Genomic DNA, 56,860 nt, shown 5'->3' on the forward strand with positions numbered 1-56,860 from the left:
GCGTGCGGTCCTTCGCGTCCCGCCCGCCGACCAGCCCCGCCGTCCGGGTCGCCGCCAGCCAGGCCGACGCCAGCCGCGCCCACCGCTGCGCGGGCGGCTGCTCGCGCCACTCGTCGTACGCGGGGGTCGCCGCGTACCGCTCCTCGGCCTCCCCGTCGGAGGCCAGCAGCCCGGCCGCGTAGGCCAGTTCCACCCAGAACGCGGCCACCGGCTCGGGCACGTCCAGCGCGACGGCGGTCCGCTTCAGGTCCCGCACGCTCAGCCCGCCGGCCCGCAGCACCGCCGGACCTCCCTCGTGCCAGTCCTTCAGCAGCTCCTCGACGGTCGCCAGCGCCGTGTACGCCTGCCCGGCCGCCGTCGCGTCCACCACCTGCGGACGGTGCGCGGCGGCGGCCTCCACGGGCGGCGGCACCGGTTCCGGCGACCGGTGCGCCCGCCCGCCGCGCAGCCGGAGCGCCACCTCGCGCGGCAGCACGACCGTGCCCGGCGCGGTCGGCAGCAGCAGTCCCCGGTCGAGCAGCCAGCGCAGCCGGGGCGCGGGATCGGCGGTGACCTGCCCGTACGGCGGGCCCCACACCAGCCGCTCCAGCACCTCGAGCGACTCGGCCGGCGCCCGGTCGAGCAGGGCGGACATCCGCGCCGGGTCGTTGAACAGCTCGGTCAGGGCGGCCACGGCGGACACCGCGTCGTGCGTGGACGGCAGCCCCGCCGCCGACACGATCTCCTGGATCCGTCCCGGCGACATCCCGGCGGCCGCCTCCCGCACGGTCGGGCCGAGGCCGGTCGGGGACGGGTGCTGCGGCGACGGCGACAGCAGCTCGCGGGCCGTGCGCACCAGCCGCAGCCGGGTGTCGTCGCCCCACACGAGCGCCTGCTCGCGCAGGGTGGCCAGGGCGTGCGGCAGCGCGGCGGAGACCGCCGGGTCGCCGTCGTCGCCGGCCAGCAGCCCGAGCAGTTCCGTGTACGTCGCCGGGTCCGCGGCCACCGCCAGCGCCTGCGCCGTCTGCACCGCGAACCGGTCCAGCCGCTCCAGCGCCCGGACGACCGAGGCGCGGGTGCCGGCCCGGGTGGCGAGCTGGGTCAGGTCGGTGGGGACGGGCGTGATGAGATCCGGGCGGCTGCGCAGGAGCGCGGCCAGGGACACGTCGTCCCGCCCCCGGAGTGCCTCAGCGAGGGATCGGGGGGCCGCCGCGGGCTTCTCCTCGGTGCTCATCCGCCTCACGGTAGCGGGTGGGCACGTCGGTGGCGTGCCGGGAGTTGGGCCGGCCGGCCGGACTCGCGGTACCGTCGGGCGACGGTGCCCCAACGCATCCGCCCCGGAGGGGACTTCGTGGGAATCGAGAGTGACCAGGTCGTCTACGAGTATCTGAGCCGCGTCGGCGACGTGGCGCAGCAGCGGCAGCTGCCGTCGGCGGCGCGCATGCGGCTGGTCGCCGAACTGCGTGACGAGATCGACCGGCGGCGGGCCAGGGCCGTGGTCGACTCGCCCGGCGCCGTCCGCCGCATCATCTCCCGGATCGGCACGCCGACCGAGGTCGTCGCGGCCGCCGAGGACGCCTCCGGCACCCCGGCGAGCGCTCCCGAGCCGCCCGCCGCCGTCCCGGAGCAGCGCGAGCCCGAGCGTCCCGCCGCCCGGGCCGGCCGGCCCAAGGGCGTCCTGCGGCGCGCCGTCCCCCGGCCCCGCCCGGCCGACACCCCGGACCCCGCGCCCGCCCCTGTCCCCGCCACCGCCGACGCGCCGTCCCCGCCGCACCGGGCCGGCACGGACGAACTCGGTGACAGCGCCACCCAGCCCGACTGGTGGCGGGTGGACGACAGCCCGTTCGGCGTCGGCGACGAGGTGCCGGGTTTCGTGGGCGGCGTGGAGATCCCGGAACTGCTCAAGGCTCCACGGACCCGGGACGACGACACGCCCCCGGAACCGGCCGCCGACGCCGCGCCCGCCCCCGCGCCGGAGGACGAGCCCGCCGCCCGCCGCCGCTTCCCGCGCCTGGTGCGCCTGCCGTCCGGCCGCTGGAGCAACCCGCTGCTCCTGCTCGCCGCCGCGCTGCTGGTCGCCGGAGCGGTGATCGGCGACTGGCGCGCCCTGGTCCTCGGCTGGCTCATCGCCTACGCCTCCCGCCGGCTGACCCAGGCCGAGATCAAGTGGGCGGTGGTCATCCTTCCCGGCCTGTCGCTGGCCGGCGGCGTCGTCTGGCTGTGGGGCAGGACCCGGGGACGCTGGGGCGACCCCATCGCCGAGGGCCACATGAACGCGGCGATCTCCGAGACCTGGCCCTGGGTGATCCGGACGGCGGCCGTGGCCACGGCCCTGTTCCTCGTCTGGCGCTCCCAGCGCCGCGGATGACCCGCCCGACTCGGACAACCGAACGCCCCCGCCCCTGGGCCTCGCCGACCCCACGGCCCGCACCACCTCGCCCCGGACCCAGACGCCGGGGCGGCCCGCACCGCCCCGAGCCCGGCCCGGACGACCGGACGGCCCGCACCGCCCGCACCCGGCCCCGACGACCGGACGGCTCGCACCGCAGCCGAGCCCGGCTCGGACGACCGGAGGGCCCGCACCGCAGCCGAGCCCGGCCCGGACGACCGGAGGGCCCGCACCGCAGCCGAGCCCGGCCCGGACGACCGGACGGCCCGCACCGCAGCCGAGCCCGGCCCGGACGACCGGACGGCACACACCCCGCCCCGGGCCCTGACGACCGGACGGCCCGCACCGCGCCCGGCTCGGACGACCGGACGATCGGACGATCGGACGACCGCACGGCCCGCACCCCGCCCCGGGCCCTGACGGCCGCACGGCCCGTACCGCCCCGAGCCCAGCCCTGACGCCCGGACGACCGGAGGGCCCGCACCGCAGCCGAGCCCGGCCCGGACGACCGGACGGCACGCACCCGACCGCGATGCCCCGAGCTGCGGGCCTGTCCGCCAGGCCGCCCGCAGCCGCCCGGAGTCGCCCGTCTGCCCGCCCCGGTGTCTGGGCACAATGGCCCATATGGCCTCCACGACCGCGCCCCAGCCCACCGTCGGCTTCGACCTCGACATGACCCTCATCGACTCCCGGCCCGGCATCCGCGCCTGCTACCAGGCACTCTCGGAGCGGACGGGAACGTACATCGACGCCGATCTCGCGGTCACCCGGCTCGGGCCGCCGCTGGTGGACGAGCTGGCCCACTGGTTCCCGGCCGCGCGGATCGAGGAGACGGCGGACCTGTACCGGGCGATGTACCCGTCGTACGCCATCACCGCCACGCCCGCCCTGCCCGGCGCCCGTGAGGCGATAGCCGCGGTCCGGGAGGCGGGCGGGCGGGCGATCGTCGTCACCGCCAAGTACGAGCCCAACGCCAAGCTGCACCTGGCGCACCTGGGCATCGAGCCGGACGCCGTGATCGGCGACCTGTGGGCCGAGCAGAAGGCGCTGGCGCTGCGCGAGCACGGCGCGTCCGTCTACGTCGGCGACCACGTGGGCGACGTGCGCGGCGCGCGGACCGCCGGCGCGCTGTCGGTCGCCGTCGCCACCGGGCCGTGCGACGAGACGGAACTGCGCACGGCCGGCGCGGACGTCGTCCTCACCGACCTGACCGAATTCCCGCGATGGTTTTCGGACTACCGCACGGACAATCGCACGGACCGACGGGACTACCGCTCCGGCAACTGACCGGCGCGCGCCCGGCGCCGTCCGGCCGCGACGGAACGCATGACGCCCGCACCGGCCATCAGGAATCCGACGGCCATGAGCATGCTCAAGCCGAACATGTACGTCGGAAAGGGCGTCGTTCCCAGGAACAACGGGGCCACCGTGACCAGTGTGGCCACGGCGCCGACGAAGAAGACGAGGGCACCGGCACGGACCAGGCCGTCACCGGGCGCGCTGGAATTCGCTTGGGTTTTGTCACGCACCGGACCAGGGTAGTTCCCGACGCGAAGGAACAAGCCGGTGACGTCTTGTCACCGGCCTGAAGACCATTAGCCTTGGTACCGGCGGGTCGTCAGGCCCGCCCGAGTGCTATCAAGAGCCGTTTTCAGAAGCAGTTTTCCCGACGAGTACGAGGACGAGGACAGACGTGCCTACCGGCAAGGTCAAGTGGTTCAACAGCGAGAAGGGCTTCGGCTTTCTCTCCCGTGACGACGGCGGCGACGTCTTCGTGCATTCCTCGGTCCTCCCCGCCGGAGTCGAGGCCCTCAAGCCGGGCCAGCGCGTCGAGTTCGGTGTGGTCGCCGGGCAGCGCGGTGACCAGGCCCTCTCCCTGACGATCCTGGACCCGACCCCGTCGGTCGCCGCCGCCCAGCGCAAGAAGCCCGACGAGCTGGCCTCCATCGTCCAGGACCTGACGACGCTGCTGGAGAACATCACGCCGCAGCTGGAGCGGGGCCGCTACCCGGACCGCGCGGCCGGCAAGAAGATCGCCGGCCTGCTCCGCGCGGTCGCCGACCAGCTGGACGTGTAGGAATCTCCCGTTCTCAGGGGAACCGCAGCGCATCCGGGCCGAGGGGCGGCACCAGCCCTTCGGCCGCCGCGCGCGTCAGCAGGCCCCGCACGGCCGCGTAGCCGTCCTCGCCCAGGTCGGCGGTGAACTCGTTGACGTACAGCCCGATGTGCTGGTCGGCGACGGCCGGGTCCATCTCCTGGGCGTGCTCCATGACGTACGGCCGCGACGCCTCCGGGTCGTCCCACGCGGCCCGGACGGACGCGCGGATCGAGTCGGCGAGCCGGGTCAGCGCCGCCTCGCCCAGCGACCGCCTGGCGATGATCGCTCCCAGCGGGATCGGCAGCCCCGTGGTCCGCTCCCAGTGCTCACCCATGTCGGCGAGCTTGTGCAGCCCGTAGGTGTGGTAGGTGAAGCGCGCCTCGTGGATGACGAGCCCCGCGTCGACCTTCCCGTCCCGCACGGCCGGCATGATCTCGTGGAACGGCATCACCACGATCTCCCCGACGCCTCCCGCCCGTCGCCCACCACCGCCCTCAACGGAAGGCCCTGCGGGCCCGCCCCTCCGGGTTCCGACGACATCCGCCGCCCACAGCCGGAACAGCAGGTACGCCGTCGACCGCTCGCTCGGCACGGCGACCGTGCGCCCGGCCAGGTCCAGCCCTTCCTCCCGGGTCAGCACCAGCGGCCCGCAGCCCCGCCCCAGCGCACCCCCGCAGGGCAGCAGCGCGTACTGGTCGAGGACGTACGGCAGCACCGCGTACGACACCTTCAGCACGTCGAGCTCGCCGCGCTCGGCCATGCCGTTGGTGATGTCGATGTCGGCGAAGGTCACGTCGACGGCGGGCGCGCCCGGCACGCGGCCGTGGGCGAGGGCGTCGAAGACGAAGGTGTCGTTCGGGCAGGGCGAGTAGGCGATCCGCACCTGCGGCGGCTCACTGGTCATGGCGGTCATGCTGCTTCCAACTCTCCAGGACGGGCGCGAGCTTCCCGAACCCCTCGGTGAGGGCGTCCAGGGCGTCGCCGATGCGCCAGGCGGCGCGGTCGCGCGGGCCGACGGGGTTCGACACCGCCCGCACCTCCAGCACGGGCACGCCGTGCGCGGCGGCGGCCTCGGCCACCCCGAAGCCCTCCATGGCCTCGGCGAGCGCACGCGGGTGGCGCCCGCGCAGCTCGGCGGCGCGCGCGGCGGTCCCGGTCACCGTCGACACGGTGAGCACGGTCCCGGTGAGCGCGTCGGCCGCGGCGGCGGCCGCCCGGACCAGGGCGGCGGGCGGACGGTGGGTGACGGTGCCGAAGCCGAGGTCGGTGACCGGCAGGAAACCGTCGGCCGTCTCCGCGCCCAGGTCGGCTGCGGTGATCTCGTCGGCGACGACGAGGGAGCCGAGCGGCGCGTGCGGCGGGAAACCACCGGCGATGCCGGCGGAGACGACCAGGCCATAGGGCCGGCCGTCGAGGGCGGCGGCGGTGAGCGCGCCGGCCGTGGAGGCGGCGGCGAGCGCCGGACCGACACCGGCGGCCAGCAGGTCGGGCCCGCCGGTCACCTCGTGCACGGTCACCGAGGGCCGGACGGTCTCCCGCACCGGCCCCGGGAACGCCCGGGCCACCGCGTCCCGCTCGACGGGGACCGCGGTGGCCACGAGAACACGGACGGACGACGTGTCAGGCGTCCTTCTTCAGCCGGAAGGACCACAGACCCGTGGTGTCCTCCTCGCCCTCCTTGATCGACACCAGGGTCGAGTCGCCCTGGGCGCCGTACTGGGCGTTGAAGAACACGCTGCCCGGGATGGTGCGGTAGGTCTTGGTGCTGGAGTCGGTCAGCGGCTGACCGTTCATCAGGATGGTCCAGCCCTTGTCGGCGACCTCCGGGTCGACGCCGAAGCGCACGGTCGCGTCGGGGTCGACCGAGATCTCGTCGATGCCCTTGTCCTTCAGGCACGCGTTGAGGTCGGCGGCCTTGAGGGCCTCGCCCTCGCCGCCGCAGGTGGCCTCGGAGCTCACCGTGTCACTGCCCACGGTGATGGTGGCCATCGGCGTCGGCTTGTCACAGGCGGCCAGGACGAGCAGTCCGGCGGATACGGCGCCGGCGGCGGCGACGGCGCGGCGGCGTCGCACAGCGGATTGCAACGTGGTCATGAGGCGAAGGCTATCGGGCGCCCCCGTCGCGCTCCCCACGTGGGGGTACGGCGTGGCCGGAGCGTTACGCCACTCGCGCCCGCCCGGCGTTGCCGTGCCGCGCCGAACGGATCAGGCCCCTCAGAGTGGTCAGCCAGCCCGTGGCGACGATCGCCGCGCCCGCCGCCAGCCCCAGCGTGCCGATCAGCGGCATCGCGATGCCGATCGCGCCGCCCAGCACCCACGACATCTGCAGCAGCGTCTCGGACCGCGCGAACGCCGACGTACGGACCAGCTCGGGCACGTCCCGCTGGATCAGCGCGTCCAGCGACAGCTTGGCCAGCGCCTGCGCGAACCCGGCGACCGCGGCCAGACACGCCACCAGCACCGCGCCGAAGAACAGCGCCGCCAGGACCGCCGCGCCCAGCACACAGGCCACCACCGTCACGATGATGACCTCCGGTGCGCGCGACCTCAGCCACGCCCCGACCGCCGTGCCGAGCGCGTTGCCCGCGCCGGCCGCCACACCCACGATCCCCAGGGACACCGCGGCGCTCTGACCGGTCATCGGGTGCTCGCGCAGCAGGAACGCCAGGAAGAAGATGAGGAAGCCGGTGAGGCAGCGGATGGCGGCGTTGGCGCCGAGCGCGTGGGTGACGGCCGGACCGACCGTGCGCAGCCCCGGACGCTTCAGCGGTCTGCGGTGCGGGCCGTGCAGATGCTGCTCGTCGGCGGCGAGCAGGGCCACGTCCTCACCCTTGGCGGAGTCCACCTTCGGCGGCAGCCGGAAGGACAGGAACATGCCCGCCACGAAGATCACGAACGCCCCGTACAGCGGCCAGCGCGGCCCGATCTGCTGGAGCCCCGCACCGATGGGCGCCGCGATCCCGGTCGCGAGCAGCCCGCCCAGCGTCACCCGCGAGTTGGCCTTCACCAGGGAGAAGGCGGGCGGCAGCAGCCGCGGCACGACCGCGCTGCGCACCACCCCGTACGCCTTCGACGACACCAGCACGCCCAGCGCCGCCGGATACAGCTCGATCCCGCCGGTGACGACCGCGCCGGACAGCACCAGCGCCAGCAGCGCCCGGGCGAGCATCGCGCCCGCCATGGCGGCGCGGCGGCCGTGCGGGAGGCGGTCCAGGAGCGGGCCGACGACCGGGGCGAGGAGCGTGAACGGGGCCATGGTGATGGCGAGGTAGAGGGCGACGCGGCCGCGGGCCTCGTCCGTGGGCACCGAGAAGAACACGGTGGACGCCAGCGCGACCGTGATCATGACGTCGCCGGCGCCGTTCACGCCGTGCAGCTCGATCAGCTTGCCGAGCCCGGACTCGCCGGCGCCGTGCGCGTGGGTGGCCCGGCGGATGCCCCGCGCGGTTCCGCTCACCGGGAAGTGCAGCGCCCGCCCGAACGCACGAAGGCGGCCGCCGGTCCGGCCCGTCCGGACGCGTCGGCCGCTGCCCTTGACTCCTTTGGGCCCACCGGTCCCGGTGGCGCCCTGGGGTGTCCTCGCGGTAGCCACGACGTCATAGTGCCCCGAGATGGCGGTGGGTAGTGCCGTATCGCCGGGGACGCCGCCGGGGTCCCGCTGTACGGCGCAACGCCCGGGCCGGCCGGTCGCCGGAAACCGGCGCGCGGCACCCCAGAACAACCGTCGGTGTAGGCCCAGGGCACGCGAGAAGGTAGCGTGCGTATCTCAGCCATCCCGCAGAATGGATGGAGGCGCGCCCGAGCACGTTGCGGCGTGGCGCGGACGTCGACGCGGTCCTCCGGTCCGCTCCGTCCGCCCCCCGCGCTGGGAGTGGCGCATCGTGAGACGGCGTAGGAGAGAAGCGATACCTGTGAGCGCAGCGACAACGCGAAGCCGCACCCCCGACCGTCTGTGCGCCGAGGCCGTCGACCTCGCCCGCGCCGCAGCCGAGGAGGTCGCCGCGCCCGGGGTGGTGGGGGAGTACGAGGGGCTGGTCTCCGAGGGAGACCGCGTCGTCACCCACTTCTTCGCCTGCCGCGAGGCCGGCTACCGCGGCTGGCGCTGGGCCGTCACCGTCGCCCGTGCCTCCCGTGCCAAGATCGTCACGATCGACGAGGCGGTGCTGCTGCCCGGACCCGACGCGGTGCTCGCGCCGGAGTGGGTGCCGTGGAGCGAGCGGCTGCGGCCCGGCGACATGGGTCCCGGCGACCTGCTGCCGACCGACGCGGAGGACCTGCGCCTGGAGCCGGGCTTCTCCGGCGAGGAGGAACCGCCGCCGAACTCCGCGGTGTCCCAGGACATGGCCGAGCTGGTGGAGGCGGAGGACGCCGAGGTCACCGGGGGCACCCCGGCGCATCTGGCGGTGGCGCCGACCCGTGGTTCGATCGCGGCGGTCGCCGAGGAACTCGGCATGCGCCGCGCCCGCGTCCTGTCCCGCTACGGCCTGCACTCGGCCGCAGACCGCTGGGAGGAGGCGTTCGGCGCGAAGACCCCGATGGCGCAGGCGGCCCCCGCGTCCTGCGTCTCGTGCGGTTTCCTCACCCCCATCGGCGGCTCGCTGGGCCAGGCGTTCGGAGTGTGCGCCAACGAGTTCTCCCCGGCCGACGGCCATGTGGTCTCCCTGGCCTACGGCTGCGGCGGCCACTCCGAGGCCGCGGTCATGCCGAAGCCCCCGCAGCCGGCGCCGCCGGTCATCGACGAGACCCGCGTCGACCCGTTCCCGCTGCGTCCCTCCCCGGACTCCGGCTCGGTCCCGGTGACGGAGGACGAGTCGTCGGCGGAGCTGGGGCACTCCTAGGGCCTGTCGTTTGGATCATGTCGGTTTCGCGGGGCGTGGCACGCACATCTGCAGCGTTGTCGTCGGTTGTCGACGCTCCGCGTCGCCGCCCTCCTCCGCCTTGCAGCTGCACGCACCACGCCCCGCTCGGGTGGGCTGAGAAGCGCTGCGTCTCCCAGCCGACCTGATCCAAACGACAGACCCTAGGCTGAGCCGGGCGCCGGAGGGTTGCTGACGGTGCGCTCGGGCCGTGGCGCGCTCTTCGCCGGTCCGCCGGTCCGCCGGTCCGCCGGTTCGCGGCCGGCGGTCCGTGGCTGCGTTCCGTACGCCTCCTGGGCCCGTGTGCCGTGTCGGTCGTGCGGTTCAGGCGCGCCGGGTCCAGTCGGGGTCGAGGCGGTCGGCCAGGCCGGCGGCGGTGAAGGCGGCCAGCAGCTCGTCGCGGCCCTCGGTGAAGTGGGCCCAGCTGTCGTGGTGGGCGGGGACGACGCGGCGGGCGCCCAGGATGCGGGCGGCCTCGGCGGCCTGGGCGCTGTCCAGGACGAGCGGTTCACCGCCGAAGAGGACGGGGAAGCGCGGGGCGCCGGCGAAGAGGACGGCGGTGTCCACCGGCGCGAAGCGCTCGGCGATCTCCTTCACCGCGTCCAGCGAGGCGTTGTCGCCGCTGACGTAGACCGTGGGCAGGCCTTCGCCGGTGAGGACGAAACCGACGACCTGGCCGGTGAACGGCTCCACCTTCTCGCGCGGACCGGGGCCGTGGACCGCGGGCACGCCGGTGACGGTCACGGTGCCGCCGCCGGGGCGGTCCAGCTCGACGGACTCCCAGTCGGCCAGCCCCTTGGCCTTACCGCCGAGGCGCTCTCCGCCGCCCGGGGTGGTGAGGGTCAGCGGGACGTCGGCCAGCAGCGCGCGGCCGGAGGTGTCGAGGTTGTCGGCGTGCTCGTCGTGCGAGAGCAGGACGACGTCCACGGGGCCGAGGTCGGCGGGGGAGGCGTCGGCGGGGGCGGTCTTGGTCAGGGTCGGGCCGGCCGACGGGTAGTCGCCGGGGCCGTCGAAGGTCGGGTCGGTCAGGAAGCGCAGGCCGCCGTACTCGAGGAGGACGGTGGGGCCGCCGAGGGTGCGGACCGGGAAGGGGGTGGGCGCGGAGGAGGATTCGGGAGACGCCGAAGACGCCGAAGACGCCGAAGACGCGGAAGAGGCGGAAGACGCGGAAGACGCGGAGGAAGACGGCACGGGAGATTCACCTCACGGATGGGTGTGGATTAACCGTGAGATGACTGTAGGTGTTCCTCATGGATAAGGGCAAGCCTTACCATGAGAATCGTGAAGGAGGCCCTGATGGAAGAACCCGCACTGCCGCCTGCCCAGGGCGAGGCGGACCACCTCTCGCTCGCCCTCGTCAACAGCGCGGTCGCGCTGCCCGGCGGGCACACGGCCGATCTCCTGGGGACTCCGGCGCGGGCGAACCACTGGCTGACGGAACGCGGGCTCGCGCCGGTCGACGCCGGCATGCGGGAGATGTGCGCGAGCCAACTGCGTTCGCTGCGCGAGCAGATCAGGTCGCTGTTCGCCTCCCGCGCCGAAGGGCTGCCCGCGCTGCCCGCCGCCCTCGCGGCCGTCAACGACGCGATGACCCGCGTCCCCACGGCTCCGCTGCTCCAGTGGGACGCGAAGACGGGCCCCTACCGGGCGACTCCGCACCCGACCAGCGCGATCGTCGACCACGCCCTGGCGACCCTCGCCGCCGACGCCGCCGACCTGCTCACCTCACCCGCTGCCGAACGCCTCACCGCCTGCGGCTCCGCCCCCTGCAACCGCTACCTGCTGCGTCACGGCCGCCGCCACTGGTGCTCCACCCGCTGCGGCGACCGCGCCCGCGCCGCCCGCGCCTACGCCCGCCGCACCCGACCCGCCACGGACTGAGCCCGCCCCGGCTCTCCGGGCAGGGCGCTCGGCCCGCGGTGGTCTGGGTGCGTGCCTGGCTCTCCGGGCAGGGCGCTCGGCGTGCGGTGGTCTGGGCGCGCCGCCGGCCTTCCCGGCACCGGCAGGGCGCTCGGCCTGCCGGGGATCGAGTGTGCCCCGGCTCTCCGGGCAGGGCGCTCGGCCCGCCGCGGTCTGAGTGTGCCCCAGCTCTTCCGGCAAGGCGCTCGGCCCGCCGCGGACCGAGCGTGCCCCGGCTCTCCCGTCGATCGCGGTGCCGCCCCACGCCCGTCCTGGCGCGCGGTACAACTTCCCGCCCTTGTCCCGCTTTCCCTCGCCGTTCCTGCGCCCGCGCGTACGGGTGGGCCCCCGCCGTTCCTGCGCCCGCGCGTACGGGGTGGGCGCAGGAACGGCGGGGCGCACACCGGCGTGCCGGCCGTCCCGGTGAGGAGCCCTCGCGCGAGACGGTGCGCGGACGGTTCCGATGGAGCGGTACCTTCGGTCTCACGCCGACGAGGGCCGATGAGGAGAGTCAACGTGAGCAAGTTCGTGCGGCCCGCCGCCGAGGGTGCCGACCCGTTCGCCACGGCACGTCTGCGGCGCGGTGTGCTGGACGCCTGGGCCACCAGCCCCGCCCGCTTCCGTGAGGACGCCAACGCCGAGGAGGACCTGGTCCTCGGCGGGTACCGGGACCGTCTCGTCGTCGAACTCGCGCAGAACGCGGCCGACGCCGCCGCCCGCGCCGGCGTCCCGGGGCGGCTGCGGCTCACCCTGCGCGACGGCGTCCTGGTCGCCGCCAACACCGGGGCACCGCTGGACGCGGCCGGCGTCGAGTCGCTGTCGACGCTGCGCGCCTCCGCCAAGCGGGACGAGTCGCAGCGGGCGGTGGGCCGGTTCGGTGTCGGGTTCGCGGCCGTCCTCTCCGTCACCGACGAGCCCGCCGTCGTCGGACGGCACGGCGGCGTGCGCTGGTCGCTCGCCGAGGCCCGCGAGCTCGCCGGTGACACCGCCCGGCACAGCCCCGGCCTCGGTGACGAGATCCGCCGCCGTGACGGGCACGTGCCGCTGCTGCGGCTTCCGTTCGCCGCCGAGGGCACCGCTCCCGGCCCCTACGACACGGCCGTGATCCTGCCGTTGCGCGACGCCGCCGCCGCCGACCTCGCCGAGCGGCTGCTGAACGCCGTCGACGACGCGCTGCTGCTGGCGCTGCCCGGCCTCGACGAGGTCGTGGTCGAGATCGGCGACGCGGCGCCCCGCACCCTGGGCCGCCGTACCGAGGGCGCTCTGATCGTCGTCGAGGACTCCCGTGAGGGGACGACCCGTTGGCGTACCGCCGCCGCGCACGGGCCGCTCACTCCCGACCTGCTCGCCGACCGGCCGGTCGAGGAGCGGCTGCGGCCGCACTGGTCGGTCACCTGGGCCGTCCCGGTGGACGCCGACGGCACGCCCGCCCGCCCCCGCACCAGCCCCGTGGTGCACGCCCCCACCCCCAGCGACGAACCCCTCGGCGTCCCCGCCCTGCTCATCGCCTCCCTCCCGCTGGACTCCACCCGCCGGCACGCCGCGCCCGGCCCGCTCACCGACTTCCTGGTGCAGCGCGCCGCCGACGCCTACGCCGAACTGCTCGCCGACTGGCGCCCGGTGACCGCCGGAATCATCGGCCTCGTGCCGGGCCCGCTCGGCAAGGGCGAGCTGGACGGGGCCCTGCGGCAGGCGATCCTCGAACGGCTGCCCCGCACCTCCTTCCTGCCGCCCGCGGCCGAACGGCGCGAACAGGACGGCGACGAGGAGCTGCCCGAGTCCCTGCGTCCCCGCGACGCCGAGGTGGTCGAGGGGGCGGGCGCGGACACCGTGCGGGTGCTGGCCGAGGTCCTTCCCACGCTGCTGCCCGCCGGTCTGGAACGCCGCGTCGAACTGCGCACGCTGGGCGTCGCCCGGGTCCCGCTCACCGATGCGATCGACCGGCTGGCCGGGCTGGAGAAGTCCCCCGACTGGTGGCGGCGGCTGTACGACAGCCTCGCCGGCGTGGACCCGGACCGGCTGTCCGGGCTGCCGGTGCCGCTGGCCGACGGCCGGACCACCATCGGTCCCCGCCAGGTGCTGCTGCCCACCCCCGACTCGGCGTCCCTCGACGCCGAGCTGCTCGCCCGGCTGGGCCTCAAGGTCGCCCACCCGGACGCCGCCCACCCGATCCTGGAGAAGCTCGGCGCCCTCCCCGCGACCCCGCGCGCCGTCCTCACCACCCCGCAGGTGCGTGCCGCCGTGGCCGCCTCGCTCGACGACGAGGGCGGGATGAACTGGGAGGAGGACGCCCCGGACGCGGAGGAACTCGCCGACACCGTGCTGGGCCTGGTGCGCGACGCCGGACTCGAAGCCGGTGACGAGCCGTGGCTGGGCGCCCTCGCCCTGCCCGACGAGGACGGTGAGCTGTCGCCCGCCTGCGAACTCGTCTTCCCGGGAGGACCGTTCGCCCGGGTCATGCGGGAGGGCGAACTCGCCGCCGTGGACGCCGAGCTGGCCGAGCGGTGGGGCGAACAGCCGCTGGCCGCCTGCGGGGTGCTGGTGGACTTCGCACTGATCCGCGCCACGGACGTGGTCCTCGACCCGGACGAACTGGAGCCCCGGGAGGGCGACTTCGCCGAGCCGGACGACGCGGGCCTGCTGGACGCGGTGGACGTGTGGAGCGAGGACATCCTGGACCGCTTCCCGGACAGCCCGGTGCCGCCGGTCGCCACCGAGATCGTCGCCGTGCGGGACCTGGACCTGGTGGACGACGACCGGTGGCCGCAGGCCCTCGCCCTGCTGTCCCGGCCGCCGCTGCGCGACGCGCTCGTCCAGCCCGTGCGCATCCTGCTGCACGACGGCACCCACGAGGTCGTACGGCCGTACACCGCCTGGTGGCTGCGCGGGCACCCGGTGCTCGGCGGGCGCCGCCCGGCCGGACTGCGCGCGGCCGGCGGGGACCCGCTGCTGCGCGGCCTGTACGACGAGGCCGACGCGACCGGGTTCGAGGACGAGCAGGTGCTGCGGGCCCTGGGCGTACGCACCTCGGTGGCGGCCCTCCTCGACGAGCCCGGCGGCGCGGCCGAGCTGCTGGACCGCCTCGCCGACCCCGACCGCCCCGTCACCGCCGCCCAACTGCACGCCCTGTACGGCGCGCTGGCCGAGCTGGACCCCGAGCAGGTGACCCTGCCGGACGAGCTGCGCGCGGTCGTGGACGGCCGGGTGGAGGTGGTGGACGCGGCCGACGCGGTGGTCGTGGACTCGCCGGACCTGCTGCCGTTCACCGGCGGTGTGGCGCTGCTGCCGGTGCGGCCGTCGCGCGCCGCGGAGCTGGCGGAACTGTTCCAGGTGCGGCGGCTGAGCGAGTCCGTCACCGGTGAGGTGCACTCCGAGGGCACGGAGCACGAGGTGCCGGAGCCGGTGCGGGTGCTGCTCGGGGCGCGTACTCCGGCGTCGTACGTGGAGCACGAGGAACTCGTCGTGGACGGCGTGGAGATCGACTGGCGGCTCACCGACGACGGTGTGCTGCACGCGGCCACGCTGGAGGGGGTGGCCGCCGGGCTGGCCTGGGCGGCCGGTCAGTGGCCGCGGCGCTTCGAGGTCGCGGCGCTGCTGGAGGACCCGTCGCGGACCGAGGAACTGGCACGGGACCGCTGGTTCGACTGACGGACCGGGACCACGGGGAGCGGTCGCCGCCGATCCGGCGGCCCTCACCCTCACTTGGCACCGATTGGCGCCGGGTGGCATCACATGGTGCCACCCGGCGCTTGTGTGTGTCGTGGCGTGGGTGACTTCGGTGGGGAGGCGAGTGTCTGCGGCTGCTTGGCGTGCCGTGTTTCCGCAGGTCGGGAGCCGGAGTGCGATGGTCCGGTGGCGTCGGTGCCACGTGCAGTGTCATTGCGGCTTGCGTGTGGCGCCACAGTGGTGCCATGATGGCGTCATCGACCTCGCGCCGCAGGTCGGCAGTCACCGCCGCGAACGCGTGGTGGCCGCAGACAGCGGCGCGCGGAGCCTGACGACCGGCCGGGAGCGCCGACCCCGCACCGGCCCGCCCGCACCACCGGCGCCACCAGCACAACCGGCACAACCGGCGCCACCAGCACGCACCTCACGTCCCCGGCCCGGGGACGGCCCGACGACCCACGAGGACGGACCAGCCATGCCCACGTTCGACACGCCCGCACCCCTCTCCGCCACGGTCCATGTGGACGCCGGTTCCGTGCAGTTCACCGCGGGCGACCGCCGCGACACCGTCGTGGAGGTGCGCCCGCGTGACCCGAAGAAGGAACTGGACGTCCGCACCGCCGACCAGACCCACATCACCTGCGCGAACGGCGTCCTGACCGTCCGCACGCCCAAGCCCGGCCTGTTCGGCCGCACCGGCACCGTCGACATCGCCGTCGCCCTGCCCACCGGCTCCGACGCCGACATCACCGGCGCCTGGACCCAGGTGTTCGGCGAAGGCCGCCTCGGCGAGGTCCACGTCAAGACCTCCGCCGGCGACGTCCGCCTCGATGCCACCGGCCCGCTGAAGCTCACCGCCTCCCACGGCTCCATCAGCGTCCAGCACGTCCACGGCCCCGCCGAGATCACCACCAGCTCCGGCAGCCTGCGCGCCGGCCGGCTCGACGGCCCCGCCGTCCTGAAGAACTCCCACGGCACCACCACCGTCGGCACCGCCACCGGCGAACTGCACGTCAGCGGCGCCAACGGAGACATCGACATCACCCGCGCCGAGGACTCCGTCACCGCCACCACCGCCCACGGCACCCTCCGCGTCGCCGACCTCGCCCGCGGCACCGCCCGCCTGGAAACCTCCCACGGCGCCATCGACATCGGCATCCGCGAAGGCACCGCCGCCTGGCTCGACGCCGACTCCGGCTCCGGCCAGGTCCGCAACACCCTCACCCCCTCCCACGCCCCCCACGACGGCACCGGCGACACCGTCAAGATCCACGCCCGTACCCGCTACGGCAACATCGACATCCGCCGCGCCACCGCCTGACCACCACCGCCGCGAACGGCCCCCTCCCGTACCCCACTTCAGCCCCGAAACGGAGCATCCCATGCCTTCCACTGTCATGCCCACGACTGGACGGGGCGGCGGCGGCCCGGCACCGGCCGCCGTGTCCGCCGTCGGCCTGCGCAAGTCGTACGGCGACAAGACCGTGCTCGACGGCATCGACCTGCGGATCCCGGCCGGGTCCGTGTTCGCGCTGCTCGGACCGAACGGCGCCGGCAAGACCACCGTCGTGAAGATCCTCTCCACGCTGATCGGCGCCGACGGCGGGCAGGCCCAGGTGGCCGGGCACGACCTCGCCACCGAGGCGCAGTCGGTGCGCGCGGCGATCGGCGTCACCGGGCAGTTCTCCGCCGTCGACGGGCTGATCACCGGCGAGGAGAACATGCTCCTGATGGCCGACCTGCACCACCTGCCGCGGAGCGAGGGACGGCGGGTGACCGCCGAGCTGCTGGAGCGGTTCGACCTGGTCGACGCGGCGAAGAAGCCCGCCCAGAGCTACTCCGGCGGCATGAGGCGCCGCCTCGACATCGCCATGACCCTGGTGGGCGGCCCGCGGATCATCTTCCTCGACGAGCCGACCACCGGCCTCGACCCGCGCTCCCGCCACACGATGTGGCAGATCATCCGCGAACTCGTCGCCGGCGGCGTCACCGTCTTCCTCACCACCCAGTACCTGGAGGAGGCCGACCAGCTCGCCGACCGCATCGCCGTGCTCCACGACGGCCGGATCGCCGCCGAGGGCACCGCGGAGGAACTGAAGCGGATCGTCCCCGGCGGGCACGTCCGGCTCCGCTTCACCGCCCCGGCCGCCTACCGGACCGCCGTCGGCGCGCTGCGCGAGGTCACCGCGGAGGCCGACGACGAGGCGCTGGCGCTGCACATCCCCAGCGACGGCACCCAGCGCCAACTGCGGTCGCTGCTCGACCTGCTGGACTCCGCCGGCGTCGAGGCGGACGAGCTGACCGTGCACACCCCCGACCTCGACGACGTGTTCTTCGCCCTGACCGGCGCCGCCACCCAGCCCCACGAGCCCGAGGAGGCCGTCCGATGAACTCCCTGTCCCTCGCCGTGCGCGATTCGTCCACCATGCTGCGCCGCAACCTGCTGCACGCCCGCCGCTACCCGTCCATGACGCTGAACCTGCTGCTGACCCCGGTCGTCCTGCTGCTGCTCTTCGTCTACATCTTCGGTGACGTGATGAGCGCCGGCATCGGCGGCGACGCCGACCGGTCCGCGTACCTCGCCTACCTCGTGCCCGGTGTCCTGCTGCTCACCATCGGCGGCACCACCATCGGCAGCGCGGTGTCCGTCTCCGTCGACATGACCGAGGGCATCATCGCCCGCTTCCGGACGATGGCGATCCACCGCGGGTCGGTGCTCATCGGGCACGTCGTCGGCAGCGTGGTGCAGTGCGTGATGAGCGTGGTGCTCGTCGGGGCGGTCGCGGTGGCGATCGGGTTCCGGTCCACGGACGCCACCGCCCTGGAGTGGCTGCTGGCGCTGGGACTGCTGGTCCTCGTCTCCCTGGCGCTCACCTGGATCGCCGTCGGCATGGGCCTGTCCAGCCCGAACGCGGAGGCGGCGAGCAACAACGCCATGCCGCTGATGATCCTGCCGTTCCTGTCCAGCGCGTTCGTTCCGGTGGAGCAGATGCCGGGCTGGTTCCGGCCGGTCGCCGAGTACCAGCCGTTCACCCCGGCCATCGAGACGCTGCGCGGGCTGCTGCTCGGCAGCGAGATCGGCCACAACGGGTGGCTGGCCGTCGTCTGGTGCGTCGCCCTCGCCGCCCTCGGCCACCTCTGGTCCAGGTCCCTGTTCGCCCGCGACCCGAAGTAGCGGCCCGCGGCCGGCCGGTCCGCTGCGCGCGCGGGTCCCCACGCCCCTCCGAGGGGCACGGGGACCCGCGCGCGACCGCATGTCCGCGCCCGGCCGCCTCCGCGCTACGCCCGCCTCCGCGCTACGCCCGCCTCCGCGCTACGCCCGCCTCCGCGCTACGCCCGAATCCGCGCCGGCGTTACGCCGGAATCCGGCGGTCCCCCCACCGCCACAGGAGCTCCAGCACCGCCGCCGCCCCCGCCGCGATGCCGACCGCGATCCACGGCATCGTCATCCCGACCAGCTTCAGCGCGAAGAACTTCTGCAGCCACGGCACCACCAGCACCAGCAGGAAGCCCCCGGCCATCGTCGCCACCAGCGCCACCCGCCACCACGTGTAGGGCCGGGCGATGATCGCCAGCACCCAGACGGAGATCAGGAACAGCGTCAGTGTCGCCGCGCTGGTCTCCGCCGCCAACTCGCCCTCGCCGCCGTAGTGACTCCGGGCGATCAGGTACGTCGTGAAGGTCGCCAGCGCCGCCAGCACCCCGCCCGGGATCGCGTACCGCATGACCCGGCGCACGAAGTTCGGCCGCGCCCGCTCCTTGTTGGGGGCCAGGGCCAGGAAGAAGGCGGGGACGCCGATGGTGAGCGTGGACAGCAGGGTCAGGTGGCGCGGCAGGAACGGGTACTCCACCTGCGAGCACACCACCAGCACCGCAAGCAGCACCGAGTACACCGTCTTCACCAGGAACAGCGTGGCGACGCGGGTGATGTTGCCGATCACCCGCCGCCCCTCCGCCACCACCGACGGCAGCGTGGCGAAGCTGTTGTTCAGCAGCACGATCTGCGCGACCGCCCGCGTGGCCTCCGAACCGGAGCCCATCGCCACGCCGATGTCCGCGTCCTTCAGCGCCAGCACGTCGTTGACGCCGTCGCCGGTCATCGCGACCGTGTGGCCGTTCGCCTGGAGCGCGCCCACCATGTTCCGCTTCTGCTGCGGGGTGACCCGTCCGAACACCGTGCCCGCGTCCAGCGCCTCGGCCATGGCGTCCCGGTCGGCGGGCAGCCGGCGCGCGTCCACCGTCGTACCGGACAGGCCCAGCTTGGACGCGACCGCGCCGACCGACACCGCGTTGTCGCCGGAGATGACCTTGGCGCGGACGTCCTGCTCGGCGAAGTAGCGCAGGGTGTCGGCGGCGTCGGGACGCAGCCGCTGCTCCAGCACCACCAGCGCGGCCGGACGCACGCCGCGTGCGGCGGCCGGGTCGTCGATGTCCACACCGGGCCGGGCGCGGGCCAGCAGCAGCACCCGCAGGCCCTCCTCGTTCATCCGCGCGGTGTCGGCCAGCGCCGGGTCGTCGGGGTCCAGCAGCACGTCGGGCGCGCCGAGCAGCCAGCCGACGGGCTCCTCGCCCGCCGCCTCCTCGAACGTCGCGCCGCTGTACTTGCGGGCGGAGGAGAAGGGCAGGGTGCCGGTGGTGCGCCAGTCGTCGTCGCGGGGGCAGGCGTCGATGACGGCCCGCAGGGAGGCGTTGGGCCGCGGGTCCGACGCGCCGAGCGCGCCCAGCACGCGGCGCACGTACCGCTCGTCGCCGTCGCCGAGCACCCGCAGCCCGGTGACGTCCATGCCGCCCTCGGTGAGCGTGCCGGTCTTGTCCAGGCACACGGTGTCGACGCGGGCCAGGCCCTCGATCGCGGGCAGCTCCTGCACCAGGCACTGCTTGCGGCCCAGCCGGATCACGCCGACGGCGAAGGCGATGGAGGTGAGCAGTACCAGGCCCTCGGGGACCATCGGGACGATGCCGCCGACCGTGCGGGCCACGGAGTCCTTCAGCTCGTTGTCCTTGACGACCAACTGGCTGATGACCAGGCCGATCGCGGTCGGGATCATCATCCACGTCACGTACTTGAGGATGGTGGAGATGCCGGAGCGCAGCTCGGAGTGGACCAGGGTGAAACGGGACGCCTCCTCGGCGAGCTGCGCCGCGTAGGCCTCGCGCCCCACCCGGGTCGCCTGGAAGGAGCCGCCGCCCGCGACGACGAAGCTGCCCGACATGACCTGGTCGCCGGGCATCTTCGGCACGGGATCGGCCTCGCCGGTGAGCAGCGACTCGTCGATCTCCAGACCGTCCGTCTCCACGCACACGCCGTCGACGACGACCTTGTCGCCCGGCCCGATCTCGATCAGGTCGTCCAGCACGATCTCGGCGGTGCCGATCGCGGCCGGCACGCCGTCCCTGCGCACCGTGGGCCGCACCTCGCCGATCAGCGCGAGGGAGTCGAGGGTCTTCTTCGCCCGCCACTCCTGGACGATGCCGATACCGGTGTTGGCGAGGATCACGAAGCCGAACAGGCTGTCCTGGATGGGCGCGACCGCCAGCATGATCACCCACAGCACGCCGATGATCGCGTTGAACCGGGTGAAGACGTTCGCGCGGACGATCTCCGCCAGGGACCGGCTGCTGCGCACCGGCACGTCGTTGACCTGCCCGCGGGCCACCCGGTCGGCGACTTCCGCGCGTGTCAGCCCGGTCACCGGTGAGGTGGCCGCGGCCGGGCGCACGGCATCGACCTGGGCACCCGCCTCGAGATGCGTCATGCATTCGACGGTACGTGCGGTTTCGGGGGTTCACCCACCGGATGGGCGGAAGATCCGACCCGGGTAGGACGCCCGTAGTGCCGTGGTCGTACGGCGGTGGCACACAAGGCCGTTGACACGGCGGACGAGCCTTGCGGGCGGGTGCGGCGGGGGCGCCGGGGCGGCCGATGGGTGTGGCACGGGGCCGGCCGGGAGGGGCTGGTGAGGCGCCGGCCCCAGGGGTGGCGCGGTCCGGCCGTAAGGAATCGCGCGGGTCCGGCGGGAAGGAATGGCGCGGGTCCGGCGGGAAGGACGGGCGCGCGTCCGGCGGGAAGGAAGGCGTGCGTCCGGCGGGCAAGGAAGGCGTGCGTCCGGCGGGAAGGAATGGCGCGGGTCCGGTGGGAAGGCGATGGCCCGCGGTGGCGCGGGCGCCCGGTCGGCGGGGTGGTGCGGGTCCGGCCGTGGAGGAGCGGCGCGGGTCAGTCGGTCGACGGGCCGGCGCGGTGGCAGCCGGTCGACGGGCCGGCGCGGGGTCAGTCGGTCGACGGGGCGGGGGAGGGGTTCCGCGGCTCGCTCGCGGTGTCGGCCGTTCCGGCCGCCGCGGCAGCCGCCGCCTGCGCCCGCTTGATCGCGGCGTCGCGCTTGCGGACGTACCAGATGCCGATGAAGCCGAGCCCGCCGCCGGCCAGGCAGGTCCACAGCCACCAGGTGTGGCCGTGGTCGTCGAACCAGCCGTAGAACGGCAGCTGGACGAGGAACAGGGCGAACCAGAGGATCGTGCCGCCGATGATGGTGCCGACCACCGGGCCCTCCAGCGGCTCCGGCGCCTCGTGCTTGGTGGGTTCCGAAAAAAGCCCTGTCATGCGGACAGCTTACGAGGGGCGGGCCGAGTGAGGTGCGCCGCACCCGCCCCGCCGGTCTACGCGCGGAGATAGCCTCGACGACGTTATATGTTCATACTGAATCTGTTTGTCTCTGGCCACTTCTGTTCGTAGAAAACACCAAAGGGCTTCGGGGGAGGTCCATCGGTGACGAGGTCCCACACCCATGTCCGACCAGCCGGGGTCCGCCCCCGTCAAGGCCCCCCTGCCCGACCGGCCGGGTTCCGGCCCCGCCTCCGGTGCCCTCGACCGCTACTTCCGGATCACCGAGCGCGGCAGCACCCTGTCCCGTGAGGTCCGCGGCGGTTTCGCCACCTTCTTCGCGATGGCCTACATCATCGTGCTGAACCCGATCATCCTGGGCAGCGCGAAGGACATGTACGGCAACCAGCTGGACAACGGCCAGCTGGTCACCGCGACCGCCCTGACCGCGGCGTTCACCACGCTCCTGATGGGTGTCATCGGCAACGTCCCGATCGCGCTCGCCGCCGGCCTCGGCGTCAACTCGGTCGTCGCGCTCCAGCTCGCGCCGCGCATGTCGTGGCCGGACGCGATGGGCATGGTGGTGCTGGCCGGTTTCGTGGTGATGCTGCTGGTCGCCACCGGTCTGCGCGAGCGTGTGATGAACGCCGTCCCGTACGGCCTGCGCAAGGCCATCGCCATCGGTATCGGCCTGTTCATCATGCTGATCGGCCTGGTCGACTCCGGGTTCGTCACCCGGATGCCGGACGCCGCCGAGACCACCGTGCCGCTCCAGCTGGGCACCGGCGGCCACCTCGACGGCTGGCCGGTCCTCGTCTTCGTCCTCGGCGCGCTGCTCACACTGGCGCTGATCGTGCGCAGGGTGCCCGGCGCGATCCTGCTCTCGATCGTCGTGATGACGGTCGTCGCGGTGGTCATCAACGCCGTGGCGGACGTCCCGTCCTGGGGCCTGACCACCCCGACCTGGCCCGGCAACCCGGTCGCCACGCCCGACTTCGGTCTGATCGGCCAGGTCAGCCTGTTCGGCGGCTTCGCCAAGGTGGGTGTGCTGACCGGCGTCCTGTTCGTCTTCACCGTGCTGCTGTCGTGCTTCTTCGACGCGATGGGCACGATCATGGGCGTCTCGGACGAGGCGAAGCTGACCGACGCGCAGGGTCAGATGCCCGGCATCAACAAGGTGCTGTTCATCGACGGTGTCGCGGTCGCCGCGGGCGGCGCCAGCTCCTCCTCGGCCACCACGGCCTTCGTGGAGTCCACGGCGGGCGTCGGCGAGGGCGCGCGCACCGGCTTCGCCAACGTCGTCACCGGCGGTCTGTTCGCGGTGGCGCTGTTCCTCACGCCGGTCGCCACGATGGTCCCGTCCCAGGCGGCCACTCCCGCGCTGCTCGCGGTGGGCTTCCTGATCCTGGCGGGCTCGGTCAAGGAGATCGACTGGGCGGACCACACGATCGCCGTCCCGGCGTTCGTGACGATGGTGATGATGCCGTTCACCTACTCGATCACCAACGGCATCGGCATGGGCTTCATCACCTTCGCGGTGCTGCGCCTGGCGGCCGGGCGCGGCCGGGAGGTCCCGCCGGCGATGTACGCGGTGGCGGGAGTCTTCGCCTTCTACTACCTGATGCCGGCCCTGGGCCTGACCTGATTTCTGGAGCGGGGCTCAGGTGACCCCGTAGAACTTCTCCGTCTCTTCGACGGCGGTCCGGAACCGCTGGTCGAAGTCATCGCGCATGAGCGTCCGGACGACATAGTCCTGGACGCTCATGCCGCGTTTGGCGGCATGGTCGCGGAGTCGTTCGAGCAGGTCGTGGTCTATCCGCAGGCTGAGCACGTCGGTCCCCATGCGTACGAGCGTTGCCGCACACCTCGGTTCGGTGCGGTGCGTTTCCTGACCGGATCACTCATACGGGTGATCCGGTGTGGCAGTGGCGGGACTCACGACGCTGGATGGACACCCCCGGTGTTCCTTAGCGAGAGTAATGAGTTACGCTAAAGAACATGCCGGACCTCAGCCATGGCGACGACGCAGCCGCCGTGAACGCCCTCCGATCCGCCGTGATGCGGCTGTCCCGTCGGCTCAAGCACCAGCGCGTCGACGAGTCGCTCAGCCCCACCGAGATGTCGGTGCTCGGCACCCTGGCCCGCTGCGGCCGGGCCACTCCGGGCGAGCTCGCCCGCAAGGAGCACGTCCAGCCGCCGTCGATGACCCGCATCGTGGCCCTGCTGGAGGCCAAGGGCCTGGTCCGGCTGGAGCCGCACCCGGACGACCGGCGCCAGAAGGTCGTCACGCAGACCGAGCGGGCCGAGGCGATGCTCGAGGAGAGCCGCCGCAAGCGGAACGCGTTCCTCGCCTCCCTGGTCGAGGAACTCGACGAGGACGAGTGGGCGACGCTCCGCGCCGCCGCGCCCGTGCTGGAGAAACTCGCGCACGTCTGAGCACACAGCCGTCACAAGGAGGCGAACCGTTTTGAGTTCGGGACCCGGAGCAGCTTCCGTCCCCGCACCTGACCCCCACGACACCGCGTCCGCCCCCGACACCGCATCCGCCCACGGCACCTCCGCCACGAAGACCTCGATGTTCTCCTCGCTGAGGATCAGGAACTACCGCCTGTTCTTCCTCGGCCAGGCGGTCTCCAACACGGGCACCTGGATGCAGCGCATCGCCCAGGACTGGCTGGTGCTCAGCCTCACCGGCTCGTCCGCCGCCGTCGGCATCACCACGGCCCTGCAGTTCCTGCCGATGCTGCTGTTCGGCCTGTACGGCGGCGTCCTCGTCGACCGTCTGCGCAAGCGCCCCACCCTGCTGGTCACCCAGACCGCGATGGCCCTCACCGCGCTCGCCCTGGCCGCCCTCACCCTCACCGGCCACGTCGAGGTGTGGCACGTCTACCTCGCCGCCTTCGCCGTCGGCCTCGCGACCGTCGTCGACAACCCGGCCCGCCAGTCCTTCGTCTCCGAACTGGTCGGCCCCGGCCAGCTGCAGAACGCGGTCAGCCTGAACTCCGCCAACTTCCAGTCCGCGCGGCTGGTCGGCCCCGCCGTCGCCGGCCTGCTGATCACGGGCGTCGGCACGGGCTGGGCGTTCCTCCTCAACGGCCTGTCCTTCGTCGCGCCGCTCGCCGGACTGATGCTGATGCGCGCCCGCGACCTGCACGCCGTGGAGCGCGCTCCGCGCGGCAAGGGCCAGCTGCGGGAGGGCCTGCGCTACGTCGCCGGACGGCCCGAGCTGATCTGGCCGATCGTCCTGGTCGGCTTCATAGGGACCTTCGCCTTCAACTTCCCCGTGTACCTGTCGGCCTTCGCCGACGACGTCTTCCACGGCGGCGCGGGCGCCTACAGCCTGTTCAACACGCTGGCGGCGGTCGGCTCCGTGTCCGGTGCCCTGCTCGCCGCCCGGCGCGGCACGGCCCGGCTGCGGCTGCTGATCATCGGCGCGCTGGCCTTCGGCGCGGTGGAGATACTCGCCGCCGTCTCGCCGGCCCTGTGGATGTTCTCCCTGCTGATGATCCCGCTGGGCCTGTTCTCGATGACGGTCAACGTCACCACCAACACCAGCCTCCAGATGGCGACGGACCCGGCGGTGCGTGGCCGCGTGATGGCCCTCTACATGATGGTCTTCCTCGGCGGCTCCCCGGTCGGCGCCCCGATCGTCGGCTGGATCACCGACACCTACGGCGCCCGGGTCGGCTTCGCGACCGGCGGCGCGATCGCCGTCCTCGCCGCGACCGTCATCGGCCTGATCCTCGCCCGGGTCGGCGGCCTGCGCCTCTCGCTCGCCTGGCACCGCGGCCCCCGCGTCCGCTTCGTCCCCCGCGACCGCCAGGAGGCACTGGCCCCGGCGGCATGACGTCCGCCGGCCGGCGTCAGTCCCGGGGGAACTCGTCGGTCCTGAGGACGAGACCGACGGCCGTCCGGGTCAGATCGATCTCCTCGCCGAAACCGAAACTGAGGCTGGCGTGGTAGGTGCCGTCCTTCGGCAGGGTGTGCAGGTGCCACTCGCCGGTGTACGGATCGACGATCAGGTACACCGGCACGCCGGCGCTCGCGTACGTGTCCTTCTTCGGGCCGTAGTCGTTGGCGGCGGTGCGCCGGGAGATCACCTCGGCGATGAACTCCACGTCCTCGCAGCGCCACAACCCTCTGTCGTCCTTGGCGGCGTCCTCGGCCATGAGGGTCAGGTCGGAGGCGAAGCCGTTGAGGTGCCCGGGGTAGTCGATGCGGACGTCGGACTTGACGCGCTTGCGCGGGTACTTCGCCCGCAGCTGGTCGTAGATGTTGGCGATGATCTCCCAGTGGGTGTCCCGCTGCGGCGTCATGAAGATGTGCCCCCCGACGATCTCGGTCTTGTAACCCTCGGGGATGGGCATCTTCTCCAGCCACGCGAACATCATGTCGAGCGTGAGCTCGTCGCCGCTCTCGGCCATCTCGATCCTGTCTTCGAGGACGGTCATCGTGGCGCTCCTCCCCGGCCACCGCTCAATGCGTGCAGCCGCGCGGTACAACGATACGCACGGTGGCCAGGACACGCGGAAGCGTACGTACGTTCCAGGGGGGCCAAGGGAGACTGGACACATGAGACTCTTCGCCGCCGTACTGCCTCCCGACGACGTCGTCCAGGAGCTGGCCGTCGAGGTGGGACGGCTGAGGAGGCTGCCCGGGGCGGACGGGCTGCGGTGGACCGGGCAGCCGGGGTGGCACTTCACACTGGCGTTCTACGGCGAGGTGGACGACGCGCTCCTCCCGGAGCTGACCCGGCGGCTGGCCCGGACCGCGTCCCGTACGGAGCCGTTCGGGCTGGCGCTGCGCGGCGGCGGCCAGTTCGGGCACGGCCGGGCGCTGTGGGCCGGCGCGGACGGGGACCTGCGCACGATGCGGCTGCTGGCGGAGCGGTCCGAGGCCGCCGCCCGGAAGGCGGGCGTGCCGATGGACGGGCACCGCCGGTACACGGCGCACCTGACGGTGGCCCGCAGCCGGGACGCCGTCGACGTGCGGCCCTACCTGGAGGTGCTGGACGGGTTCCGCAGCCGGACCTGGACCGTGGGGGAGCTGGTGCTGGTGCGCAGCAACCTGCCGACCTCGGGCGTACCGGGCGAGCAGCCCCGTTACGAGCCGGTCGCCCGCTGGTCGCTGGGCGCGGCCGGTTAGGCTCGACGGCGTGGACCCGAAGACCCGGAACCGGATCATGGCCGGTGCGCTCGTGCTGATGTTCGTCGTGGTGGCGGTGGCGGCGGCACTCGGCGGTTAGCGGGTGCCGTTCGGATCTCGCCGGGGCCGGAAGGCGCCCGTGCCCGGCGCCGGCGTGATCCGAACGTCACCGCGCGGCGCCGGCGTGATCCGAACGTCACCGCGCGGCGCCGACCTGATCCGAACGACACCGCGCGGCGCCGCCGCCGGCCGTCACGGCGTGCCCGCCGCTACCAGGCGAAGGCCTCCGGGGACGGGCCCGGGCCGGGGAAGATCTCGTCCAGCGACGCCAGCAGTTCCTCGCTCAGCTCCAGTTCCACCGCGCGGAGCGCGGACTCCAGCTGCGCCGCCGTGCGCGGGCCGACGATCGGTCCGGTCACGCCGGGCCGGGTCAGCAGCCAGGCCAGTGCGGCCTCGCCGGGCTCGATGCCGTGCTTGTCGAGCAGGTCCTCGTAGGCCTGGATCCGGGCGCGGCCGGCGGGGTCGGCGAGCGTCTCGGCGGCCCGGCCGGAGGCGCGCCGGCGGCCCTCGACCTCCTTCTTCAGCACACCGCCGAGCAGACCGCCGTGCAGCGGCGACCAGGGGATGACTCCGAGCCCGTAGTCCTGGGCGGCCGGGACGACCTCCATCTCGGCGCGCCGCTCGCAGAGGTTGTACAGGCACTGCTCGCTGACCAGCCCGATGGTGCCGCCGCGGCGGGCGGCGATCTCGTTGGCCTGGGCAATCTTGTAGCCGGGGAAGTTGGAGGAGCCGACGTAGAGGACCTTGCCCTGCTGGACGAGGACGTCGATGGCCTGCCAGATCTCCTCGAACGGGGTGCTGCGGTCGATGTGGTGGAACTGGTACACGTCGATGTGGTCCGTGCCCAGCCGCTTGAGGGAGGCGTCGACGGCCCGCCGGATGTTCACCGCGGACAGCTTGTCGTGGTTGGGCCACGCCTCGCCGTCGGCGGCCATGTTGCCGTACACCTTGGTGGCCAGGACGACCTTGTCGCGCCGCCCGCCGCCCTTGGCGAACCAGCTGCCGATGATGCTCTCGGTGCGGCCCTTGTTCTCGCCCCAGCCGTAGACGTTGGCGGTGTCGAAGAAGTTGATCCCGGCGTCCAGCGCCGCGTCCATGATGGCGTGACTGTCGGCCTCGTCGGTCTGCGGACCGAAGTTCATCGTTCCGAGGACGAGGCGGCTGACCTTGAGTCCGGTGCGTCCGAGCTGCGTGTACTTCATGAACGCCAAGCCAACGGCCTGGAGTGCGCTCTATGCAAGAGGGTCGGCCGGCCGTGCCCGCCGGAACGACCCGGGCCGTCCGCTGCCCGTGGCGGAAGCGATCCCGTCGAAGTCGATCCTGTCGAAGTCGATCCTGTCGGAGTCTCCGTCGTAGTGCAGGACCACGGCACCGCACCGTGGCGCCCGGCAGCCGCCGCGACGATCAGGTCTCAGACGGACAGGGCTTTCCGGTCGCCCTTCCGGATGAGCAGCGTCCGGACCTCGGGCGCCCGGTCCCGCGCTTCGTCCGGATTCGGCGGCCGGTCGGAGCCGCGCATGTCGTCGCGGCTCCGCTCGGCACCCCTACGCCTCGTACGGCCCGCCCAGGTCCCACTCCTGCCACATCGCCTCCGCGAAGGCGGCCGCGATGCGGTGTTCGCCTGTCTCGTTGGGGTGGGTGCCGTCGTAGGTGTCGGTGTGGAAGTCGTACGACGCGGGCGGCGGGACCAGCAGCAGCGGGGAGCGGGGTTCGTCGAGGTCGGCGGCGGTCTTCGCCAGCAGGTCGTTGAAGTGGGCGACCTGTTCGGCGAACGTCGTGTCCGCCGCCACCCGGATGTTCGGCAGCACCGGCAGGACGGCGACGGCGACGCGCGGGTTCGCGGACCGTGCCGCGGCGACGAAGGTGCGCACGTTGTCCGCTGTCTGTTCGGCGTTGGTGTAGAAGCCGAGGTCGATCAGGCCCAGCGAGACCAGCAGCACGTCCGCGCGGCAGGAGCGGACGGCGTCGCCGATCAGCGGGACCATGTGCTGCCAGCCCTCGCCCCAGCCGGCCAGGTGCGCGCGCGGGAAGGCGGGGTCGGCGTACGCGTAGGAGGTGGGGGCGTCCGTCGACGGGTCGTGCAGCGTCTCGCGCGGGCCGACCAGGGTGAAGGGGCCGTCGTACGCCGTGCACAGGTGCCGCCACAGCCGGTAGCGCCAGGTGTGATCACCCGCGCTCCCGATCGTCATGGAGTCACCTACGGGCATGAACCTGAGCACACGCTCATCATGGACGATCGGCCCGGCCGCCGCGATGTGAGCCCGGACACCGCCGTGAACTGCGGCGGGCAATGGCACTCTTGGGTCATGCGCCGACCCCTCGCCCTGCTCGCCGCGGCCCTCCTCACGGGCGCGCTCGCCGTGCCCGCCTCCGCAGCCGACGGTGACGAGGGCTTCGCGATCCGGGACCCGCGCATCACCGAGTCCAGCGGTCTCGCCGCCTCCCGCCTCCACCCGGGCGTCTACTGGACGCACAACGACAGCGACGACGGCCCCTACCTGTACGCCGTCGACGGTGCGACCGGCGAGACCGTCGCCCGTCTGACCCTCACCGGCATCGGTACGCCGCGCGACGTCGAGGCCGTCTCGATCGGGCCCGGGAACCGGATCTTCGTCGGCGACATCGGGGACAACCTCGGCGGCACCTGGCCGTACGTGTGGATCTACGAGCTGCCCGAGCCGAAGGAGCTGAGGGACGCGACCGTGCGGGCCACGCAGTACGTCGTGACGTACGCCGACGGTGCCCGCGACGCCGAGTCGCTCGTCGTGCACCCGAAGACCGGCCGCGTCTACATCGTCGACAAGAAGGAAGACGGCGGACACCTGTACGAGGGGCCGGCGAAACTGTCCGCGTCCGGCAGGAACGTGTTCCGGCCCGTCGCGCCCGTCGACCTGTGGGCCACCGACGCCGCGCTCTCCCCGGACGGCGAACACCTCGCCGTACGCGGCTACTTCGGCGGCATCCACTACGCCTGGAACGGCGGCAGGCTGCAGCGGAAGGGCCGGCTGAGCGTGCCGTTGCAGGGGCAGGGCGAGTCCGTGACCTACTCGGCCGACGGGACGCGGCTGCTGTACGGCAGCGAGGGCGCGGAGAGCCCGGTCGAGGCCCGTCAGGCGCCGGACGCCGGCGGTGACGGCGGCAGCGGCAGCGGGAAGGGCGCCGGCGCGCAGGACGGGAAGAACGCCGGCGGTGACGGGCCGAAGGACGGTGTGGACGCCGGTGTCCTCGTCGCGGCGGCCGCCGTGGTCGCGGTGGTGTTCGGATGGGGACGGCTGCGCCGCCGACGCTGAACGGCCTCCGGCCGGACGGCTATTCGGCCGGCCGGCCCTCCGCGGTCCGCCCGGCGACGAACGTCTCCAGGCCGTCCAGGATGCGCTGGAGCCCGAACTCGAAGTGGTCGAAGTCGGAGCCGAAGGTGTCCTCGGAGAGGCCGGCCAGCACCGGGTAGCGCCCGCTGTTCATGGCCTTCTCCAGGGCCGGCCGCTGCGCCTCCCAGAACTGCGCGTCCGTCAGTCCGGAGCTGCGTTCGGTCTCCTCCTGGTACAGCTGGGTGCGGGCGGCGCCGACGACGTAGCCGTCGATCAGGATGATCGCGGACAGCAGTTCCGGATCGGACAGGCCCATCGGCTTGATGCGGGAGAGCACCTTCTCCATGCCGTCGAGCGCGGACGGGCCGAGGATCGGGCGTGACTGGTTGACCTGGAGCAGCCAGGGGTGCCGGCGGTACAGGGCGAGGGTGGCCCGGCCCAGGGCCTGGAGGGCCGACCGCCAGTCGCCGTCGCCGAGGTCGGCGGGGTTCTCCGAGGGGCGCTGGACCCGGTCCAGCATCAGGTCGAGCAGCTCGGCCTTGCCGGGGACGTAGCGGTACAGGGACATGGTGCCGGTGCCGAGTTCGGTGGCGATCCGCCGCATCGACAGCGCGCCGATGCCCTCCCGGTCGGCGACCTCGATGGCGGCGTCCACGACGCGGTCCAGCGTCAGGCCCGGTTTCGGGCCGCGGCTGGGCCGCGGGCCGGTGTCCCACAGCAGGTCGAGAGTGCGGGCGATGTCGCCGCTGCCGCTGGTCTCCGTACCGCCCTTGCCGCTGGTCATGGGGGCAGTGTAGATCCGCGCGGAAAAACTGGGTACGTCGTACGCGTAATCGGGTACGGTGTACTCGGTTATGTGTGAAGGGGGAAGCATGAACGACGCATACGCGGTCCGGGCCGAGGGCCTGGAGAAGCGCTACGGCGAGAAGCGCGCGCTGGACGGTTTCGACCTCGCCGTCCGCGAGGGCACGGTCCACGGACTGCTGGGACCGAACGGCGCCGGCAAGACCACCGCCGTACGCATCCTGTCGACGCTGGTCCGGCTGGACGGGGGGCGGGCCACGGTGGCCGGGCTCGACGTGGCCCGGCAGGCGCGGCAGGTGCGGGCGCGGATCGGGCTCACCGGGCAGTACGCGGCGCTGGACGAGGTGCTCACCGGGCGGCAGAACCTGGAGATGTTCGGCCGGCTGTTCCACCTGGGAGGCAGGCGGGCCAGGGCGCGGGCCGTGGAACTGCTGGAGCGGTTCGACCTGACCGACGCGGCCGACAAGGGCGTCGGCGGCTACAGCGGCGGCATGCGGCGCCGCCTCGACCTCGCCGCCTCGATGATCCTCGCGCCGGCCGTGCTCTTCCTGGACGAACCGACGACCGGACTCGATCCGCGCAGCCGCGGCGACGTCTGGGACGCGGTGCGGGCGTTGGTGGCCGACGGGACGACCGTGCTGCTCACCACCCAGTACCTGGAGGAAGCCGACAAGCTGGCTTCCCGGATCACCGTCATCGACCAGGGCCGGGCCATCGCCGACGACACGCCCGACGGGCTGAAGAACCTCGTCGGCGGCGACCGCATCGAGGTCGTGGTCGCCGAGCGCGCCGAGATCCCGCGCGTGGTGAAGGCGGTCGCCCGGGTCGCCGACGGCGAACCGGAGACGGACGAGACGGAGTTGCGGGTGCACGCTCCGGTGACCGACCGCGTGGCCGCGCTCACCGACGTGGCGCGCACCCTCCAGGACGAGGGCGTGGGCGTGGAGGACATCGGGCTGCGCAGGCCGAGCCTCGACGACGTCTTCCTGCGCCTGACCGGACACCGCACCGACAAGGAGGCCGCCGCGTGAGCGCCCTCGACCTGACGACCGGGCCGGACGGCCGGGGACGGCTGTACTGGCTGCTGTCCGACGTCGCCAACATCGTCCGCCGCGGCCTGACCCACTACCGGCGCCAGCCCGTCAACATCGCCTGGCAGCTGGGCTTCCCGATCCTGTCCGTCCTGCTGTACGGCTATGTCTTCGGCAGCGCGATGACCGTGCCGGGCGGCGGGGACTACAAGGACTTCCTGATGCCGGGCATGTTCGTGATGACCATGGCGTTCGGCTTCATCAACACCGCGACCGTCGTCGTCCACGACTCGACCAAGGGTGTCATCGACCGGTTCCGCTCCATGCCGATGGCCTCCTCGGCGGTGGTCGCCGGCCGTGGCGTGACCGATCTGGTCGTCGCCTGCGCCGAGTTGGCGATCATGATGCTGACCGCGCTGGCCATGGGCTGGCGGCCGGACGGCGGCTGGGGCTTCCTCGCGGCGTTCGGGCTGCTGCTGTGGCTGCGGTTCGCGCTGATCTGGGTCGGTGTCTGGCTGGGCCTGCTCGTGCCCAACCCGGAGGCCGCGGGCGGGCTGTTCGCGGTCGCCTTCCCGCTCACCATGATCTCCAGCATCTTCGTCGCACCGCAGCTCATGCCGGACTGGCTGGGCTGGGTGGCCGCCTGGAACCCGATCTCCTCCACGGCCGCCGCGGCCCGCGACCTGTTCGGCACACCGGCCGGCGGCGGCGACTCCTGGGTGGAGCAGCACGCGCTGCTGATGGCGGGACTGTGGCCGCTGGTCCTCACCGCGGTCTTCCTGCCGCTCGCGGTCCGCCGCTTCCAGCGCCTCAGCCGCTGAGGCGACCCGCCCGGTACGCTCCCGGCCCGTGCGCGCCCACCGGACACACCAGTTCGGACCGCGCACGGTTCGGGGAACAGGTCACCAGGGCGAGGGAGAGGTACGCGGGGCGCTCCAGATAAAAGCCCAGCGACACGTCCCCACCCGCCCGCAACCGCTCGACGGCGGAGGCGACGTGCCGGCCCGGGCTGCCGGCCCCGCACCCGCTCCCGGCCGTGAGCCGGGGCGCGTACTCGGCCAGCCGCTCCGCGAGCCAGTCCGCCGCGTCCCGCGCCTCGTCCCAGGTGCCGCGCACCAGCGAGGTCGATCCGGCGCGCGCGTCCGTCGGAGCGTCAAGGTCTGAGGACGTACGGCCGGACCACGTCGTCGCCGGTGTCCCAGGAAGGTGACTGCGGACGGCGCGGGACGTGCCAGCACGCCTCCTCTGCCGGGAAGGGCAGGTAGCGGCCCGCCGCACGGCACCGCTTGGACCAGCGGCGCCAGCGCGCGTCGTGCGGGTTCGGCAGCCGCGGGACGTACGGGTCCGGTGTCCGGACCTCGCCCGCCGGGTCCCGGTCGGTCACGCGCACGCTGCGGGAGCGGCGCCGGGCCCACGTCTCAACAAGCCGCCGGAGCATCTGTCCTCGCTGTCTCCGTGAGCGTGAAACGGGCCCACACGCACTTCGCGTACGGCTCCTGCCGATGGCCCCAGTCGTCGGCCAACGCCTGCACGAGCGCGAGTCCGCGCCCGCCCTCCTCGTCCGGGCCGGGGTCGTGGAGCCGGGGGAGCCGGTCCCGGTCGGGGTCGGCGACCTCCAGCACCAACTCCGCTCCGCTCAGCGTGAGCGTGACCCTGACCTGGGCGAAGGAGACACGGCAGTGCGTCACCGCGTTGGTGACGAGTTCGGTCGCCAACAGCGCGACCGTGTCGCCCGGTTCGCCGGTGACGCCCCAGTCGGCGAGAACCTTGCGCACCTGCTGCCGGGCGGTGGGCACGTGCCTTCTGTGCTTGGGGATGCGGAAGGTTGCGGTTGCGGGCATGGGGGGCCTTACCTCCTGACGCGCCGTCAAGACGGGGAAGTGCAGACTTCTAACGCTCATGAGGCTAGAGACGCAGATATAGAAATCGCAATGGAGAGAGGTGCATACATGCTGTTGGAGATATGTTCGATCACGTCATGCTCTACAGTTCTGAGGCGACGGAGAGGGGACTGGCATGCCAGTAGGACGACCGACCGTTCGCAGTCGGCGACTTGGGGCCGCGCTCAAGACGTATCGGCTGGCGGCGAAGATGGACCAGGTTCAGGCCGCCGAGGTGATCGCTGCGCACCAGACCAGGGTGAGCCGCATAGAGACCGGTCACGTGTCCGCCCGCCCGCTCGAGATCCGGGCGATGCTCGATGCATATGGGGTGCATGACCCGGAAGTCCGGCAGAAACTGGAAGACTTGTGCCGCCAGTCGAAGCGACGAGGATGGTGGCTGGAACACGCGGCACACCTGCGAGCGGACTACCTCGACCACATCGCGTTGGAGGACGACGCGACGTACATCCGAGAGTGGCAGCCGGTCATGATGCCGGGGCTTCTGCAGACTCCGGCCTATGCGGAGGCAGTCATCGCGGCCAGTCCTCACTACATCGAGCCGGAAAGGGCCGCCCATCTTGTGAAAGTCCGTATGGGCAGGCAGGTGAAGATCGAAGAGGGAGGGGCCTCATATACGGCCATCCTCTGGGAAGCAGCTCTCACGCAACCGCTGGTGAGCGTCGAGATTCACCGGGAGCAGTTGTCCGCGATCCTCGAAGCCGGGAAGCGGAAGAACGTGACCGTGCAAGTGCTGCCGGTCAGCGCGGGCGTACTGGCTGGTTACTCCTGCGCCTTCTCCGCCTTCAGCTTTGATGATGAGCCAGTGGTCGAAGCGGTCGCCATGGACAACTTGCGAGGCACGTCTGTCCTTGAAGGGGCCGAGGACCTTGCCGCTTACGCCAGTGCTTTCGACCTACTACGATCGTCAGCATTGACACCGGATGCGAGTGCGAAACTCATCCGGGGCGTACTGCGGACCTTGAAGGAAGACACATCGTGACCGAGGTTATAGGCCCCTTCCGGAAGTCGTCCTACTCAGGGGCGGAGAACGCCTGCGTGGAAGTCGCCGATACCGCTGACAACGGCCGGGCCGTCCGCGACAGTAAGCGGCAGGACGGTCCGCTCCTCACTGTCTCCCGCGACAGCTGGCAGGCGTTTGTGCGCCAGTTCGCGTAGACGCGCGCGTGCGAAGGGGCGCCCGGCGGATCACCGCCGGGCGCCCCTTCGGTCACGTGCGGAGTGTCAGAGCTGCTCGATCACGTAGTCGATGCACTTGGTCAGGGCCTCGATGTCGGCCGGGTCGATCGCCGGGAACATCGCGACGCGGAGCTGGTTGCGGCCGAGCTTGCGGTACGGCTCGGTGTCGACGATGCCGTTGGCGCGCAGCACCTTGGCGACGGCGGCGGCGTCCACCTCGTCGGTGAAGTCGATGGTGCCGATGACCTGGGACCGCTTCGCCGGGTCGGTGACGAACGGCGTCGCGAACTTCACGTCCTCCGCCCAGCCGTACAGCGTGCGGGCGGACTGCGCGGTGCGGCCGGTGGTGAAGTCCAGGCCGCCCTGGCCGTTCATCCACTCCAGCTGCTCGTTCAGCAGGAACAGCGTGGCGAGCGCCGGCGTGTTGTACGTCTGGTTCTTGCGGGAGTTGTCGATCGCCGTGGGCAGCGAGAAGAACTCCGGGACGTGGCGGCCGGACGCGTGGATCCGCTCGGCGCGCTCGATCGCGGCCGGGGAGAACACGCCGATCCACAGGCCGCCGTCGGAGGCGAAGGACTTCTGCGGGGCGAAGTAGTAGACGTCGGTCTCGGCGATGTCGACGGGCAGGCCGCCCGCGCCGGAGGTGGCGTCCACCAGGACCAGCGCGCCCTCGTCGGCGCCGGCGACGCGCCGGATCGGCATGGCGACGCCGGTGGAGGTCTCGTTGTGGGTGAACGCGTACACGTCCACGCCCGCCTCGGCCCGCGCCTCGGGGTGCGTGCCCGGGTCGGCGGAGACGACGGTGGGCTCGGCCAGCCACGGGGCGAGCTTGGCGGCCTTGGCGAACTTCGAGCTGAACTCGCCGAAGCTGAGGTGCTGCGACTTGTTCTCGATCAGGCCGTGGGTCGCGACGTCCCAGAACGCGGTGGAGCCGCCGTTGCCGAGGATCACCTCGTAGCCTTCGGGGAGCCGGAACAGCTCGCGAATGCCCTCGCGCACCTTGCCGACCAGGTTCTTCACCGGGGCCTGGCGGTGGGACGTGCCCATCAGGGACGTACCGGTCGCGGCCAGCGCGTCCAGCGCTTCCGTCCGCACCTTGGAGGGACCCGCACCGAAACGACCGTCGGCGGGCTTGATGTCAGCAGGAATCCGGATCTCAGCCACGACGGGAGCCTAGCGGCTGAGTGAAACCCGGGCGAAACGTCGTCCGGCCGCTGAGACGGTCGGTGGACGGACCGGGCGGGTGCGTCCACCGCCGTGCGTCACGCGAGCGTGCCGTTCAGGGCGGGGGTCGGGGTGAAGGTGACCGGCAGTTCGGACAGCCCGCGCATGAACGGCGACGGCCGGCGTGTCAGCGAGGCGGCCGGTACCGCGAGGTCGATGTCCGGCAGCCGGTCCAGGAGCACCCCGATACCGGTGCGGGCGATGACCTCGGCGATCTCCTGGGCCGGGAACGGGCAGCGGTGGTCGCCGTGGCCAAAGGAGAAGTGGGCGTGGTTGCCGCCGGTCAGGGCCGAGCCGTCGGTGCGGACCTGGGGATCGGAGTTGGCGCCTTGGAGGCCGAGCAGCAGCAGGTCGCCGGCGCGGATCAGGCGGCCGCCGAGCCGGGTGTCGCGGGAGGCCCAGCGGCCGGCGACGTTCTGGTTCGGCGTGTCCTCCCACAGCACCTCGTTCATCGCCTCCGCGATGCTGTTGCGGCCGCCGAACAGGGACGCGGCGAACCGGTTGTCGGTCAGCATCAGGCGCAGCGAGTTGCCGATCCAGTCGGCGGTGGGCAGGTGGCCGGCGCCCAGCATCACCGTCAGGTCGTGGACGATCTCCTCGTCGGTGCAACCGGCGGGGTCGGCGAGCATCCGGGACACGACGTCGTCGGCGGGCTCCGCCCGGCGGGCGGCCACCAGCCGCGTCATCGACGTCAGCAGCAGCATCTGGCCCGAACGGTCGTGGTCGCGTCCGTCGGCTATGTCGTTGAGGGCGGTGACCAGGCCCGGCCCGTCCTCGTCGTCGAAGCCGAACAGCCAGGCCAGCACCCGTACCGGCAGCCGCATCGCGAACTCGCCGACGAGGTCGGCGGTGCCGCGCGGGCAGATCGCGTCGATCAGCTCGTCCGCGAACCGCTCCGTGCGGGTCCGCAGGTCGAACGGGTTCACCGCCTCCAGCGCGGCGACCAGCATCGCGGCCCGCCGGTGGTGCTCCTCACCGACCGTGTGCATGATCGACGGCTGTCTGCGGCTGATCATCGCCCGCAGCGGCCAGTCCTCGGGGATGTCGTCCCACTGGTTCCACAGTTCCGGGTCGCGGCTGAACAGCGCCGGGTCGCCGGTGACCTGGTGCAGTTCCCGGTAGCCGAGCACCAGCCAGGCCGGTACGTCGCCGTCGAGGAGGACCGGGACGACGCTGCCGTGCTCGCGCCGCATCTCCCGGTACGCCCTGGCCGGGTCGCTGTGGAGCAGCGGGCCGTTCAGGGGGACGGGGGCGGGATCGGGGGTGGTGCTCACACCAGCTCCTGACGGGTGGCTCGGGCGGGGTCGGCGTACAGGGCCCGGATGTGCTCCACCAGCGTGATCAGGACCAGCTTGCTGGACTCCCGGGACCGCGCGTCGCAGGTGATCAGCGGCACGTGCGGGTCGAGGTCGAGGGCGTCGCGGACCTGCTCCGTGGTGAAGGCGGGGCCGCCGAAGTCGTTGCAGGCGACGACGAACGGCGTGCCGTGCTTCTCCAGGCGGTCGATGGAGTACCAGGAGTCGTCGATGCGGCGGGTGTCGACGAGGACGACCGCGCCGAGGGCGCCGGAGAACAGCCGGTCCCACAGGAACCAGAAACGTTCCTGGCCGGGCGCGCCGAACAGGTACAGCACATTGCGCGCATCGAGCGAGATGCGGCCGAAGTCGAAGGCGACGGTGGTCGCGGTCTTGCCGCGCACCTCGCTGGTGTCGTCGACGTCCTCGCCGGCCCGGGTCATCATCTCCTCGGTGTCGAGGGGACGGATCTCGCTGACGGAGCGGACCATCGTCGTCTTGCCGACGCCGAAGCCGCCGACGACCACGATCTTGAGCCCGTTGTCGGCGGAGGCACGCAGCGGCGTACGCGTGTCAGGGGCCGGCGTGCGCGTCTCAGAGGTTGCGGAGTCCAACGAGCACCTGCTCCAGGATGTCGGGGTCGTAAACGGCGGACGTGCGGGGGTGGCGGGCGCTGACCCGGCCGGCCGCGAGGAGGTCGGAGAGCAGGATCCGGACGATGCTCACGGGCAGCTCCAGCTCGGCCGCGATCTCCACGACCGCCGTGGGGCTTTCGGTGATGCGCAGGATCGCCGCGTGCTCGGACTGCATGCCGGTCACCGGGGCGCATTCGGCGACGACCAGGGTCACCAGGTCGAAGGGGTTGTCGGGACCGGACCGGCTGCGTCCCTGGGTGAGGGTGTAGAGCCGGTCCGGGGCGTCGTCCCTGCCGGGCCTGCTCACGAGGTGCGCGGCGGGGAGGTCAGGTGCTCGCCGAGCTGTTCCACGAGCTCGCTCATGTTGTGGCCGATGAGGCCGGCGTCCGCGTCCTCGGTGGTGACGACGGCCAGGTGCGCGCCCTCGCCGGCCTCCACGATGAACAGGATGCCGCCGTAGAACTCGGTCATCGCCGAGCGCACGCCGCCGCTGCCGTCGCCGAACTCGACCGAGGCGCCGTGCGACAGGGACTGGATGCCGGCGGCGATCGCCGCCAGCTGGTCGGCCTGGTCGGTGGAGAGTTCCCGGGTGCGGCACAGCTTCAGGCCGTCACGGGACAGCACGAGCGCGTGTCGCGCGCCCGGCGTCCGCTCCAGCAGGCCCTCTATCAGCCAGGTGAGCTTCTCGTCGGCGGTCGTCGTGCCGGTCATGAGGTCGTGTCGCCTTCCGGGGTCGTGGGGTTGTTCTGTGCTGCGGGGGGCGTGTCGGTGTCGCGTCCGGCGCGTACGTCGTCCGCGGTGGGCGCGGTGGGCGCGGTGGCGGGGCGTGCGGGTGCGTCGTCCCCGGTGGGCGCCGCGGTGGTGGGGCGGACGGCCCGGCGGAAGCTGCTGAAGCGGGCCGTGCGGGCCCGGGTCTCCTCGGCGGTGGGCGCGGGACGCGGATCGGCGGTGCGGCCGGCGGACCAGGTGCGTTCGGCGTCGGCGAGGGTCCGGCCGCGCCGGCGGCGGGGCAGCACCAGCGGGGGCGCCTCGCCGTCCGGGGCCGCGGACTCGTGCTCGGGCACCGGGTCGTGCCGGTGGTCGGGGGCGGCCGGGGCGGGCTTCGTGCGGCTGCTACGGCGGCGGGGGAGGCCCGCGGACGTCGGCTCGGCCGTCGGCTCGGCGGGCGGTGCGGGGCGGTCGGCGGCCCGGGCGGCGGCGGCTGCCGGCTCCTCGGACGGGATGGCCGGTGCGGTCCGGGCGGCGATGGCGGCCGTGGCGGCGGTGGCGGTCGTGGCGGGTGTGGTGGTCGCTTCACCGGCCGGTGCGGTGGCGGTCGTGGCGGTCGCCTCACCGGCCCGTGCGGTGGTGGCCGACGAGGTGGCGGCCGGTGCGGTGCCGGTGGACTCAGGCGCGGACGCCCCCGTCGTCACGAGGAGTTCCTGCGGTATCAGCATCAGTGCGCTGGTGCCGCCGCGGGCCGAGGGGCGGTAGGAGACCTTGAGGCCGTACCGCCGGGCCAGCCGGCCGACCACGGCCAGGCCGAGCCGGGTGCCGGTGAGGCCGCCGAGATCCGTGGACTCGCCGGAGACGGCGCGTTCGGCGCGGCGCAGCTGGACGTCGCTCATGACGAGTCCGCTGTCCTCGACGGACACGATGATGCCGGACGGGACTTCCTCGACGTAGACGTGGACCTCGGCGGTCGGCGGCGAGAAGTTCGCGGCGTTGTCGAGGAGTTCGGCGAGCGCGTGCATCACGCCCTCGGCGGCGTGTCCGGCGACGGCGGTGTCGCTGGCGGAGTGGGCGCGGACGCGCTGGTAGCCGCCGATCCGGCCCATGGCGCCGCGCAGGATCGACTCCATGGCGATGGGCCGCGCCCAGCGGCGGCCGGAGCGGGCGCCGGTGAGGACGGCGACGGAGTCGGCGAGCCGGCCGGCCTGCGCGGTGCGGTGGTCGAGGTGGAGCAGGTCGGCGAGGACCTCCTCGTCGTGGTGCTTGTCCTCCATGGCGCGCAGGTCGGCGAGCATGCCGGTGGCGAGGGCCTGCATGCGGCCGGCGGCGTTGGCGGTCGCGGACAGCGCGGCGGCACGGGCGCTCTCGGCCTCGCGCAGCCGGGCGTCCAGCCGTGCGACGTGGGCGGCGTGCTCCTCGGTGAGGCGGTCCGTCGTGGCGGTGTGCTCCTCGGTGAGGCGGTCCGTCGTGGCGGTGTGCTCCTCGGTGAGGCGTGCGCGTTCCGCGGTGCGCTCCTCGGTGAGCCGCGCCAGTTCGGCGGTGTGCTCCTCGGTGAGCCGGTTCTGTTCCTTGAGCAGCCGGCCGAGGTCCTCGGTGACGGTGTCCAGGCGGGTCCGTGCCGCGCGCGCCGACGCGACGGCACGGTCGGCCACGGTGACTGCCGCGCACAGCAGCAGGCCGGCGACCGTCCCGGTCACCGCGAGCGCGCCACGCGCGGGCTCCGGCCCGGCGAACACGGCGGCGGCGACCGCGAGCGCGGCGAGTACCGCGGTGAGCAGCGGCACGGTCAGCGGGCTGCGGGGGCCGTCGGTGCGGTCACCGGGGAGGGGAGGGGTCATCGTTCAGGGTCCTCGGTCGGGTCCGCGGGTGTGCACCGTCGTCCGCACGGCGGCCCGCTTGTGTCCATGGGGTTGCCGGAACCGAATCCGGTCGCTTCACGAGCGAGGGCCGACAACTACGCGCAACTCGCGGTCACTATATGTGAGTCACTGATCGACTTGGGAGGGGCTGTGCTTCCGTTTTTTTCCGTGCGCGGATACCGGGGTTTTTCCGCGCGCGGACACCGGCGGCAGGTCACGGCGCGGGCATCCTGAGGACATGACGGATCTCCGGGAACTGCGGGCCGGGCTGCGCGCGGTCGTGCGCGGCGACGTCGACTTCGGTACGACCGCGCGTGCCCTGACCACGATGGACGCCTCCAACTACCGCCGGGTGCCGCTCGGTGTGGTGGCGCCGCGGGACGCCGACGACGTGGCGGCGGCCCTGTCGGTGTGCCGGTCGTACGGCGTGCCCGTGGTTCCGCGCGGCGGCGGTACGTCCATTGCCGGGCAGGCCACCGGCACCGGTGTGGTGCTCGACTTCACCCGCCACATGAACCGTCTGCTGTCCCTCGACCCGGGAGCACGCACGGCCGTCGTGCAGCCCGGTCTCGTCCTCGACCGTCTCCAGGAGGCCGCCGCCCCGCACGGCCTGCGCTTCGGCCCCGATCCGTCCACGCACAGCCGCTGCACCCTCGGCGGCATGATCGGCAACAACTCCTGCGGCTCCCACTCGGTCGCCTGGGGCACCACGGCCGACAGTGTGCGGGAGCTGTCGGTGCTCACCGCGCGCGGGGACCGTCTGCGTCCCGGCCGGGACTGGGCCGGGGCCCCGGCGGGCCTGCGGGAGCTGGTGGACGGCGAACTGGCCCGGCTGCGCACCGGCTTCCCGGACCTGCCGCGCCGCATCTCCGGGTACGCCGTGGACGCGCTGCTGCCGGAGCGGGGCGGCGACGTCGCCCGTTCGTTCTGCGGCTCGGAGGGCACGCTCGGCGTGCTCACGGAGGCGGTCGTGGACCTCGTGCCGGCGCCGCCCGCGCGTGCGCTCGCCGTGCTGGCGTACGCCGACGAGAGCGGGGCCGCCGAAGCGGCGGCGGGCCTGCTCGCGCACGGGCCGCTGACCGTGGAGGGCATGGCGGCGGACCTGGTGCCGTCCGCCGTGGACCTTCCGCGCGGCGGGGCCTGGCTGTTCGTGGAGACCGGCGGCGACACGGCGGCGGAGGCACGCGCGCGGGCGGAGGCGATCGTCCGCGCGGCGGACGTCCTGGACTCGCTCGTGGTCACCGACCCGGCCGGGCAGCGCGCGCTGTGGCGGATCCGGGAGGACGCGAGCGGCACCGCGACCCGGATGCCGGACGGCACGGAGGCCTGGCCCGGCTGGGAGGACTGCGCGGTGCCGCCCGCCCGGCTCGGCGCCTACCTGCGGGACTTCCGCGCGCTGCTCGCCGGCCACGGGCTGCGCGGCACGCCGTACGGGCACTTCGGCGACGGCTGCATCCATGTCCGGATCGACTTCGACCTGTTGACCGGTCCGGGCGTGGCCCGCTTCCGGCGTTTCTCCGAGGAGCTGGCCGACCTGGTCGTCGCCCACGGCGGCTCACTGTCGGGGGAGCACGGCGACGGACAGGCCCGCGCCGAACTGCTGCCGCGCATGTACGGCGCGGAGGCGGTCACGCTCTTCGAACGCGTCAAGGCCCTCTGGGACCCGGACGACCTGCTCAACCCGGGCATGCTGGTCCGTCCGGCGCCCCTGGACGCGAACCTCCGCTTCGCCGTCCTCCCGCGCGAACCCGTGGACGTGACCTTCGGCTATCCGGCCGACGGCGGCGACTTCTCCGCGGCGGTGCGCCGCTGCGTGGGCGTCGCCAAGTGCCGTACGACGTCCGTGGCCGGGCCCGCCGTGATGTGCCCGTCGTTCCGGGCCACCGGCGAGGAGGAGCACTCCACGCGCGGCCGCGCCCGTCTGCTGCACGAGATGCTCGCCGGTGAACTGGTCACCGACGGCTGGCGGTCCACGGAGGTACGGGACGCGCTCGACCTGTGCCTGTCCTGCAAGGGCTGCCGCTCGGACTGCCCGGTCGGGGTCGACATGGCCACGTACAAGGCGGAGTTCCTGCACCACCACTACGCCGGCCGCCTCCGTCCCGCGGCGCACTACGTCATGGGCGGGCTGCCGGTGTGGCTGCGCTGGGTGGCGCGGACCAGGTCGGCGGCGGTCGTCAACGCCCTGGCCGCCGTGCGCGCGCTCGCGGGCCCGGCGAAACGGCTGGGCGGGATCGCCGCCGAGCGGGACGTGCCCCGGGTCGCGCGGGAGCCGTTCACCCGCTGGTGGCGGCGGCGGAGGAGGACCGGCACGCCCGGCCCCGGCGCGCCCCTGGTGGTGCTCTGGCCGGACACCTTCACCGAGCACCTGTCGCCGTCCGTGGGCCGGGCGGCCGTACGGGTGCTGGAGGCGGCGGGGCTGCGCGTGACGTTGCCTCCGACAGTGCGGCCGGGCGGCGGCCGGATCGGCGACGCCCGCTCGCGCTCGCCGCTGTCGCTGCTGGCCGTGCGCAGGGGCCGGGTCTGCTGCGGCCTGACGTACATCTCCACGGGCCGGCTCGACCAGGCCCGAGCGGTGCTGCGCCGCACCCTGGACCTGCTGGAACCCGTCCTGGCCACCGACGCGCCCGTGGTCGTCCTGGAGCCGAGCTGCGCGGCGGCCCTGCGCACGGACGCCCCGGAGCTGCTGCACGACGACCCGCGCGCGGCGCAGCTCGCCGCGCGGGTCCTGACGTTCGCGGAAACCCTGGAGCGGCACGCCCCGGACTGGACACCTCCGCCCCTGAACCGTCCCGTCACCGGCCAGACCCACTGCCACCAGCACGCGGTGCTGGGCGACGGGCCCGACCGCCGGCTGCGCGCGGCGGCGGGCCTCACCGGTGAACTGAGCGGTGGCTGCTGCGGCCTGGCGGGCAACTTCGGTTTCGAGCGGGGCCATTACGAGGTCTCGGCGGCCTGCGCGGAGGACCGGCTCCTGCCGTCGGTACGGGAGGCACCGGGAGACGCGGTCGTCCTGGCCGACGGCTTCTCCTGCCGGACGCAGCTGGACCAGTTGGCGGGCGTACGGGGACGGCATCTGGCGGAGGTGCTGGCGACTGCTCTGGAAGAAGAAGAGTGAGCAGTCACCGCTCTTGTGTCTTCTCGGCGCTCAGTTGAGCCGCTCCAGCCTCCGGCCCCGGCTGTCCGACACGCGCAGCGCGTCGGCGAGGGCTTCGGTGAGGCACTCGGCGAGGTAGCGCAGCTCACCGTGCGGTGTCTCCGGGAGCGGGCCCCGGGCGTGGGCGGGCAGTTCCCGGACCATCCCGAGCTGCACGGCCTCGGTGGTGTCGGCGAGCCGGGACACGATGCCGCCGTCGTCGGTCGTTCGTCGCCAAGCAGCCCGAAGGCGACAGCGGGGCGTAACGCCCGCAGCGGCATCCGTACCGGCGCCCTCAGGGAACCGTCTCGCCCCGCACCAGCACACGGCTCACCGTCTGGACGCCCTCCGGGAGGTCGTCCGGGTGGCACCAGCGGGCCTCCAGGATCTCGGAGGGGTCGAGGCGCAGTTCGCCACCCAGCAGGCGGGCCTCGTAGGCCACCTCCACACGTGTGCGGAGACCACTGCTCAGCATGACCAGGCCGCCCACCTCCACATCGAGGCCGGTCTCCTCCTTGACCTCGCGCACGACGGTCGTCCGGAAGTCCTCGCCCTTGCGGGCGAAGCCGCTCGGCAGGCCCCACTGCCGGCCCGGCGGCCACATCCGGTGCCGGAGCAGCAGGACCCGCCCCTCCTCGTCCCGCACGACCCCGGTCACACCGATCACGAACTTGGCGTTCAGGAACCACATGACGCGGCTCTGAACGGGGCGCAGGAACTGCCAGACGCGGGCAAGGAGTCGTCGCACGGGACCTCGGTGGATGGGGTGGAGCGGCACGGCTGAGCCACGGTGACGGTACCCGCAGCGCGCCCGGCCCCGGCGACCCGCTCCCGGCCCGGAGGCGTCCCGGTGCGTGAGAGCGCGGTCCGGATGACGGAACCGAGTTGACCCGGCGGCACGAGGGACCCATCGTCAGGTACGTCATCCCTTCATGGTCCTGTCAGCAGGACCTGGAGGTCATTACTATGGACTGGACAGTGCATTGTGATGCACGATGTCCGGCAGAGTTGCTCCACTTCGTACCGAGTCCCGAGGAAGTTCCCGTGACCACCCCCAGCGCCGCCACCCCGTCCACCGCACCCGCGACGGGTCAGCCCGGCCCCGCGCCCGCGCCGGACGGTGCGCCGCGCGGACGCGGAGCGCTGGGGTCGGTGGGTCTGGTGCTGGCCGGCGGGATCTCCGTGCAGTTCGGCGGGGCGCTCGCGGTCACGCTGATGCCGCGCGCCGGTGCGCTCGGCGTCGTGACGCTGCGACTGCTGGTGGCCGCCGTCGTCCTGATGGTGCTGTGCCGGCCCCGGCTGCGCGGACACTCGCGCACCGACTGGGGCACGGTGATCGTCTTCGGTGTCGCCATGGCCGCGATGAACGGCCTCTTCTACCAGTCCGTCGCCCGCATCCCGCTCGGCCCCGCGGTCACCCTGGAGGTCCTCGGCCCGCTCGCGCTGTCCGTCCTCGCCTCCCGCCGCGCCGTCAACCTCGTCTGGGCCGCCCTGGCCCTCGCCGGGGTCTTTCTCCTCGGAGGCGGCGGCGGCTTCAGCGGACTGGACCCGCTGGGTGTCGCCTTCGCACTGGGCGCCGGCGCCATGTGGGCGGCGTACATCGTCTTCAGCGCCCGCACGGGCCGCCGCTTCCCGCAGGCCGACGGGCTGGCCCTCGCGATGGCCGTGGCGGCCGTGCTCTTCCTGCCGCTGGGCGTGATCGAGTCCGGCACCAGACTCGTCGAGCCCACGACCCTCGCCCTGGGCGCCGCGGTCGCACTGCTCTCCTCCGTCCTGCCCTACACCCTCGAACTGCTCGCCCTGCGCCGCCTGCCCGCCTCCACCTTCGCGATCCTGATGAGCCTCGAACCGGCCCTGGCCGCCACGGCCGGTTTCCTCATCCTTGACCAGGCCCTGTCCGCCGCCGAGGCCGCCGCCATCGCCCTGGTCATCGCGGCGAGCATGGGCGCGGTGCGCACCCAGGTGGGCCGGGTGCGCCCGAAGGGCCCGAAGGCCGAGCGCCGTTAGCCGTCGTTCGTCGACCGACGTCGGAACGTTCCTCGAACCGGGGCCGCCCACCTGGGCATTCGCCGTGCGTGCGGCCTCGTCCACGGGGCGCCGCGGAATACTGCGAGCAGGGCCGGGGCTGACCTGATCATGGGTGAGATTCTCGTGACGGGCGCGACGGGCAATGTCGGTCGACACGTTGCCGTTCAGCTCCTGGCCGCAGGCACCGCGGTGCGGGCCCTGGTACGTGATCCCGCAACGGCTGCGTTACCGGAGGGAGCCGAGGCGGTCCGCGGCGACCTGGCCGATCCGGACACGCTGGAGCGGGCACTGACGGGATCGGGCACAGTGTTCCTGATCTGGCCGTTCCTGACGACCGAGGGCGCTCCCGCCGTGCTGGAGGCGATGGCACGGCATGCGCGCCGCATCGTCTATCTCTCGTCGTCGGGTGTGAACGAGGACGCCGAACGGCAGACCGATCCCATCAACCAGCTCCACGCCGACATGGAGCGCCTGATCGAGAGGTCCGGCCTGGACTGGACCGTCCTGCGGTCGAGCACCATCGCCTCCAACGCGCGGGGCTGGGCCGAGCAGATCCGCACCACGCACGTCGTTCGCGGGCCCGACATCGCCCCTACGGCGGTGATCCACGAGCGCGACGTCGCGGCCGTGGCGGTACACGCACTGACCGACGACGGGCACGTGGGCGCGAAGCACGTCCTGACCGGCCCGCAGGTGTTGAGCAGAGCCGAGCAGGTACGTGCGATCCAGGAAGCGGTCGGCCGCCCGCTGGCCTTCGAGAAGGTGCCCGTGCAGGTTGCGCGGGAGCAGATGCTCGCCGACGGCAGGCCGCCTGCCCTCGTCGAGGCGCTGTTGGCCAGCGCTGAGACGCGGCCCGCATCGAACGTGATCACCTCCACGGTGGAGGAGATCACGGGAGTGCCCGCACGCACGTTCCGCGCCTGGGCGGAGGAGCATGCGGAGGAATTCCGTCAGGTCCGCCGAGGCCCGGCCTGAAACTGCCTCCGAGTGCGGTGAACGGCAGGCTCAGGGCCTGCCGTTCGGATCATCCCGGCATCCGCTCGACAGCCGCTAGCCGACGGGCCCGGCCGGCGTGAAGTCGTACGCGAGGAAGTCGGTGACGCGGCGGTAGCCGAGGCGCCGGTAGAGGGCGTTGCTGGTGGGGTTGGCCGCGTTGGTGTACAGCACGACCTCCTCGGCGCCGGCCGCCCGCGCGGCCCGGCTCACCTCGACCGTCACGGCCGCCCCGTAGCCGCGTCCGCGCAGGTGGGCCGGGGTGTAGACGGGGTCGATCCGGACCTGGCCGCCGGCCGGCGGGTTCGCGCCCGCCATGGACACGGGCGTGCCGTCCGCGGTCTCCCAGTAGGTGTAGCGCTTCTCGGCGAAACGCGTCCCGACCCACGTGCCGGCGTTGATGGTGACCTCCTCGCCGACGTCCGCGGCGAACGCCCGGCACCAGTCCATGAGGTGCTCGTGCTCCCGCTCGCCCACGAGGCGGCCCCGGCCCTCCGGGAACGGCTCCGGAGGCGTGAGCGTGCCCAGCCGGTACAGGTGGAGCCGGACGCGGACCGTCGGCTCGGCGCCCGTGTGCCGCTGCCAGGCCGCGGCGAACGCGGCAGCCGTCTCGTGGTCCGCGGTGACGCCGGCGAGCGGGCGGCCGAGGCGGGCCCAGAGGGCGGCGAGGGCGTCGGCCTGCTCCGGGGAGAGGGAGGTGAGCATCAGGCGCCGGGAGGCACGCCGGTGGAAGAGGACGGCGCGCACCTCGCCCCGCTCCTCCAGCCGGCCGAGGACACGGGCTTCGGAGCCGGGCGCGTCCGGCCCCTGTGCCCGCCACTTCTCCAGCATCGACAACTGCGTGGTGTGCAGCGCCGGCCGCGAACGCAGGAAGTCCCCGGCCCGGTCGAGGAAGTCCTCGATGTCAGCGGGGTTCTCGGTTTCCTCGGTCAGGTGCCAGTCGTCCGCGCGCATGCGCCCCATGATCCTCGACCGGCCCGGCCGGCGACCGGGAATCCACCGAACACGGCACCGCACCGCACCACGCGCCGCCACCGGAATCACCGCACGTCACCGCTCGTCACCGCACCTCACCGCCCGCACCTCACCGTCCGGCCCCGCCGCGGTCACCGTTGCGCCGCCACAGAAATTAATGCAAGCACGCTTGCTTGTTTCTGGTGGTGCTGCCATGCTCCAGCACAACCGCGCCGCACACCGCCGTGTCCGTGCCCGAGGGGAGCGCCTCGTGTCCGATCCGTCGCCCGTCATCGACGACCTGCGTGAGGAGAGCGAGGAGCTCGACCGGCTGGTGGCCGGGCTGAGCCCGCGCCGGTGGACGCTGCCGACACCCGCACCGGGCTGGACCGTGGCCCACCAGATCGCCCACCTGGTGTGGACCGACCGCTCGGCGCTGCTCGCCGTCACCGACGCCGACGGCTTCCGGGCCCTGACCGACAAGGCCCTCGCCGCACCGCACACCTTCGTCGACGAGGGCGCCGAGGAGTACGCCCGGCTCGCGCCCGCCGATCTGCTCGCCCGGTGGCGCGAGGGGCGCGCCGCGCTGGAGAAGGCACTGCGGAACGGACCGCCCGGCGCCCGCTTCCCCTGGTACGGGCCACCCATGTCCGCCGCCTCCATGGCCACAGCCCGCCTCATGGAGACCTGGGCGCACGGACTCGACGTGGCCGACGCGATCGGTGTGATGCGGCCACCCACCGCACGGCTCAGGCATGTGGCCCGACTCGGTGTGCGTACCCGGGACTTCGCCCACCGGGTGCACGGACTCACCCCGCCCGCCGACCCGTTCCGCGTCGAACTGCGCGCCCCGGACGGCGACCTGTGGACCTACGGCCCCGAGGACGCCGGACAGCGCGTCACCGGACCCGCGCTCGACTTCTGCCTCCTGGTCACCCGACGCGCCCACCGCGCCGACCTCGCGCTCACCGCCGAGGGCCCGGACGCCGACCGCTGGCTGGACGTCGCCCAGGCCTTCGCCGGCCCGCCCGGCGAGGGACGGACACCGAAGGGGGACACCGCGCGGTGACCGCGACGCCCCTGCGCATCGGCAACTTCTCCGGCTTCTACGGCGACCGCCTGGACGCACTGCGCGAGATGCTCACCGGCGGCGGGACCGACGTCCTCACCGGCGACTACCTCGCCGAGCTGACCATGCTGATCCTCGCCCGCGACCGGCTGAAGGACCCCGGCGCCGGATACGCCCGCACCTTCCTGCGGCAACTGGAGGACTGCCTCGGCCTCGCCCACGAGCGCGGGGTCAGACTTGTCACCAACGCGGGCGGGCTGAACCCGGCCGGACTCGCCGACGCGGTACGGCAGCTGGCCGGGCGGCTCGGCATCCCGGTGCGGGTCGCCCACGTCGAGGGCGACGACCTCACCGCGCGGTATCCCGGCAGCCTCGCCGCCCACGCCTACCTCGGCGGTTTCGGGATCGCCGCCTGCCTGCGCGCCGGCGCCGACGTCGTCGTCACCGGGCGGGTCACCGACGCGGCGCTGGTCACCGGGCCCGCCGCCGCCCACTTCGGCTGGTCGGCGACGGATCACGACCGGCTCGCCGGAGCCGTCGTCGCCGGGCACGTGCTGGAGTGCGGCACCCAGGCCACCGGCGGCAACTACGCCTTCTTCCGGGGCGCGGGCGACCTGCGCCGGCCCGGGTTCCCGCTCGCCGAGATCCACGCCGACGGCAGCAGCGTCGTCACCAAGCACCCCGGCACCGGCGGCCTCGTCGACACGGGCACCGTCACCGCGCAACTGCTGTACGAGACGGCCGGCGCCCGGTACGCGGGCCCCGACGTCACCGCCCGGCTGGACACCGTACGGATCGGCCCGGACGGGACCGACCGGGTGCGGATCGAGGGCGTCCGGGGTGAGGCGCCGCCGCCCGGGCTCAAGGTCGGGGTGAACCGGCTCGGCGGGTTCCGGAACGAGGTCGTGTTCGTGCTGACCGGGCTCGACATCGAGGCCAAGGCGGCGCTCGTGCGGGAGCAGATGACGGACGCGCTCGCCAAGTCCCCGCCCGCACAGGCGCGTTGGGAACTGATACGCACCGACCGGCCCGACGCCGCCACCGAGGAGACCGCGAGCGCCCTGCTGCGGCTCGTCGTACGGGACCCGGAGCGGGAGGCGGTCGGGCGGGCGCTGAGCGGTGCCGCCGTCGAACTGGCCCTGGCCAGCTATCCCGGATTCCATGTGCTGGCCCCACCGGGAAAGGGCTCACCGTATGGGGTGTTCGAGGATGCGTACGTCCCCCATGGCGAGGTCGACCATGTGGCCGTCCTCCACGACGGCCGCCGTGTCCCCGTGCCGCCGCCCCAGGACACCGCCGTTCTCACGGACGTACCGGAACCACCGCTGCCGGAGCCGCTGCCTCCGGGACCCGTGCGGAGGGCGCCGCTCGGGCTCGTCGCCGGGGCCCGCAGCGGGGACAAGGGCGGCGACGCCAACGTCGGCGTGTGGGCGCGCGACGACCGCGCCTGGCGGTGGCTCGCGCACGAGCTGACCGCCGAGCGGTTCCGGCAGCTGATCCCCGAGGCCGCCGCCCTGCCCGTCACCCGGCACGTGCTGCCGAACCTGCGCGCCGTGAACTTCGTGGTCGAGGGCATCCTCGGCGAAGGCGTCGCGGCGCAGGCCCGTTTCGACCCCCAGGCCAAGGCGCTCGGCGAATGGCTTCGCTCCCGGCACCTCGACATACCGGAGGCCCTGCTGTGACGGTCCTCGACTCCGCCCTCGACACGACCGGCCCCGAGTACCGCGAGCACCGCGAGGCGATGCTCGCCAAGCTCGCCGCGCTCGACGCCGAACACGCCAAGGCCCTCGCCGGCGGCGGCGAGAAGTACGTGGCACGCCACCGCGGACGCGGCAAGCTGCTCGCCCGCGAACGCATCGAACTGCTCCTCGACCCCGACACGCCGTTCCTGGAGCTGTCCCCGCTGGCCGCCTGGGGCAGCGAGGCCCCCGCATACACCGTCGGGGCCTCCCTCGTCACCGGCATCGGCGTCGTCGAGGGCGTGGAGTGCCTGATCACGGCCAACGACCCGACCGTGCGCGGCGGCGCCAGCAACCCGTGGAGCCTGAAGAAGGCCCTGCGCGCCCACGACATCGCGCTCGCCAACCGGCTGCCCCTGATCAGCCTCGTGGAGTCCGGCGGCGCCGACCTGCCCTCGCAGAAGGAGATCTTCATCCCGGGCGGCGCGATCTTCCGCGACCTGACCCGGCTGTCGGCGGCCGGCATCCCCACCGTCGCCGTCGTGTTCGGCAACTCCACCGCCGGCGGCGCGTACGTCCCCGGCATGTCCGACCACGTGATCATGGTGAAGGAGCGGGCCAAGGTGTTCCTCGGCGGCCCGCCGCTGGTGAAGATGGCCACCGGCGAGGAGAGCGACGACGAGTCCCTCGGCGGCGCCGACATGCACGCGCGGGTGTCGGGCCTCGCCGACCACTTCGCCGTAGACGAGCCGGACGCGCTGCGCCAGGCCCGCCGGGTCGTGGCCCGCCTCAACCACCGCAAGGCGTACCGGGATCCGGGCCCGGCCGCCCCGCCCAAGTACTCCGAGGACGAACTCCTCGGCATCGTCCCCGGCGACCTGAAGACCCCCTTCGACCCGCGCGAGGTCATCGCCCGGATCGTCGACGCCTCCGACTACGACGAGTTCAAACCGCTGTACGGCACCAGCCTGACCACCGGCTGGGCCGGCCTGCACGGCTATCCCGTCGGCATCCTCGCCAACGCCCGGGGGGTGCTGTTCAGCGAGGAGTCCCAGAAGGCCGCCCAGTTCATCCAGCTCGCCAACCAGCGCGACATCCCCCTGCTGTTCCTGCACAACACCACCGGCTACATGGTCGGCCGGGAGTACGAGCAGGGCGGCATCGTCAAACACGGCGCGATGATGATCAACGCGGTCAGCAACTCGAAGGTCCCGCACCTGTCGGTGCTCATGGGCGCGTCGTACGGCGCCGGGCACTACGGCATGTGCGGACGCGCCTACGACCCGCGCTTCCTGTTCGCCTGGCCCAGCGCCAAGTCCGCCGTCATGGGCCCGCAGCAGCTCGCCGGCGTGCTGTCCATCGTCGCCCGCCAGTCGGCGGCGGCCAAGGGACAGCCGTACGACGACGAGGCGGACGCGGGACTGCGCGCCGTGGTGGAGCAGCAGATCGAAGCCGAGTCGCTGCCCATGTTCCTGTCCGGGCGGCTGTACGACGACGGCGTCATCGACCCGCGCGACACCCGCACCGTCCTCGGCCTGTGCCTGTCGGCCATCCACACCGCGCCCTACCAGGGCGCGCGCGGTGGCTTCGGCGTCTTCCGGATGTGAGGCCCGTGATTACTTCCGTTCTGGTGGCGAACCGCGGCGAGATCGCCTGCCGGGTCGCCCGCACCTGCCACGAGCTGGGCATCCGCACGGTCGCCGTGCACTCGGACGCCGACGAGCACGCGCTCCACGCGCGCGTCGCCGACACGGCCGTACGGCTGCCGGGCTCGGCGCCCGCCGACACCTATCTGCGCGGCGACCTGATCGTGAAGGCCGCCCTCGCCGCCGGCGCGGACGCCGTCCACCCCGGCTACGGCTTCCTCTCCGAGAACGCCGCCTTCGCCCGCGCCGTCCGCGACGCCGGACTGGTGTGGATCGGCCCGCCGCCGGAGGCGATCGAGGCGATGGCGTCCAAGACGCGCGCCAAGGAACTCATGGGCGTCGAGCCGCTGCGCGAGGTCACCGAGGCCGCCCTGCCGGTGCTGGTGAAGGCCGCGGCGGGCGGCGGCGGCCGCGGCATGCGCGTCGTACGGCGGCTCGCGGACCTCGACGGCGCACTGGCCGCCGCCCGCGCCGAGGCCGCGAGCGCCTTCGGCGACGGCGAGGTGTTCGTGGAGCCGTACCTCGGCGGCGAGGCGGGCGGACGCCACGTCGAGGTACAGGTCCTCGCCGACACCCACGGCACCGTGTGGACGCTCGGCACCCGCGACTGCTCCCTCCAGCGCCGCCACCAGAAGGTGATCGAGGAGGCCCCGGCGCCCGGCCTGTCCCGGCGCCTCACCGACGAACTGCACGCCCTCGCCGTACGGGCCGCCCGCGCCGTCGGCTACACCGGTGCCGGCACCGTCGAGTTCCTCGTCGCCGGCGAGCGGGCGCACTTCCTGGAGATGAACACCCGCCTCCAGGTCGAACACCCCGTCACCGAGGCCGTGTTCGGCGTCGACCTGGTCGCCGAGCAGATCCGCATCGCCGAGGGCCACGCCCTGGACGACACCCCGCCGCCCGCGCGCGGCCACGCCGTCGAGGCCCGCCTCTACGCCGAGGACCCCGCCCGCGACTGGTCCCCGCAGACCGGCCGCCTGCACCGCCTCGCCGTCCCCGGCACCGTCCGCCTGGACACCGGCTACAGCGACGGCGACGACATCGGCGTCCACTACGACCCGCTGCTCGCCAAGGCCGTCGCCCACGCGCCCACCCGCGCCGAGGCGATCCGCAAGCTCGCCTCCGCCCTGGAACGCGCGGTGATCCACGGCCCCGTCACCAACCGCGACCTCCTCGTCCGCTCGCTGAGACACGAGGAGTTCGCGCAGGCCCGCATGGACACCGGCTTCTACGACCGCCACCTGCCCGAGCTGACCGCACCGGCCCCGGACCCGTACGCACCGCTGGCCGCAGCCCTCGCCGACGCCCACGGCCGCTCCCGCTTCGGCGGCTGGCGCAACCTGCCCTCACAGCCGCAGACCAGGCGCTACGCGACGGCCGGCGAGGAGCACGAGGTGCGCTACCGGCACACCCGGGACGGACTCACGGCCGACGGCGTCCACGTGGTCCACGCCGACGCCGCTCTCGTCGTCCTCGACGTGGACGGCGTACGACGCCGCTACGAGGTCAGCCGCTACGGCGACCGCGTGTACGTCGGCGCCACCGCCCTCACCGCCCTGCCCCGCTTCCCCGACCCCACCGTCCAGCACGCCCCCGGCTCCCTGCTCGCCCCCATGCCCGGCACGGTCGTCCGCATCGCCGACGGCCTGGCCGAGGGAGCCGCGGTGGAGGCCGGACAGCCCCTGCTGTGGCTGGAGGCGATGAAGATGCAGCACAGGATCACGGCCCCGGCCACCGGAACCCTCACCGCCCTCCACGCGACACCGGGACAGCAGGTGGAGCCCGGCATGCTGCTCGCGGTGGTGCAGCCGGCCTGAGAGGCGCGGTGACCCGCGCGAGCACCCACGACGAACCGCACCCGCCACCCGCCACACGACCCGAAGCCCCCTCCCCCCAGGAGCGCTCATGCCGGTGATCGAATCAAGTGAGCACACGTCACTCCGCCAAGCGGTCGCCTCCTTCGCGAAGAACCACCCGCGCACACCCGGCACCGACCACAAACAGTTCTGGCAGGAGGCCGCCGAGCTGGGCTACATCGGCGTCAACCTGCCGGAGGCCTACGGCGGCGGCGGTGGCGGCATCACCGAACTCTGCCTCGTCCTGGAGGAGATGGGCGCCGCCGGCAGCCCCCTGCTGATGATGATCGTCTCCCCGGCGATCTGCGGCACCGTCATCTCCCGCTTCGGCACCGAGGCCCAGAAACGGCAGTGGCTGCCCGCGCTCGCCGACGGCAGCCGCCTGATGGCCTTCGGCATCACCGAACCCGACGCCGGCTCCAACTCGCACCGCATCACCACCACCGCACGGCGCGAGACGGACAGCGGCGACTGGATCCTCACCGGCCGCAAGGTGTTCGTCTCCGGCGTCGACATCGCCGACGCCACCCTCGTCGTCGGCCGCACCGAGGACGCCCGCACCGGACGCCTCAAGCCCTGCCTGTTCATCGTCCCGCGCGACACCGAGGGCTTCCGGCGGCGGCCCATCGACATGGAACTCAACGCCACCGAGAAGCAGTTCGAACTGGTCCTCGACGACGTACGGCTGCCCGCCGACGCGCTCGTCGGCGACGAGGACGCGGGCCTGCTCCAACTGTTCGCCGGACTCAACCCCGAACGCATCATGACCGCCGCCTTCGCGATCGGCATGGGACGGTACGCCCTGGCCCGCGCCGTCGCCTACGCGCGGGAACGCACCGTCTGGGACACTCCCATCGGCGCCCACCAGGCGATCGCCCACCCGCTCGCCCAGGCGCACATCGACCTCGAACTCGCCCGCCTGATGATGCAGAAGGCCGCCCACCTGTACGACGCGGGCGACGACACGGGCGCCGGCGAGGCCGCCAACATGGCCAAGTACGCGGCGGCCGAGGCGTGCGTGAAGGCGGTCGACCAGGCGGTGCACACGCTCGGCGGCAACGGCCTCACCCGCGAGTTCGGCCTCGCCTCACTGATCACGGCCGCACGCGTGTCCCGAATCGCGCCGGTCAGCCGGGAGATGATCCTCAACTACGTCTCCCACCAGACCCTGGGTCTGCCCAAGTCGTACTGAGCCGCCGTGTCCGCCTCGGAGGAACCGTGTCCCGCAGTGAGTACGCAGCCGCCGACCCCGCGGACCCGCCCGTCCACGACCCGGTGCCACTGATCGTCCGCACCCGCGCACGGGGCGTCGAGACCCTGAGCCTCGACGCCCCGGAGCGCCGCAACGCCCTGTCCGCCGCCCTCGTCGGTGAGCTGGCCGACGCGCTGACCGACGCCGGCGAGGACACCGCCGTCCGCGCCGTGGTCCTCACCCACACCGGCACCACCTTCAGCGCCGGCGCCGACCTGCGCGACCCTCCTGCACCCGACGCGCTCGTCGCCCTGCTGCGGCAGATCGTCGAGCTGCCCAAGCCGGTCGTCGCACGGGTCACCGGCCACGTCCGCGCGGGCGGCGTCGGCCTGCTCGCCGCCTGCGACATCGCCGCCGCCTCCCACACGGCGACCTTCGCCCTCACCGAGGTCCGCATCGGCGTCGCCCCCGCCGTCGTCTCGCTGCCGCTGCTGCCGCGCACCGACCCGCGCGCCCTGGCCCGCTACTGCCTCACCGGTGAGCGCCTGGACGCCGCCGAGGCCGCCCGCATCGGCCTGCTCACGGCGGCCGGCGACGACGTGGACGAGGTCCTCGCGCCCGTCCTGGACGGCCTGCGCAAAGCCGCACCCGAAGCCCTGGCCGAGACGAAACGGCTGCTCACGGCTAGGGTGCTGGAGACCTTCGACCGGGACGCGGCCGGCCTGACCGCGCTCTCGGCCCGCCTCTTCGCCTCCGCCGCCGCGCGCGAGGGAATGACGGCCTTCCTCGGACGACGGGATCCGGAATGGGTGGTGTGAGCACGGCCGACCGTGCCGAACGAGTCCCCAAGCAGGACCGCAGCCGGGCCACCCGGCAGCGGCTCCTGGAGGCCGCCGTGGCCTGCCTCGCCGAACGCGGCTGGGCCGGCTCCACGGTCTCCGTCGTCGCCGAACGCGCGGGCGTCTCCCGGGGCGCCGCCCAGCACCACTTCCCGACCCGCGAGGACCTGTTCACGGCCGCCGTCGAGTACGTCGCCGAGGAACGCTCCACCGCGCTGCGCGCCCTCTTCCCCGACGGCACGGCGGCCGGTGACCGCCGCGCCGTGGTCGCCGCGCTGGTCGACCTCTACACCGGGCCGCTCTTCCGCGCCGCCCTCCACCTGTGGGTGGCCGCCTCCGACGAGGAGCAGCTGCGCCCGCGCGTGACCGAGCTGGAGTCGCGCGTCGGCCGCGAGACCCACCGCATCGCCGTCGACCTCCTCGGCGCCGACGAGTCCCGCCTCGGCGTCCGCGAAACCGTCCAGGGACTGCTCGACATGGCCCGCGGCCTGGGCCTGGCCAACCTCCTCACGGACGACACGGCCCGCCGGGAACGCGTGGTGGCGCAGTGGGCGGTGCTGCTGGACGAGGCGCTGCGCTGACGGCGTCGTCAGTGGCGGGGCCCAGGGTCTGTCGTTCGGATCAGCGCGGCTGTGAGGTGCGGTGCCCTTTCGACCGGCCCGAGCGGGGTCCGGTGCGTGCAGCTGCACGGCGGAGGAGGGCGACAACGCGGTGGGGGTGCCCCCGCGCGAGCGGAGCCGAGCGTGGGGGAGTCGGCAACCGACGACAACGCCGCAGATGCCCGAGCCGGACCCCACGACCCCGGGATGATCCGAACGACAGGCCCTAAGG

Annotated in this window: 53 protein-coding genes (1 of these 53 only partly in view); 28 read left to right on the forward strand and 25 right to left on the reverse strand. The window is 73.3% G+C overall.

All coding sequences use genetic code 11. The features are described 5' to 3' along the window. A protein-coding gene (locus tag FGW31_RS19140) for a helicase C-terminal domain-containing protein (protein WP_142194661.1) crosses the window boundary here: on the reverse strand, nt 1–1,213 show its 5' portion. 1,445 nt of this gene lie to the left of the window's left edge; 1,213 of the gene's 2,658 nt are visible here — the first part of the coding sequence; it begins with the start codon at nt 1,211–1,213; its stop codon lies off the left edge, out of view. Between the two features lie 117 nt (nt 1,214–1,330). Between FGW31_RS19140 and FGW31_RS19145 the strand changes: the two genes are divergently transcribed. Then, the gene (locus FGW31_RS19145; protein ID WP_142194662.1) at nt 1,331–2,347 is read left to right on the forward strand and encodes a hypothetical protein; all 1,017 of its coding nucleotides are present in this window, start codon (nt 1,331–1,333) and stop codon (nt 2,345–2,347) included. 645 nt (nt 2,348–2,992) lie between these two features. Then, nucleotides 2,993–3,655 carry an HAD family hydrolase gene (locus FGW31_RS19150; protein WP_142194663.1) on the forward strand — a complete coding sequence of 221 codons (663 nt, stop codon included), beginning with the start codon at nt 2,993–2,995 and terminating at the stop codon, nt 3,653–3,655. Here FGW31_RS19150 and FGW31_RS19155 read toward each other — a convergent pair. After that, entirely contained in the window at nt 3,637–3,897 is a 261-nt protein-coding gene (locus FGW31_RS19155) for a hypothetical protein (protein WP_142194664.1), read from the reverse strand. The two genes, FGW31_RS19150 and FGW31_RS19155, sit on opposite strands and share 19 nt — an antisense overlap. Before the next feature lie 164 nt (nt 3,898–4,061). On the opposite strand from FGW31_RS19155, the gene FGW31_RS36100 reads away from it, so the two are divergent. After that, nucleotides 4,062–4,445, forward strand: coding sequence for a cold-shock protein (locus tag FGW31_RS36100; protein WP_142194665.1), 384 nt, complete (start codon nt 4,062–4,064; stop codon nt 4,443–4,445). A 13-nt stretch (nt 4,446–4,458) separates the two neighbouring features. Here FGW31_RS36100 and FGW31_RS19165 read toward each other — a convergent pair whose 3' ends face one another. From FGW31_RS19165 to FGW31_RS19180, 4 genes are all read right to left on the reverse strand, one after another. Further along, entirely contained in the window at nt 4,459–5,370 is a 912-nt protein-coding gene (locus tag FGW31_RS19165; protein ID WP_182675114.1) for a 1,4-dihydroxy-6-naphthoate synthase, read from the reverse strand. Beyond that, entirely contained in the window at nt 5,360–6,064 is a 705-nt protein-coding gene (locus FGW31_RS19170) for a futalosine hydrolase (RefSeq protein WP_142194667.1), read from the reverse strand. Before FGW31_RS19170 ends, FGW31_RS19165 begins: the two co-directional genes overlap by 11 nt. A 22-nt stretch (nt 6,065–6,086) precedes the next feature. Beyond that, nucleotides 6,087–6,560, reverse strand: a complete 474-nt coding sequence (locus tag FGW31_RS19175; RefSeq protein ID WP_202431555.1) for a DUF2771 domain-containing protein — start codon at nt 6,558–6,560, stop codon at nt 6,087–6,089. Nucleotides 6,561–6,624: 64 nt separating this feature from the next. Next, nucleotides 6,625–8,058, reverse strand: a complete 1,434-nt coding sequence (locus tag FGW31_RS19180; protein ID WP_142194668.1) for an MFS transporter — start codon at nt 8,056–8,058, stop codon at nt 6,625–6,627. A 319-nt stretch (nt 8,059–8,377) separates the two neighbouring features. On the opposite strand from FGW31_RS19180, the gene FGW31_RS19185 reads away from it, so the two are divergent. After that, entirely contained in the window at nt 8,378–9,304 is a 927-nt protein-coding gene (locus tag FGW31_RS19185; protein WP_142194669.1) for a DUF3027 domain-containing protein, read from the forward strand. Nucleotides 9,305–9,646: 342 nt separating this feature from the next. On the opposite strand, the gene FGW31_RS19195 is transcribed toward FGW31_RS19185, so the two are convergent. Then, nucleotides 9,647–10,513, reverse strand: a complete 867-nt coding sequence (locus tag FGW31_RS19195; protein WP_233288600.1) for an MBL fold metallo-hydrolase — start codon at nt 10,511–10,513, stop codon at nt 9,647–9,649. Between the two features lie 105 nt (nt 10,514–10,618). On the opposite strand from FGW31_RS19195, the gene FGW31_RS19200 reads away from it, so the two are divergent. The 5 genes from FGW31_RS19200 to FGW31_RS19220 all read left to right on the forward strand — a co-directional run bounded on the left by FGW31_RS19200 (nt 10,619) and on the right by FGW31_RS19220 (nt 18,062). After that, nucleotides 10,619–11,203 carry an ABATE domain-containing protein gene (locus tag FGW31_RS19200; protein WP_373303370.1) on the forward strand — a complete coding sequence of 195 codons (585 nt, stop codon included), beginning with the start codon at nt 10,619–10,621 and terminating at the stop codon, nt 11,201–11,203. A gap of 534 nt (nt 11,204–11,737) precedes the next feature. Further along, on the forward strand, nt 11,738–14,869 hold the full coding sequence (locus tag FGW31_RS19205; protein ID WP_142194672.1) for a sacsin N-terminal ATP-binding-like domain-containing protein: 3,132 nt from the start codon (nt 11,738–11,740) through the stop codon (nt 14,867–14,869). 493 nt (nt 14,870–15,362) lie between these two features. Next, nucleotides 15,363–16,208 carry a DUF4097 family beta strand repeat-containing protein gene (locus FGW31_RS19210; protein WP_142194673.1) on the forward strand — a complete coding sequence of 282 codons (846 nt, stop codon included), beginning with the start codon at nt 15,363–15,365 and terminating at the stop codon, nt 16,206–16,208. 61 nt (nt 16,209–16,269) lie between these two features. Continuing rightward, entirely contained in the window at nt 16,270–17,277 is a 1,008-nt protein-coding gene (locus tag FGW31_RS19215) for an ATP-binding cassette domain-containing protein (protein ID WP_233288599.1), read from the forward strand. After that, entirely contained in the window at nt 17,274–18,062 is a 789-nt protein-coding gene (locus tag FGW31_RS19220; RefSeq protein ID WP_142194674.1) for an ABC transporter permease, read from the forward strand. The genes FGW31_RS19215 and FGW31_RS19220 overlap by 4 nt, the downstream gene beginning before the upstream one ends. Before the next feature lie 178 nt (nt 18,063–18,240). On the opposite strand, the gene FGW31_RS19225 is transcribed toward FGW31_RS19220, so the two are convergent. Both FGW31_RS19225 and FGW31_RS19230 read right to left on the reverse strand, forming a co-directional pair. Next, the gene (locus FGW31_RS19225; protein WP_142194675.1) at nt 18,241–20,643 is read right to left on the reverse strand and encodes an HAD-IC family P-type ATPase; all 2,403 of its coding nucleotides are present in this window, start codon (nt 20,641–20,643) and stop codon (nt 18,241–18,243) included. A 512-nt stretch (nt 20,644–21,155) separates the two neighbouring features. Beyond that, complete coding sequence (locus tag FGW31_RS19230) at nt 21,156–21,485, reverse strand: DUF2530 domain-containing protein (RefSeq protein WP_142194676.1); 330 nt, start codon at nt 21,483–21,485, stop codon at nt 21,156–21,158. Between the two features lie 184 nt (nt 21,486–21,669). On the opposite strand from FGW31_RS19230, the gene FGW31_RS19235 reads away from it, so the two are divergent. Then, nucleotides 21,670–23,130, forward strand: coding sequence for an NCS2 family permease (locus FGW31_RS19235; RefSeq protein ID WP_142194677.1), 1,461 nt, complete (start codon nt 21,670–21,672; stop codon nt 23,128–23,130). A gap of 15 nt (nt 23,131–23,145) precedes the next feature. On the opposite strand, the gene FGW31_RS19240 is transcribed toward FGW31_RS19235, so the two are convergent. Continuing rightward, complete coding sequence (locus FGW31_RS19240; RefSeq protein ID WP_142194678.1) at nt 23,146–23,328, reverse strand: ribbon-helix-helix protein, CopG family; 183 nt, start codon at nt 23,326–23,328, stop codon at nt 23,146–23,148. A 155-nt stretch (nt 23,329–23,483) separates the two neighbouring features. On the opposite strand from FGW31_RS19240, the gene FGW31_RS19245 reads away from it, so the two are divergent. Both FGW31_RS19245 and FGW31_RS19250 read left to right on the forward strand, forming a co-directional pair. Continuing rightward, nucleotides 23,484–23,921, forward strand: coding sequence for a MarR family winged helix-turn-helix transcriptional regulator (locus FGW31_RS19245; protein WP_142194679.1), 438 nt, complete (start codon nt 23,484–23,486; stop codon nt 23,919–23,921). A gap of 31 nt (nt 23,922–23,952) precedes the next feature. Continuing rightward, nucleotides 23,953–25,332: an MFS transporter gene (locus FGW31_RS19250; RefSeq protein WP_142194680.1), complete on the forward strand. Its 1,380-nt coding sequence runs from the start codon at nt 23,953–23,955 to the stop codon at nt 25,330–25,332. A 16-nt stretch (nt 25,333–25,348) separates the two neighbouring features. Here FGW31_RS19250 and FGW31_RS19255 read toward each other — a convergent pair whose 3' ends face one another. Beyond that, complete coding sequence (locus tag FGW31_RS19255) at nt 25,349–25,936, reverse strand: Uma2 family endonuclease (RefSeq protein ID WP_142194681.1); 588 nt, start codon at nt 25,934–25,936, stop codon at nt 25,349–25,351. 121 nt (nt 25,937–26,057) lie between these two features. Here FGW31_RS19255 and thpR point away from each other — a divergent pair, with 121 nt between their 5' ends. Next, complete coding sequence (gene thpR, locus FGW31_RS19260) at nt 26,058–26,630, forward strand: RNA 2',3'-cyclic phosphodiesterase (protein ID WP_142194682.1); 573 nt, start codon at nt 26,058–26,060, stop codon at nt 26,628–26,630. A 269-nt stretch (nt 26,631–26,899) separates the two neighbouring features. Here the strand turns inward: thpR and FGW31_RS19265 are convergent, their stop codons facing one another. Together FGW31_RS19265 and FGW31_RS19270 are read right to left on the reverse strand one after the other, a co-directional pair. Then, the gene (locus FGW31_RS19265) at nt 26,900–27,892 is read right to left on the reverse strand and encodes an aldo/keto reductase (protein ID WP_142194683.1); all 993 of its coding nucleotides are present in this window, start codon (nt 27,890–27,892) and stop codon (nt 26,900–26,902) included. 342 nt (nt 27,893–28,234) lie between these two features. Next, nucleotides 28,235–28,879: a GDSL-type esterase/lipase family protein gene (locus FGW31_RS19270; RefSeq protein WP_233477773.1), complete on the reverse strand. Its 645-nt coding sequence runs from the start codon at nt 28,877–28,879 to the stop codon at nt 28,235–28,237. A gap of 117 nt (nt 28,880–28,996) precedes the next feature. Between FGW31_RS19270 and FGW31_RS19275 the strand changes: the two genes are divergently transcribed. Next, entirely contained in the window at nt 28,997–29,980 is a 984-nt protein-coding gene (locus tag FGW31_RS19275; protein WP_142194685.1) for a WD40 repeat domain-containing protein, read from the forward strand. 19 nt (nt 29,981–29,999) lie between these two features. On the opposite strand, the gene FGW31_RS19280 is transcribed toward FGW31_RS19275, so the two are convergent. Continuing rightward, nucleotides 30,000–30,782 carry a TetR/AcrR family transcriptional regulator gene (locus tag FGW31_RS19280; protein WP_142194686.1) on the reverse strand — a complete coding sequence of 261 codons (783 nt, stop codon included), beginning with the start codon at nt 30,780–30,782 and terminating at the stop codon, nt 30,000–30,002. A gap of 88 nt (nt 30,783–30,870) precedes the next feature. Between FGW31_RS19280 and FGW31_RS19285 the strand changes: the two genes are divergently transcribed. Further along, a complete protein-coding gene (locus FGW31_RS19285; protein ID WP_142194687.1) occupies nt 30,871–31,833 on the forward strand; it encodes an ATP-binding cassette domain-containing protein in 963 nt (320 codons plus the stop codon). Next, a complete protein-coding gene (locus FGW31_RS19290) occupies nt 31,830–32,654 on the forward strand; it encodes an ABC transporter permease (RefSeq protein ID WP_142194688.1) in 825 nt (274 codons plus the stop codon). Before FGW31_RS19285 ends, FGW31_RS19290 begins: the two co-directional genes overlap by 4 nt. A gap of 332 nt (nt 32,655–32,986) precedes the next feature. Here FGW31_RS19290 and FGW31_RS19295 read toward each other — a convergent pair whose 3' ends face one another. Together FGW31_RS19295 and FGW31_RS19300 are read right to left on the reverse strand one after the other, a co-directional pair. Further along, nucleotides 32,987–33,223: a hypothetical protein gene (locus tag FGW31_RS19295; RefSeq protein WP_185907436.1), complete on the reverse strand. Its 237-nt coding sequence runs from the start codon at nt 33,221–33,223 to the stop codon at nt 32,987–32,989. A 28-nt stretch (nt 33,224–33,251) separates the two neighbouring features. After that, nucleotides 33,252–33,674 carry an ATP-binding protein gene (locus FGW31_RS19300; RefSeq protein ID WP_142194690.1) on the reverse strand — a complete coding sequence of 141 codons (423 nt, stop codon included), beginning with the start codon at nt 33,672–33,674 and terminating at the stop codon, nt 33,252–33,254. A 175-nt stretch (nt 33,675–33,849) separates the two neighbouring features. Here FGW31_RS19300 and FGW31_RS19305 point away from each other — a divergent pair, with 175 nt between their 5' ends. Beyond that, complete coding sequence (locus tag FGW31_RS19305; protein WP_142194691.1) at nt 33,850–34,716, forward strand: helix-turn-helix domain-containing protein; 867 nt, start codon at nt 33,850–33,852, stop codon at nt 34,714–34,716. Further along, nucleotides 34,713–34,892 carry a DUF397 domain-containing protein gene (locus tag FGW31_RS19310; RefSeq protein WP_142194692.1) on the forward strand — a complete coding sequence of 60 codons (180 nt, stop codon included), beginning with the start codon at nt 34,713–34,715 and terminating at the stop codon, nt 34,890–34,892. Before FGW31_RS19305 ends, FGW31_RS19310 begins: the two co-directional genes overlap by 4 nt. Before the next feature lie 66 nt (nt 34,893–34,958). Here the strand turns inward: FGW31_RS19310 and serC are convergent, their stop codons facing one another. The 6 genes from serC to FGW31_RS19340 form a co-directional block, all read right to left on the reverse strand. Then, on the reverse strand, nt 34,959–36,077 hold the full coding sequence (gene serC / locus FGW31_RS19315) for a phosphoserine transaminase (protein ID WP_142194693.1): 1,119 nt from the start codon (nt 36,075–36,077) through the stop codon (nt 34,959–34,961). A gap of 98 nt (nt 36,078–36,175) precedes the next feature. Beyond that, nucleotides 36,176–37,411 (reverse strand): cytochrome P450, encoded by a 1,236-nt coding sequence (locus tag FGW31_RS19320; RefSeq protein ID WP_142194694.1) that lies wholly within the window; start codon nt 37,409–37,411, stop codon nt 36,176–36,178. Further along, nucleotides 37,408–38,046: a GTP-binding protein gene (locus tag FGW31_RS19325; RefSeq protein ID WP_182675118.1), complete on the reverse strand. Its 639-nt coding sequence runs from the start codon at nt 38,044–38,046 to the stop codon at nt 37,408–37,410. Before FGW31_RS19325 ends, FGW31_RS19320 begins: the two co-directional genes overlap by 4 nt. Beyond that, on the reverse strand, nt 38,027–38,374 hold the full coding sequence (locus FGW31_RS19330) for a DUF742 domain-containing protein (RefSeq protein ID WP_142194695.1): 348 nt from the start codon (nt 38,372–38,374) through the stop codon (nt 38,027–38,029). The genes FGW31_RS19325 and FGW31_RS19330 overlap by 20 nt, the downstream gene beginning before the upstream one ends. Further along, the gene (locus tag FGW31_RS19335) at nt 38,371–38,778 is read right to left on the reverse strand and encodes a roadblock/LC7 domain-containing protein (RefSeq protein ID WP_142194696.1); all 408 of its coding nucleotides are present in this window, start codon (nt 38,776–38,778) and stop codon (nt 38,371–38,373) included. Before FGW31_RS19335 ends, FGW31_RS19330 begins: the two co-directional genes overlap by 4 nt. Beyond that, the gene (locus FGW31_RS19340; RefSeq protein ID WP_142194697.1) at nt 38,775–40,616 is read right to left on the reverse strand and encodes a sensor histidine kinase; all 1,842 of its coding nucleotides are present in this window, start codon (nt 40,614–40,616) and stop codon (nt 38,775–38,777) included. Before FGW31_RS19340 ends, FGW31_RS19335 begins: the two co-directional genes overlap by 4 nt. A 259-nt stretch (nt 40,617–40,875) precedes the next feature. On the opposite strand from FGW31_RS19340, the gene FGW31_RS19345 reads away from it, so the two are divergent. Beyond that, complete coding sequence (locus FGW31_RS19345) at nt 40,876–43,755, forward strand: FAD-binding and (Fe-S)-binding domain-containing protein (RefSeq protein ID WP_142194698.1); 2,880 nt, start codon at nt 40,876–40,878, stop codon at nt 43,753–43,755. A gap of 30 nt (nt 43,756–43,785) precedes the next feature. Here the strand turns inward: FGW31_RS19345 and FGW31_RS19350 are convergent, their stop codons facing one another. Together FGW31_RS19350 and FGW31_RS19355 are read right to left on the reverse strand one after the other, a co-directional pair. Continuing rightward, a complete protein-coding gene (locus FGW31_RS19350; RefSeq protein ID WP_182675121.1) occupies nt 43,786–43,980 on the reverse strand; it encodes a hypothetical protein in 195 nt (64 codons plus the stop codon). Between the two features lie 88 nt (nt 43,981–44,068). Then, nucleotides 44,069–44,521, reverse strand: coding sequence for an NUDIX hydrolase (locus FGW31_RS19355; protein ID WP_142194699.1), 453 nt, complete (start codon nt 44,519–44,521; stop codon nt 44,069–44,071). Between the two features lie 296 nt (nt 44,522–44,817). Between FGW31_RS19355 and FGW31_RS19360 the strand changes: the two genes are divergently transcribed. Together FGW31_RS19360 and FGW31_RS19365 are read left to right on the forward strand one after the other, a co-directional pair. Continuing rightward, nucleotides 44,818–45,780: an EamA family transporter gene (locus tag FGW31_RS19360; protein WP_142194700.1), complete on the forward strand. Its 963-nt coding sequence runs from the start codon at nt 44,818–44,820 to the stop codon at nt 45,778–45,780. Nucleotides 45,781–45,909: 129 nt separating this feature from the next. Further along, on the forward strand, nt 45,910–46,776 hold the full coding sequence (locus FGW31_RS19365; protein ID WP_142194701.1) for an NAD(P)H-binding protein: 867 nt from the start codon (nt 45,910–45,912) through the stop codon (nt 46,774–46,776). Between the two features lie 75 nt (nt 46,777–46,851). Here FGW31_RS19365 and FGW31_RS19370 read toward each other — a convergent pair whose 3' ends face one another. Next, nucleotides 46,852–47,748: a GNAT family N-acetyltransferase gene (locus FGW31_RS19370; protein ID WP_142194702.1), complete on the reverse strand. Its 897-nt coding sequence runs from the start codon at nt 47,746–47,748 to the stop codon at nt 46,852–46,854. 271 nt (nt 47,749–48,019) lie between these two features. Between FGW31_RS19370 and FGW31_RS19375 the strand changes: the two genes are divergently transcribed. The 7 genes from FGW31_RS19375 (at nt 48,020) to FGW31_RS19405 (ending at nt 56,610) form a co-directional block, all read left to right on the forward strand. Further along, on the forward strand, nt 48,020–48,817 hold the full coding sequence (locus FGW31_RS19375; RefSeq protein WP_182675123.1) for a TIGR03084 family metal-binding protein: 798 nt from the start codon (nt 48,020–48,022) through the stop codon (nt 48,815–48,817). After that, entirely contained in the window at nt 48,814–50,499 is a 1,686-nt protein-coding gene (locus FGW31_RS19380) for an acyclic terpene utilization AtuA family protein (RefSeq protein WP_142194704.1), read from the forward strand. Before FGW31_RS19375 ends, FGW31_RS19380 begins: the two co-directional genes overlap by 4 nt. Next, entirely contained in the window at nt 50,496–52,103 is a 1,608-nt protein-coding gene (locus FGW31_RS19385; RefSeq protein WP_142194705.1) for an acyl-CoA carboxylase subunit beta, read from the forward strand. The genes FGW31_RS19380 and FGW31_RS19385 overlap by 4 nt, the downstream gene beginning before the upstream one ends. A gap of 5 nt (nt 52,104–52,108) precedes the next feature. Continuing rightward, nucleotides 52,109–53,959, forward strand: coding sequence for an acetyl/propionyl/methylcrotonyl-CoA carboxylase subunit alpha (locus FGW31_RS19390; RefSeq protein WP_142194706.1), 1,851 nt, complete (start codon nt 52,109–52,111; stop codon nt 53,957–53,959). 88 nt (nt 53,960–54,047) lie between these two features. After that, complete coding sequence (locus FGW31_RS19395; protein ID WP_142194707.1) at nt 54,048–55,190, forward strand: acyl-CoA dehydrogenase family protein; 1,143 nt, start codon at nt 54,048–54,050, stop codon at nt 55,188–55,190. An 83-nt stretch (nt 55,191–55,273) separates the two neighbouring features. After that, nucleotides 55,274–56,008, forward strand: a complete 735-nt coding sequence (locus tag FGW31_RS19400) for an enoyl-CoA hydratase family protein (protein ID WP_142194980.1) — start codon at nt 55,274–55,276, stop codon at nt 56,006–56,008. Continuing rightward, nucleotides 55,996–56,610, forward strand: a complete 615-nt coding sequence (locus FGW31_RS19405; RefSeq protein ID WP_142194708.1) for a TetR/AcrR family transcriptional regulator — start codon at nt 55,996–55,998, stop codon at nt 56,608–56,610. The genes FGW31_RS19400 and FGW31_RS19405 overlap by 13 nt, the downstream gene beginning before the upstream one ends. The last annotated feature ends 250 nt before the right edge of the window (nt 56,611–56,860 follow it).

The sequence above is a fragment of the Streptomyces calvus genome (genome assembly GCF_006782915.1).
Lineage (GTDB): Bacteria > Actinomycetota > Actinomycetes > Streptomycetales > Streptomycetaceae > Streptomyces > Streptomyces calvus.

Coding starts and splice junctions, on each gene's coding strand:
- FGW31_RS19150 (WP_142194663.1), top strand. CDS start 2,993: ATGGCCTCCACGACCGCGCCCCAGCCCACCGTCGGCTTCGACCTCGAC.
- FGW31_RS19165 (WP_182675114.1), bottom strand. CDS start 5,370: ATGACCAGTGAGCCGCCGCAGGTGCGGATCGCCTACTCGCCCTGCCCG.
- FGW31_RS19175 (WP_202431555.1), bottom strand. CDS start 6,560: ATGACCACGTTGCAATCCGCTGTGCGACGCCGCCGCGCCGTCGCCGCC.
- FGW31_RS19200 (WP_373303370.1), top strand. CDS start 10,619: ATGGAAGAACCCGCACTGCCGCCTGCCCAGGGCGAGGCGGACCACCTC.
- FGW31_RS19210 (WP_142194673.1), top strand. CDS start 15,363: ATGCCCACGTTCGACACGCCCGCACCCCTCTCCGCCACGGTCCATGTG.
- FGW31_RS19215 (WP_233288599.1), top strand. CDS start 16,270: ATGCCTTCCACTGTCATGCCCACGACTGGACGGGGCGGCGGCGGCCCG.
- FGW31_RS19220 (WP_142194674.1), top strand. CDS start 17,274: ATGAACTCCCTGTCCCTCGCCGTGCGCGATTCGTCCACCATGCTGCGC.
- FGW31_RS19225 (WP_142194675.1), bottom strand. CDS start 20,643: ATGACGCATCTCGAGGCGGGTGCCCAGGTCGATGCCGTGCGCCCGGCC.
- FGW31_RS19230 (WP_142194676.1), bottom strand. CDS start 21,485: ATGACAGGGCTTTTTTCGGAACCCACCAAGCACGAGGCGCCGGAGCCG.
- FGW31_RS19235 (WP_142194677.1), top strand. CDS start 21,670: ATGTCCGACCAGCCGGGGTCCGCCCCCGTCAAGGCCCCCCTGCCCGAC.
- FGW31_RS19240 (WP_142194678.1), bottom strand. CDS start 23,328: ATGGGGACCGACGTGCTCAGCCTGCGGATAGACCACGACCTGCTCGAA.
- FGW31_RS19245 (WP_142194679.1), top strand. CDS start 23,484: ATGCCGGACCTCAGCCATGGCGACGACGCAGCCGCCGTGAACGCCCTC.
- FGW31_RS19255 (WP_142194681.1), bottom strand. CDS start 25,936: ATGACCGTCCTCGAAGACAGGATCGAGATGGCCGAGAGCGGCGACGAG.
- thpR (WP_142194682.1), top strand. CDS start 26,058: ATGAGACTCTTCGCCGCCGTACTGCCTCCCGACGACGTCGTCCAGGAG.
- FGW31_RS19265 (WP_142194683.1), bottom strand. CDS start 27,892: ATGAAGTACACGCAGCTCGGACGCACCGGACTCAAGGTCAGCCGCCTC.
- FGW31_RS19270 (WP_233477773.1), bottom strand. CDS start 28,879: ATGACGATCGGGAGCGCGGGTGATCACACCTGGCGCTACCGGCTGTGG.
- FGW31_RS19275 (WP_142194685.1), top strand. CDS start 28,997: ATGCGCCGACCCCTCGCCCTGCTCGCCGCGGCCCTCCTCACGGGCGCG.
- FGW31_RS19280 (WP_142194686.1), bottom strand. CDS start 30,782: ATGACCAGCGGCAAGGGCGGTACGGAGACCAGCGGCAGCGGCGACATC.
- FGW31_RS19285 (WP_142194687.1), top strand. CDS start 30,871: ATGAACGACGCATACGCGGTCCGGGCCGAGGGCCTGGAGAAGCGCTAC.
- FGW31_RS19300 (WP_142194690.1), bottom strand. CDS start 33,674: ATGCCCGCAACCGCAACCTTCCGCATCCCCAAGCACAGAAGGCACGTG.
- FGW31_RS19305 (WP_142194691.1), top strand. CDS start 33,850: ATGCCAGTAGGACGACCGACCGTTCGCAGTCGGCGACTTGGGGCCGCG.
- FGW31_RS19335 (WP_142194696.1), bottom strand. CDS start 38,778: ATGACCGGCACGACGACCGCCGACGAGAAGCTCACCTGGCTGATAGAG.
- FGW31_RS19340 (WP_142194697.1), bottom strand. CDS start 40,616: ATGACCCCTCCCCTCCCCGGTGACCGCACCGACGGCCCCCGCAGCCCG.
- FGW31_RS19345 (WP_142194698.1), top strand. CDS start 40,876: ATGACGGATCTCCGGGAACTGCGGGCCGGGCTGCGCGCGGTCGTGCGC.
- FGW31_RS19365 (WP_142194701.1), top strand. CDS start 45,910: ATGGGTGAGATTCTCGTGACGGGCGCGACGGGCAATGTCGGTCGACAC.
- FGW31_RS19370 (WP_142194702.1), bottom strand. CDS start 47,748: ATGCGCGCGGACGACTGGCACCTGACCGAGGAAACCGAGAACCCCGCT.
- FGW31_RS19395 (WP_142194707.1), top strand. CDS start 54,048: ATGCCGGTGATCGAATCAAGTGAGCACACGTCACTCCGCCAAGCGGTC.
- FGW31_RS19405 (WP_142194708.1), top strand. CDS start 55,996: ATGGGTGGTGTGAGCACGGCCGACCGTGCCGAACGAGTCCCCAAGCAG.